At 44.1% G+C, this 57671-nt stretch carries 49 protein-coding genes, 16 tRNA genes and 2 rRNA genes (1 of these 67 running past the window's edge); 58 read left to right on the forward strand and 9 right to left on the reverse strand.

Annotated features, from left to right (window positions below; genetic code table 11):
- Positions 1 to 156 precede the first annotated feature (156 nt).
- The 20 genes from ACDJ59_RS00005 (at position 157) to ACDJ59_RS00100 (ending at position 7972) form a co-directional block, all read left to right on the forward strand.
- Positions 157 to 1709, forward strand: a 16S ribosomal RNA gene (locus ACDJ59_RS00005).
- A gap of 306 nt (positions 1710 to 2015) precedes the next feature.
- Positions 2016 to 4941, forward strand: a 23S ribosomal RNA gene (locus tag ACDJ59_RS00010).
- Together the 16S and 23S rRNA genes with 15 tRNA genes alongside form the textbook arrangement of a ribosomal RNA operon.
- A gap of 67 nt (positions 4942 to 5008) precedes the next feature.
- Positions 5009 to 5084: transfer RNA gene (locus ACDJ59_RS00015), tRNA-Asn, on the forward strand.
- Between the two features lie 3 nt (positions 5085 to 5087).
- Positions 5088 to 5179: transfer RNA gene (locus ACDJ59_RS00020), tRNA-Ser, on the forward strand.
- Positions 5180 to 5188: 9 nt separating this feature from the next.
- A tRNA-Glu gene (locus tag ACDJ59_RS00025) sits at positions 5189 to 5260 on the forward strand.
- Positions 5261 to 5327: 67 nt separating this feature from the next.
- Positions 5328 to 5403: transfer RNA gene (locus tag ACDJ59_RS00030), tRNA-Val, on the forward strand.
- Between the two features lie 17 nt (positions 5404 to 5420).
- Positions 5421 to 5494: transfer RNA gene (locus ACDJ59_RS00035), tRNA-Met, on the forward strand.
- Between the two features lie 27 nt (positions 5495 to 5521).
- Positions 5522 to 5599: transfer RNA gene (locus ACDJ59_RS00040), tRNA-Asp, on the forward strand.
- 95 nt (positions 5600 to 5694) lie between these two features.
- Positions 5695 to 5770 (forward strand) — tRNA-Phe (locus ACDJ59_RS00045).
- A gap of 20 nt (positions 5771 to 5790) precedes the next feature.
- Positions 5791 to 5866, forward strand: a tRNA-Thr gene (locus tag ACDJ59_RS00050).
- 9 nt (positions 5867 to 5875) lie between these two features.
- Positions 5876 to 5961 (forward strand) — tRNA-Tyr (locus ACDJ59_RS00055).
- 6 nt (positions 5962 to 5967) lie between these two features.
- Positions 5968 to 6041 (forward strand) — tRNA-Trp (locus tag ACDJ59_RS00060).
- Between the two features lie 29 nt (positions 6042 to 6070).
- Positions 6071 to 6143 (forward strand) — tRNA-His (locus ACDJ59_RS00065).
- 23 nt (positions 6144 to 6166) lie between these two features.
- Positions 6167 to 6241 (forward strand) — tRNA-Gln (locus ACDJ59_RS00070).
- 4 nt (positions 6242 to 6245) lie between these two features.
- Positions 6246 to 6320: transfer RNA gene (locus tag ACDJ59_RS00075), tRNA-Gly, on the forward strand.
- Between the two features lie 6 nt (positions 6321 to 6326).
- A tRNA-Cys gene (locus ACDJ59_RS00080) sits at positions 6327 to 6400 on the forward strand.
- Positions 6401 to 6406: 6 nt separating this feature from the next.
- Positions 6407 to 6485, forward strand: a tRNA-Leu gene (locus ACDJ59_RS00085).
- 183 nt (positions 6486 to 6668) lie between these two features.
- On the forward strand, positions 6669 to 7349 hold the full coding sequence (locus tag ACDJ59_RS00090; RefSeq protein WP_413407225.1) for a class I SAM-dependent methyltransferase: 681 nt from the start codon (positions 6669 to 6671) through the stop codon (positions 7347 to 7349).
- Positions 7346 to 7594 carry a hypothetical protein gene (locus ACDJ59_RS00095; protein WP_413407226.1) on the forward strand — a complete coding sequence of 83 codons (249 nt, stop codon included), beginning with the start codon at positions 7346 to 7348 and terminating at the stop codon, positions 7592 to 7594. The genes ACDJ59_RS00090 and ACDJ59_RS00095 overlap by 4 nt, the downstream gene beginning before the upstream one ends.
- 303 nt (positions 7595 to 7897) lie before the next feature.
- A tRNA-Asn gene (locus ACDJ59_RS00100) sits at positions 7898 to 7972 on the forward strand.
- Between the two features lie 56 nt (positions 7973 to 8028).
- Here ACDJ59_RS00100 and ACDJ59_RS00105 read toward each other — a convergent pair.
- Complete coding sequence (locus tag ACDJ59_RS00105; RefSeq protein ID WP_413407227.1) at positions 8029 to 10419, reverse strand: helix-turn-helix domain-containing protein; 2391 nt, start codon at positions 10417 to 10419, stop codon at positions 8029 to 8031.
- A 555-nt stretch (positions 10420 to 10974) separates the two neighbouring features.
- On the opposite strand from ACDJ59_RS00105, the gene ACDJ59_RS00110 reads away from it, so the two are divergent.
- The 12 genes from ACDJ59_RS00110 (at position 10975) to ACDJ59_RS00165 (ending at position 21691) form a co-directional block, all read left to right on the forward strand.
- Positions 10975 to 11283 (forward strand): LiaF transmembrane domain-containing protein, encoded by a 309-nt coding sequence (locus ACDJ59_RS00110; protein ID WP_017692311.1) that lies wholly within the window; start codon positions 10975 to 10977, stop codon positions 11281 to 11283.
- Between the two features lie 35 nt (positions 11284 to 11318).
- Positions 11319 to 11990 carry a PspA/IM30 family protein gene (locus ACDJ59_RS00115; RefSeq protein WP_017692312.1) on the forward strand — a complete coding sequence of 224 codons (672 nt, stop codon included), beginning with the start codon at positions 11319 to 11321 and terminating at the stop codon, positions 11988 to 11990.
- A gap of 5 nt (positions 11991 to 11995) precedes the next feature.
- Positions 11996 to 12229: a PspC domain-containing protein gene (locus ACDJ59_RS00120; RefSeq protein WP_017692313.1), complete on the forward strand. Its 234-nt coding sequence runs from the start codon at positions 11996 to 11998 to the stop codon at positions 12227 to 12229.
- A gap of 17 nt (positions 12230 to 12246) precedes the next feature.
- Positions 12247 to 12756, forward strand: coding sequence for a PspC domain-containing protein (locus tag ACDJ59_RS00125; protein ID WP_017692314.1), 510 nt, complete (start codon positions 12247 to 12249; stop codon positions 12754 to 12756).
- A gap of 1 nt (position 12757) precedes the next feature.
- On the forward strand, positions 12758 to 13465 hold the full coding sequence (locus ACDJ59_RS00130; protein ID WP_017692315.1) for a PspA/IM30 family protein: 708 nt from the start codon (positions 12758 to 12760) through the stop codon (positions 13463 to 13465).
- Positions 13466 to 13615: 150 nt separating this feature from the next.
- On the forward strand, positions 13616 to 14263 hold the full coding sequence (liaF, locus tag ACDJ59_RS00135) for a cell wall-active antibiotics response protein LiaF (RefSeq protein ID WP_036605686.1): 648 nt from the start codon (positions 13616 to 13618) through the stop codon (positions 14261 to 14263).
- Positions 14264 to 14294: 31 nt separating this feature from the next.
- Positions 14295 to 15410 carry a histidine kinase gene (locus tag ACDJ59_RS00140; protein WP_413407228.1) on the forward strand — a complete coding sequence of 372 codons (1116 nt, stop codon included), beginning with the start codon at positions 14295 to 14297 and terminating at the stop codon, positions 15408 to 15410.
- The gene (locus tag ACDJ59_RS00145; protein ID WP_091020933.1) at positions 15352 to 16020 is read left to right on the forward strand and encodes a response regulator transcription factor; all 669 of its coding nucleotides are present in this window, start codon (positions 15352 to 15354) and stop codon (positions 16018 to 16020) included. The genes ACDJ59_RS00140 and ACDJ59_RS00145 overlap by 59 nt, the downstream gene beginning before the upstream one ends.
- Before the next feature lie 449 nt (positions 16021 to 16469).
- Positions 16470 to 17219, forward strand: coding sequence for a YwmB family TATA-box binding protein (locus ACDJ59_RS00150; protein ID WP_413407229.1), 750 nt, complete (start codon positions 16470 to 16472; stop codon positions 17217 to 17219).
- Positions 17220 to 17434: 215 nt separating this feature from the next.
- Positions 17435 to 18985, forward strand: coding sequence for a glucose-6-phosphate dehydrogenase (gene zwf / locus ACDJ59_RS00155; RefSeq protein WP_413407230.1), 1551 nt, complete (start codon positions 17435 to 17437; stop codon positions 18983 to 18985).
- Between the two features lie 372 nt (positions 18986 to 19357).
- Positions 19358 to 19756 carry a DoxX family protein gene (locus ACDJ59_RS00160; protein ID WP_024634146.1) on the forward strand — a complete coding sequence of 133 codons (399 nt, stop codon included), beginning with the start codon at positions 19358 to 19360 and terminating at the stop codon, positions 19754 to 19756.
- Between the two features lie 351 nt (positions 19757 to 20107).
- The gene (locus ACDJ59_RS00165) at positions 20108 to 21691 is read left to right on the forward strand and encodes a peptide chain release factor 3 (protein ID WP_413407231.1); all 1584 of its coding nucleotides are present in this window, start codon (positions 20108 to 20110) and stop codon (positions 21689 to 21691) included.
- 228 nt (positions 21692 to 21919) lie between these two features.
- On the opposite strand, the gene sspI is transcribed toward ACDJ59_RS00165, so the two are convergent.
- A complete protein-coding gene (sspI, locus tag ACDJ59_RS00170) occupies positions 21920 to 22153 on the reverse strand; it encodes a small acid-soluble spore protein SspI (protein WP_413407232.1) in 234 nt (77 codons plus the stop codon).
- A 128-nt stretch (positions 22154 to 22281) separates the two neighbouring features.
- On the opposite strand from sspI, the gene ACDJ59_RS00175 reads away from it, so the two are divergent.
- The 11 genes from ACDJ59_RS00175 (at position 22282) to ACDJ59_RS00225 (ending at position 35849) form a co-directional block, all read left to right on the forward strand.
- On the forward strand, positions 22282 to 22983 hold the full coding sequence (locus tag ACDJ59_RS00175; protein ID WP_413409672.1) for a potassium channel family protein: 702 nt from the start codon (positions 22282 to 22284) through the stop codon (positions 22981 to 22983).
- A gap of 26 nt (positions 22984 to 23009) precedes the next feature.
- Positions 23010 to 23798, forward strand: a complete 789-nt coding sequence (locus tag ACDJ59_RS00180) for a TrmH family RNA methyltransferase (protein WP_413407233.1) — start codon at positions 23010 to 23012, stop codon at positions 23796 to 23798.
- A gap of 159 nt (positions 23799 to 23957) precedes the next feature.
- A complete protein-coding gene (locus ACDJ59_RS00185) occupies positions 23958 to 24278 on the forward strand; it encodes a transposase (RefSeq protein ID WP_413405187.1) in 321 nt (106 codons plus the stop codon).
- Positions 24279 to 24301: 23 nt separating this feature from the next.
- Entirely contained in the window at positions 24302 to 25138 is an 837-nt protein-coding gene (locus ACDJ59_RS00190) for an IS3 family transposase (RefSeq protein WP_413409674.1), read from the forward strand.
- A gap of 267 nt (positions 25139 to 25405) precedes the next feature.
- Positions 25406 to 26101: a winged helix-turn-helix domain-containing protein gene (locus ACDJ59_RS00195; protein WP_413407234.1), complete on the forward strand. Its 696-nt coding sequence runs from the start codon at positions 25406 to 25408 to the stop codon at positions 26099 to 26101.
- A 7-nt stretch (positions 26102 to 26108) separates the two neighbouring features.
- On the forward strand, positions 26109 to 27569 hold the full coding sequence (locus ACDJ59_RS00200; protein ID WP_413407235.1) for an ATP-binding protein: 1461 nt from the start codon (positions 26109 to 26111) through the stop codon (positions 27567 to 27569).
- Positions 27566 to 28693 carry a hypothetical protein gene (locus tag ACDJ59_RS00205; protein WP_413407236.1) on the forward strand — a complete coding sequence of 376 codons (1128 nt, stop codon included), beginning with the start codon at positions 27566 to 27568 and terminating at the stop codon, positions 28691 to 28693. Before ACDJ59_RS00200 ends, ACDJ59_RS00205 begins: the two co-directional genes overlap by 4 nt.
- A gap of 167 nt (positions 28694 to 28860) precedes the next feature.
- Positions 28861 to 30645, forward strand: a complete 1785-nt coding sequence (locus tag ACDJ59_RS00210; RefSeq protein WP_413407237.1) for an acyltransferase family protein — start codon at positions 28861 to 28863, stop codon at positions 30643 to 30645.
- Positions 30646 to 30683: 38 nt separating this feature from the next.
- A complete protein-coding gene (locus tag ACDJ59_RS00215) occupies positions 30684 to 31382 on the forward strand; it encodes a hypothetical protein (RefSeq protein WP_413407238.1) in 699 nt (232 codons plus the stop codon).
- A 42-nt stretch (positions 31383 to 31424) separates the two neighbouring features.
- Positions 31425 to 32444 (forward strand): LCP family protein, encoded by a 1020-nt coding sequence (locus ACDJ59_RS00220; protein WP_413407239.1) that lies wholly within the window; start codon positions 31425 to 31427, stop codon positions 32442 to 32444.
- A 15-nt stretch (positions 32445 to 32459) separates the two neighbouring features.
- Positions 32460 to 35849 carry an S-layer homology domain-containing protein gene (locus tag ACDJ59_RS00225; RefSeq protein WP_413407240.1) on the forward strand — a complete coding sequence of 1130 codons (3390 nt, stop codon included), beginning with the start codon at positions 32460 to 32462 and terminating at the stop codon, positions 35847 to 35849.
- A gap of 434 nt (positions 35850 to 36283) precedes the next feature.
- Here the strand turns inward: ACDJ59_RS00225 and ACDJ59_RS00230 are convergent, their stop codons facing one another.
- Positions 36284 to 37492 (reverse strand): DUF418 domain-containing protein, encoded by a 1209-nt coding sequence (locus ACDJ59_RS00230; RefSeq protein WP_413407241.1) that lies wholly within the window; start codon positions 37490 to 37492, stop codon positions 36284 to 36286.
- A gap of 293 nt (positions 37493 to 37785) precedes the next feature.
- Here ACDJ59_RS00230 and ACDJ59_RS00235 point away from each other — a divergent pair, with 293 nt between their 5' ends.
- From ACDJ59_RS00235 to ACDJ59_RS00255, 5 genes are all read left to right on the forward strand, one after another.
- On the forward strand, positions 37786 to 38544 hold the full coding sequence (locus tag ACDJ59_RS00235) for an SDR family NAD(P)-dependent oxidoreductase (protein WP_413407242.1): 759 nt from the start codon (positions 37786 to 37788) through the stop codon (positions 38542 to 38544).
- 60 nt (positions 38545 to 38604) lie between these two features.
- The gene (locus ACDJ59_RS00240) at positions 38605 to 39690 is read left to right on the forward strand and encodes an alkene reductase (RefSeq protein WP_413407243.1); all 1086 of its coding nucleotides are present in this window, start codon (positions 38605 to 38607) and stop codon (positions 39688 to 39690) included.
- A gap of 175 nt (positions 39691 to 39865) precedes the next feature.
- Positions 39866 to 40864, forward strand: coding sequence for an NADP-dependent oxidoreductase (locus tag ACDJ59_RS00245; protein WP_413409675.1), 999 nt, complete (start codon positions 39866 to 39868; stop codon positions 40862 to 40864).
- Between the two features lie 55 nt (positions 40865 to 40919).
- Positions 40920 to 41498: a TetR/AcrR family transcriptional regulator gene (locus ACDJ59_RS00250; RefSeq protein ID WP_413407244.1), complete on the forward strand. Its 579-nt coding sequence runs from the start codon at positions 40920 to 40922 to the stop codon at positions 41496 to 41498.
- Positions 41499 to 41587: 89 nt separating this feature from the next.
- The gene (locus ACDJ59_RS00255; RefSeq protein WP_413407245.1) at positions 41588 to 42370 is read left to right on the forward strand and encodes an SDR family NAD(P)-dependent oxidoreductase; all 783 of its coding nucleotides are present in this window, start codon (positions 41588 to 41590) and stop codon (positions 42368 to 42370) included.
- Between the two features lie 4 nt (positions 42371 to 42374).
- On the opposite strand, the gene ACDJ59_RS00260 is transcribed toward ACDJ59_RS00255, so the two are convergent.
- Genes ACDJ59_RS00260 through ACDJ59_RS00280 form a run of 5 tightly spaced genes read right to left on the reverse strand, consistent with a single transcriptional unit; the run spans position 42375 to position 45933 of the window.
- Positions 42375 to 42953, reverse strand: a complete 579-nt coding sequence (locus ACDJ59_RS00260) for a class I SAM-dependent methyltransferase (RefSeq protein ID WP_413407246.1) — start codon at positions 42951 to 42953, stop codon at positions 42375 to 42377.
- Positions 42954 to 42987: 34 nt separating this feature from the next.
- Positions 42988 to 44031, reverse strand: coding sequence for a sensor histidine kinase (locus ACDJ59_RS00265; RefSeq protein ID WP_413409676.1), 1044 nt, complete (start codon positions 44029 to 44031; stop codon positions 42988 to 42990).
- Positions 44032 to 44080: 49 nt separating this feature from the next.
- A complete protein-coding gene (locus ACDJ59_RS00270) occupies positions 44081 to 44761 on the reverse strand; it encodes a response regulator transcription factor (RefSeq protein ID WP_341008854.1) in 681 nt (226 codons plus the stop codon).
- A 57-nt stretch (positions 44762 to 44818) separates the two neighbouring features.
- A complete protein-coding gene (locus tag ACDJ59_RS00275; protein ID WP_413407247.1) occupies positions 44819 to 45385 on the reverse strand; it encodes a class I SAM-dependent methyltransferase in 567 nt (188 codons plus the stop codon).
- 44 nt (positions 45386 to 45429) lie between these two features.
- On the reverse strand, positions 45430 to 45933 hold the full coding sequence (locus ACDJ59_RS00280) for a DedA family protein (protein WP_413407248.1): 504 nt from the start codon (positions 45931 to 45933) through the stop codon (positions 45430 to 45432).
- A gap of 864 nt (positions 45934 to 46797) precedes the next feature.
- On the opposite strand from ACDJ59_RS00280, the gene ACDJ59_RS00285 reads away from it, so the two are divergent.
- Both ACDJ59_RS00285 and ACDJ59_RS00290 read left to right on the forward strand, forming a co-directional pair.
- The gene (locus ACDJ59_RS00285) at positions 46798 to 47385 is read left to right on the forward strand and encodes a sigma-70 family RNA polymerase sigma factor (RefSeq protein ID WP_413407249.1); all 588 of its coding nucleotides are present in this window, start codon (positions 46798 to 46800) and stop codon (positions 47383 to 47385) included.
- Complete coding sequence (locus ACDJ59_RS00290; RefSeq protein ID WP_413407250.1) at positions 47372 to 48121, forward strand: DUF3600 domain-containing protein; 750 nt, start codon at positions 47372 to 47374, stop codon at positions 48119 to 48121. The genes ACDJ59_RS00285 and ACDJ59_RS00290 overlap by 14 nt, the downstream gene beginning before the upstream one ends.
- A 74-nt stretch (positions 48122 to 48195) precedes the next feature.
- On the opposite strand, the gene ACDJ59_RS00295 is transcribed toward ACDJ59_RS00290, so the two are convergent.
- Positions 48196 to 49071: an AraC family transcriptional regulator gene (locus ACDJ59_RS00295; protein WP_413407251.1), complete on the reverse strand. Its 876-nt coding sequence runs from the start codon at positions 49069 to 49071 to the stop codon at positions 48196 to 48198.
- A 108-nt stretch (positions 49072 to 49179) separates the two neighbouring features.
- Between ACDJ59_RS00295 and ACDJ59_RS00300 the strand changes: the two genes are divergently transcribed.
- The 8 genes from ACDJ59_RS00300 to ACDJ59_RS00335 form a co-directional block, all read left to right on the forward strand.
- Positions 49180 to 50337 carry a Gfo/Idh/MocA family protein gene (locus tag ACDJ59_RS00300; RefSeq protein WP_413407252.1) on the forward strand — a complete coding sequence of 386 codons (1158 nt, stop codon included), beginning with the start codon at positions 49180 to 49182 and terminating at the stop codon, positions 50335 to 50337.
- Positions 50338 to 50816: 479 nt separating this feature from the next.
- On the forward strand, positions 50817 to 51881 hold the full coding sequence (locus ACDJ59_RS00305; RefSeq protein WP_340912923.1) for a hypothetical protein: 1065 nt from the start codon (positions 50817 to 50819) through the stop codon (positions 51879 to 51881).
- A 14-nt stretch (positions 51882 to 51895) separates the two neighbouring features.
- Positions 51896 to 53155: a hypothetical protein gene (locus tag ACDJ59_RS00310; protein ID WP_353884241.1), complete on the forward strand. Its 1260-nt coding sequence runs from the start codon at positions 51896 to 51898 to the stop codon at positions 53153 to 53155.
- 32 nt (positions 53156 to 53187) lie between these two features.
- The gene (locus ACDJ59_RS00315) at positions 53188 to 54222 is read left to right on the forward strand and encodes an SAF domain-containing protein (RefSeq protein WP_413407253.1); all 1035 of its coding nucleotides are present in this window, start codon (positions 53188 to 53190) and stop codon (positions 54220 to 54222) included.
- Between the two features lie 14 nt (positions 54223 to 54236).
- Positions 54237 to 54920, forward strand: coding sequence for a hypothetical protein (locus ACDJ59_RS00320; RefSeq protein WP_413407254.1), 684 nt, complete (start codon positions 54237 to 54239; stop codon positions 54918 to 54920).
- A gap of 1 nt (position 54921) precedes the next feature.
- Entirely contained in the window at positions 54922 to 55761 is an 840-nt protein-coding gene (locus ACDJ59_RS00325; protein ID WP_017692338.1) for a hypothetical protein, read from the forward strand.
- A 1-nt stretch (position 55762) separates the two neighbouring features.
- Complete coding sequence (locus tag ACDJ59_RS00330) at positions 55763 to 57670, forward strand: ATPase, T2SS/T4P/T4SS family (protein ID WP_413407255.1); 1908 nt, start codon at positions 55763 to 55765, stop codon at positions 57668 to 57670.
- On the forward strand, positions 57667 to 57671 hold the beginning of the coding sequence (locus ACDJ59_RS00335; RefSeq protein ID WP_150364189.1) for a hypothetical protein. Its footprint extends 2068 nt past the window's final position; the window shows 5 of its 2073 coding nt (coding positions 1-5); it begins with the start codon at positions 57667 to 57669; its stop codon lies off the right edge, out of view. The genes ACDJ59_RS00330 and ACDJ59_RS00335 overlap by 4 nt, the downstream gene beginning before the upstream one ends.

Here is a 57671-nt window from a genome sequence, read left to right on the forward strand (position 1 = left end):
TTTGATCTTTGAAAACTGAACAACGAGTGAGTAAACATTCTGCTTGCAGAATGAATGCGAAAGTTTGAAACAAGCCTTGGCTCGAATCGACTGGAGCACAAATGAGATTTTTAATCTCGTCAGATTCAAAATGAGCTTATCGCTCTTTTCAATACTTTATTGGAGAGTTTGATCCTGGCTCAGGACGAACGCTGGCGGCATGCCTAATACATGCAAGTCGAGCGGACTTGAAGAGAAGCTTGCTTCTCCGATGGTTAGCGGCGGACGGGTGAGTAACACGTAGGCAACCTGCCCTCAAGTTTGGGACAACTACCGGAAACGGTAGCTAATACCGAATAATTGTTTTCTTCGCCTGAAGAGAACTGGAAAGACGGAGCAATCTGTCACTTGGGGATGGGCCTGCGGCGCATTAGCTAGTTGGTGAGGTAACGGCTCACCAAGGCGACGATGCGTAGCCGACCTGAGAGGGTGATCGGCCACACTGGGACTGAGACACGGCCCAGACTCCTACGGGAGGCAGCAGTAGGGAATCTTCCGCAATGGGCGAAAGCCTGACGGAGCAATGCCGCGTGAGTGATGAAGGTTTTCGGATCGTAAAGCTCTGTTGCCAGGGAAGAACGCTTGGGAGAGTAACTGCTCTCAAGGTGACGGTACCTGAGAAGAAAGCCCCGGCTAACTACGTGCCAGCAGCCGCGGTAATACGTAGGGGGCAAGCGTTGTCCGGAATTATTGGGCGTAAAGCGCGCGCAGGCGGTCATTTAAGTCTGGTGTTTAATCCCGGGGCTCAACCCCGGATCGCACTGGAAACTGGGTGACTTGAGTGCAGAAGAGGAGAGTGGAATTCCACGTGTAGCGGTGAAATGCGTAGATATGTGGAGGAACACCAGTGGCGAAGGCGACTCTCTGGGCTGTAACTGACGCTGAGGCGCGAAAGCGTGGGGAGCAAACAGGATTAGATACCCTGGTAGTCCACGCCGTAAACGATGAGTGCTAGGTGTTAGGGGTTTCGATACCCTTGGTGCCGAAGTTAACACATTAAGCACTCCGCCTGGGGAGTACGGTCGCAAGACTGAAACTCAAAGGAATTGACGGGGACCCGCACAAGCAGTGGAGTATGTGGTTTAATTCGAAGCAACGCGAAGAACCTTACCAGGTCTTGACATCCCTCTGATCGATGCAGAGATGTATCTTTCCTTCGGGACAGAGGAGACAGGTGGTGCATGGTTGTCGTCAGCTCGTGTCGTGAGATGTTGGGTTAAGTCCCGCAACGAGCGCAACCCTTATATTTAGTTGCCAGCACTTCGGGTGGGCACTCTAGATAGACTGCCGGTGACAAACCGGAGGAAGGTGGGGATGACGTCAAATCATCATGCCCCTTATGACCTGGGCTACACACGTACTACAATGGCCGGTACAACGGGCTGCGAAATCGCGAGATGGAGCCAATCCCAACAAAGCCGGTCTCAGTTCGGATTGCAGGCTGCAACTCGCCTGCATGAAGTCGGAATTGCTAGTAATCGCGGATCAGCATGCCGCGGTGAATACGTTCCCGGGTCTTGTACACACCGCCCGTCACACCACGAGAGTTTATAACACCCGAAGTCGGTGGGGTAACCGCAAGGAGCCAGCCGCCGAAGGTGGGATAGATGATTGGGGTGAAGTCGTAACAAGGTAGCCGTATCGGAAGGTGCGGCTGGATCACCTCCTTTCTATGGAGAATCGTTTCCCGAGTGGAAACATTCAAATACGCAGCTTAGCTGCAAAACACTCACTCGTTGTTCGGTTTTGAGAGCTCAAACTCTCAAACAGCTTGCTTTTACATGGAGCTTGTTCTTTGAAAACTAGATATCGAAACGAAACAAACGCGAATTAGAACATTCCTTTAAGCTGATCTTGTGTAAACAAGTGAAGTGTTTTTATAAGGTAGATTGCACGTACGATGGTATCGAATGGGAGCGACTTTTGGCTTTGCGCAAGCAAAACAAGGGAAGCGAGCAGTCGAAACCGGAGCACGAGGTTAAGCTACTAAGAGCACACGGAGGATGCCTAGGCGCTAGGAGCCGATGAAGGACGTGGCGAACAACGAAACTGCCTCGGGGAGCTGTAAGCAAGCTTTGATCCGGGGGTGTCCGAATGGGGAAACCCAGCTGGGGTAATTTCCAGTTACTCATAACTGAATACATAGGTTATGCAGAGGCATACCAGGGGAACTGAAACATCTAAGTACCCTGAGGAAGAGAAAACAATAGTGATTCCGTCAGTAGCGGCGAGCGAACGCGGAGAAGCCCAAACCAGAGAGCTTGCTCTTTGGGGTTGTGGGACGTCTCACATGGAGTTACAAAGGAACCGGTTAAGCGAAGAGGTCTGGAAAGGCCCGCCAAAGAAGGTAAAAGCCCTGTAGTTGAAAGTTGGTTCCCTCCGAGACGGATCCCGAGTAGTGCGGGGCACGTGAAACCCCGTATGAATCCGGCAGGACCATCTGCCAAGGCTAAATACTTCCTAGCGACCGATAGTGAAGCAGTACCGTGAGGGAAAGGTGAAAAGCACCCCGGAAGGGGAGTGAAATAGAACCTGAAACCGTGTGCTTACAAAAAGTCAGAGCCCGTTTTAGGGGTGATGGCGTGCCTTTTGTAGAATGAACCGGCGAGTTACGTTCCCGTGCAAGGTTAAGGTGAAGAGCCGGAGCCGCAGCGAAAGCGAGTCTGAATAGGGCGACTGAGTACGTGGACGTAGACCCGAAACCGGGTGATCTACCCCTGTCCAGGGTGAAGGTGCGGTAACACGCACTGGAGGCCCGAACCCACGCATGTTGAAAAATGCGGGGATGAGGTGGGGGTAGCGGAGAAATTCCAATCGAACTCGGAGATAGCTGGTTCTCCCCGAAATAGCTTTAGGGCTAGCCTCGGAAAACAGAGTCGTGGAGGTAGAGCACTGATTGGGTGCGGGGCCCGCAAGGGTTACCAAGCTCAGTCAAACTCCGAATGCCATAGACTTACTTCCGGGAGTCAGACAGTGAGTGCTAAGATCCATTGTCAAAAGGGAAACAGCCCAGACCATCAGCTAAGGTCCCCAAGTGTGTGTTAAGTGGGAAAGGATGTGGAGTTGCACAGACAACCAGGATGTTGGCTTAGAAGCAGCCACCATTGAAAGAGTGCGTAATAGCTCACTGGTCGAGTGACTCTGCGCCGAAAATGTAACGGGGCTAAACACACCACCGAAGCTATGGCTTGATGCTTTGCATCAGGGGTAGGGGAGCGTTGTATAAGGGTTGAAGGTGTACCGTAAGGAGCGCTGGACATTATACAAGTGAGAATGCCGGTATGAGTAACGAAAAGATCAGTGAGAATCTGATCCGCCGAAAGCCTAAGGGTTCCTGAGGAAGGCTCGTCCGCTCAGGGTAAGTCGGGACCTAAGGCGAGGCCGAAAGGCGTAGTCGAAGGACAACAGGTCGAAATTCCTGTACCACCGTAAGCCGTTATGAGCAATGGGGGGACGCAGTAGGGTAGTGACGCGGACTGATGGATGTCCGTCTAAGCAGTAAGGCTGATGTGTAGGCAAATCCGCACATTGTAAGGCTGAGCTGTGATGGGGAGCGAAAATTGTAGTAGCGAAGGTCATGATCTCACACTGCCAAGAAAAGCCTCTAGCCAGGTGATGGTGCCCGTACCGCAAACCGACACAGGTAGGCGAGAAGAGTATTCTAAGGCGCGCGGAAGAACTCTCGTTAAGGAACTCGGCAAAATGACCCCGTAACTTCGGGAGAAGGGGTGCCCCGGTAGTGTGAATAGCACGAGGGGGCCGCAGTGAAAAGGCCCAAGCGACTGTTTAGCAAAAACACAGGTCTGTGCGAAGCCGTAAGGCGAAGTATACGGGCTGACGCCTGCCCGGTGCTGGAAGGTTAAGGGGAGTGGTTAGGAGCAATCCGAAGCTGTGAACCGAAGCCCCAGTAAACGGCGGCCGTAACTATAACGGTCCTAAGGTAGCGAAATTCCTTGTCAGGTAAATTCTGACCCGCACGAATGGCGTAACGACTTGGGCGCTGTCTCAACGAGAGATCCGGTGAAATTTTAATACCTGTGAAGATGCAGGTTACCCGCGACAAGACGGAAAGACCCCATGGAGCTTTACTGCAGCTTGATATTGAATTTGGGTACGATCTGTACAGGATAGGTGGGAGCCTTTGAAGCATGAGCGCCAGCTTGTGTGGAGGCAACGTTGGGATACCACCCTGATCGTATCTAGGTTCTAACCTGGTACCGTAATCCGGTGCGGGGACAGTGTCAGGTGGGCAGTTTGACTGGGGCGGTCGCCTCCTAAAGAGTAACGGAGGCGCCCAAAGGTTCCCTCAGAATGGTTGGAAATCATTCGAAGAGTGCAAAGGCATAAGGGAGCTTGACTGCGAGACCTACAAGTCGAGCAGGGACGAAAGTCGGGCTTAGTGATCCGGTGGTACCGCATGGAAGGGCCATCGCTCAACGGATAAAAGCTACCCTGGGGATAACAGGCTTATCTCCCCCAAGAGTCCACATCGACGGGGAGGTTTGGCACCTCGATGTCGGCTCATCGCATCCTGGGGCTGAAGTAGGTCCCAAGGGTTGGGCTGTTCGCCCATTAAAGCGGTACGCGAGCTGGGTTCAGAACGTCGTGAGACAGTTCGGTCCCTATCTGTCGTGGGCGTAGGAAATTTGAGAGGAGCTGTCCTTAGTACGAGAGGACCGGGATGGACGTACCGCTGGTGTACCAGTTGTTCCGCCAGGAGCACCGCTGGGTAGCTATGTACGGAAGGGATAAACGCTGAAAGCATCTAAGCGTGAAGCCCCCCTCAAGATGAGATTTCCCAGTATGTAAGACCCCTTGAAGACGACGAGGTAGATAGGCTGGGGGTGGAAGTGCAGCAATGCATGGAGCTGACCAGTACTAATCGGTCGAGGGCTTATCCAATTAGCAAGTTGTAATTCGCGTGTTTCGTTTCGTATCTAGTTTTCAGAGAACGATCTCTGAAGCATATTCCCTGATAGCTCAGTTGGTAGAGCACTCGACTGTTAATCGAGTTGTCACAGGTTCGAGCCCTGTTCGGGGAGCCATATGGAGAGGTGTCCGAGCTGGCCGAAGGAGCACGATTGGAAATCGTGTAGGCGTCACAAGCGTCTCGAGGGTTCGAATCCCTCTCTCTCCGCCATAATATTAAGGCCCGTTGGTCAAGGGGTTAAGACACCTCCCTTTCACGGAGGTAACAGGGGTTCGAATCCCCTACGGGTCATAATAACTTCAAAAAAAGAAGTTGATTTTTACAACAAGATTATGGTATGATCATAAATGTGTTGTTCGGAGGCTTAGCTCAGCTGGGAGAGCATCTGCCTTACAAGCAGAGGGTCGGGGGTTCGATCCCCTCAGCCTCCACCATATAAACTTTATAACGACGCGGGGTGGAGCAGCCCGGTAGCTCGTCGGGCTCATAACCCGAAGGCCGCAGGTTCAAATCCTGCCCCCGCAATTATACTTTCCTTTGAGAAAGTGATCTGGAACCGTGGTGTAGTTGGCCTAACATGCCTGCCTGTCACGCAGGAGATCGCGGGTTCGAATCCCGTCGGTTCCGCCATTTAATCTTTACATGAGGCAAACTGTTCACTACATCTGCTGTATGGCACTGATGCCCTATATAAAGTGTAAGGAAATAAGATTAGACTTTATTATGGCTCGGTAGCTCAGTCGGTAGAGCAGAGGACTGAAAATCCTCGTGTCGGCGGTTCGATTCCGTCCCGAGCCACCATTTATAACACCATGTAATACGCCGGTGTAGCTCAACTGGTAGAGCAACTGACTTGTAATCAGTAGGTTGGGGGTTCAAGTCCTCTCGCCGGCACCATGTAATCCTGGAGGATTAGCGAAGTGGCCAAACGCATCAGACTGTAAATCTGCTCCCGTACGGGTTCGGTGGTTCGAATCCATCATCCTCCACCAGTTTTTAGGGGCATAGTTTAAAGGTAGAACAACGGTCTCCAAAACCGTTGGTGTGGGTTCAATTCCTGCTGCCCCTGCCAATTAACTTTTTAGAAATTAACCTTTTATGGCGGTCGTGGCGAAGTGGTTAACGCACCGGTTTGTGGATCCGGCATTCGGGGGTTCAATTCCCCTCGATCGCCCCTTTGTTTTTTTCATTTTTTATTGGGGATTAGCCAAGCGGTAAGGCAACGGACTTTGACTCCGTCATGCATAGGTTCAAATCCTATATCCCCAGCCATTATGCGGACGTGGCTCAGCGGTAGAGCATCGCCTTGCCAAGGCGAGGGTCGCGGGTTCGATTCCCGTCGTCCGCTCCAAAATATGGCGCCATAGCCAAGTGGTAAGGCACAGCTCTGCAAAAGCTTTATCCCCAGTTCGAATCTGGGTGGCGCCTCCAGCATATGCCGGCGTGGCGGAATGGCAGACGCGCTCGACTCAAAATCGAGTGGGAAACCGTGGAGGTTCGAGTCCTCTCGCCGGTATATTGAATAGCCCTACATGTTGCTTATGCAATGTGTAGGGCTATTTTTATTTTATATGAAACGATTTATGTGCAGTAAGAAAATCTAGAGTAATAGAAGATGGACGTTAATATAGATTGACGTATGATTACATTCAGTATATTGTAGATAAGTAAAGTCTTTAATATGGAGGAGTGAAGTAGAGTGACTAATGGAAAAAATGTATCGGATACCGATCTGTTATTTGATCTTTCTGTATGGGAAGAGGCATGGAAGAATCGTCCGAGAAGTTCAAAATATAAGAAGAAAAGCGTCCCCTCTAATACAGAAGAAGCATTTGAGCGGTGGGCCAGAGATTATCATGCACAGTCGTTCACCGAAGAAGGAAAGCAGCGTTCTGAACGCATTATGGGCTGGATTGAAAATCAGGGTGTGGAATTCGCAGGGTTATCCATTTTGGACATTGGAGCCGCTTCAGGCATATTTACCATTCCTTTTGCAGAAAAGGGGGCAAGTGTGACCGCAGTTGAGCCTTCTGAGTTGCTTGTCTCCCTTATGAAAGAGACGATACCTTCAGCTCTGGAATCCAAAATCGAAATCGTAAACGAACGATATGAGGAAATCTCTATTCAGGATAAAGGCTGGGAAAAGAAATATGACTTTGCATTTGCATCCATGTGTCCAGCGATGTCGGATTGGGAAGCGATTGAGCAGGCGATCAATTGTGCCCGGAAGTATGTGTATATAAGTACTATGGCGGGACAGAAGGAACACACACTAATGCATGAACTTAAGGATGTACTGGGAGTAACTTCTTCATACAAGGCCGGTGATATGGGGTATATTCAACAGTTGCTGTATTTAAAGGGTATTCTTATACGATGATCATTACGAGAGAAGTTAACTCATTTGAAGTACCGGTGGAAGAGATTATCGAGAAGCTGCCAGAATGGCTTAATACGTATGAGTTACCATCGGATGAAGATTCCCTCAGATTGGCTGAGGATTACATTAGCGATACGTACAAGGATAGTACGGTGACTTTCTCACGTGGAGGAAGATTTGGTAAAATTCTAATTCAACTTGAACAGCCCAATATGAAAACAGTTGGCACTAAGGATAAGCGATAAATCGCATAAGCGTGGCACGTGTAATGATAATCAGGAATTGAGACGGAGACAATGTAGTCTAACGTCTAAGATGACACTAGGAAGCATCACAACGCTGTGCCAAAAGATGAATGGTTGAAACATAGAAGTTAAGATTGCAGAAGTAAAGTTGTAATTGAAGGGAGCAGGTTATGTGCTCCCTCTTTTTTGAAGCCACTAATTCATCGACCGCTCTGAACCAGACCCTCATTTATTTAGAGATATTCGAGACAACGAAAAACAAAACACATACCTAGTTTTCAGAGAATGATCTCTGAAGCATATTCCTTGATATTTCAGTTGGTAGAGCCCTTGACGGTTAATCGAGTAGTCACAGGTCCGAGCCTGTTCGAAGAGCCATATGGAGAGGTATCCGAGCTGGCCGAAGGAGTACGACCTACAATCGTACTCCTTGTCTAATTTCTGTTCGACACTTCTGCTTTCTGCTTACGCTCCCGATACTGGCCGGGGGTGATTCCTTCCCATTTACGGAATGATCGGATAAAGTTTTGCGGATTGTTGTACCGAAGTCGTGCTGCGATATCTTTAACGGTTAGATCACTTTCGTCCAGCCATTTTTTAGCGATATTAAATCGGTACTTGGTCAGATATTCACTAAATGCACAGCCTGTCTCTTTGCGGAAAACACTACTTAAGTAGTTGGCATTGTAGTGAAGCTTAACAGCACATTCCTCAAGCGTCAGATCCTTATCATAGTCTTGATGAATCATGGCAATCATTTTCTCAGATATATGCTGATACTGGGCATATTGTCTCGCTTTAAAAACCTGAATGACGGGCAAGATGACTTGATATTTAAACCAATCCTCAACTTCAGCAGCGTACTGCAAACCATGAAGTTCATGAAACATCGAGCCACGACTTTGGGAGATCTGTCCGAGTCGTATGCCGGATTCCTGAGTCATTTGCAAAATATGCGTGAGCAGCCTCGTAAGAGCCACCTCATACTCCTCCGGTGTAACCTCCATACCAAAGATCACTTCAAGCAGTTGTTTCAGAAGAGCAGAGGCCTGGACTTCGTCCGCATTTTGAATAGCTTGGATCAACGAATATTCTAATGATTCCGGGTAGGTCATGGACCAAGTGGGAGTGTAATGATCTATGTTCTCATATTGAAAAATAATGCCTGTTCCAAGCTTCATCCGATGCCTCAGTGCTTCCAAGGCTTCTGTGTAAGCTTGAGGGATGTGATGTAGAGAGCTGTGCGACTGGCTGAATCCTATACTGACTTGAAGAGCCAGAATCTTATCCATCTGTTGTTGTAACTGGTCTGTTAATACATATAGCTGCTGTGAAAAAATAAACTGATCCTGTTCAACGGTCCCAATCACCGTGACTACCGTATGTTCCAGCACAATGGGAAGCAATTGTTGGTTATGCACAACCGTTTCCTCCAATATATTTTGAATAGCGAATAATAAGAGATCACGATCACTAGCTCTATATTTTGTATGGTTAACAAGATCGGCCTGTAGTGTAATAACAGCAATTTGTTGCCATTCCCGAACCTGATGCGTGTAGCCATATTCATTCAGGGTGTCATGAAGAGTATGAACAGGGATCTTACCCTGGAACAGATTCATCATAAAATGATTGCGAATCTGCAATAGATGTACATTAAGTGTGTTCTCTAATTGGGAGCGAGAGGCTGATAATTGTGAGACCCCTGCTCTGATCTGTTCGAACTCATCAGAAAATGGTGGTGATTGCTGAGCTAATGTGTTTCCTTCTTTGGACAGGTGGTTGTCACCAAGTTGGGTTAAAAGTTTACGAATCGGGACATGCATTCGCTTGGAGCCGAGCCAGGCGAGTAATAATGAAAGTAAAAGTAAGAAGATACTGATATACAAGGTGTGCAATCCGATATCGATATATTCTTGTGTCAGAATATTGGTAGGTGAGATTAGAACATAAGTCCATCCTTTTAAGGTAGAAGGGCTATACGTCAGAGAATAATGTGTATCGGCGATCTTAACTTCCCGTTTTTCAAAGCCTGTTGAAAATGTGATGGGTGATAGTTTGGTTATGTTGGCTTCTGTATCCCGATCCTGTAAACCAATGGCAGATAAAGGTTGTCCAATGTATACAGGATCGGGATGGACCAAGATACGTTGTTCCCGATTCAAAATGATCAGTCCTGAGGCAGCATTGCCTAAGGAGGCTTCTCCTAGTGTATTTTGCAAAGAGCATGCAGGGATTCCCGCAATCAGGGCAGCATCGGAAGACGTATTCAGATTCGGAATAGACCTTGCAAGGGCAATATGATAAATACAGCCTGTACCGGGTGAACGCTCATCATTGCTGAACACCGATGAAGGGGAGAGCTGCCATCCAGAGGTTAACGTATCCGATATCAATTCCTTCATGGGAAGAGCCAGTGGAAAATCCGTATTACGATATAATCCGGCATGATCAATAAGCCAATTCTGAGATTGATTCACCAGAGTAATATCCAGCAAAGGTTCCCATGACCTCATATTCTGAAATTCGCTCTGTAGTTTGTCGGCAAGTAAAGGTCCGTTCCCTTGTACTGAAGAAGAATCAGACAGGGAACGGAGGGTTACAGGAGAGCGAACGGCCTGATCAAGCATATAACTAACTGTAGCGAGTTTGTGTTCTACGTTGGATTGCATTTGTTCCAGCAACTGTCTGTTAGCCTGCGTACGATGCAGCTCTGTTTGGTTTGATGAATAGATAAATGCGGCAATTCCCGTTAACAAAATGGGCAGGGTGCTTAACAGGATTCCGAAGATGATCATTTTATGGAGATAGCTGATTGGTCGCACAGTTTCAGTTCCACCCCTGACATTAGAAATAGTAACACTTTCTATTTTAGTAAACGCTTACATATAGAACAATCTAAATTTTGTTTATTTGGATAAATAAGTAATTTTGTGAAGGGGTCTAGGAGCAGGTATAAGGGATTGCTGATAGATGATCTTGCAGAAAAGGCTAGAGTAACGCTTGGACTGACTATCCAATACGGAATCATGAGAAACGAAATTGCAGTGTGAACGTAAATAGAGACATGGACATCATTCTCTCTACAGGTCGATATCGGCTAAAGGGTAGCCCGAATACGGGTAATAGAAGGTATCTGGAGTGCTATTCAGCTTATCTGGAACGTTGGTCTTATATCGGGACAGTCAAAGGTCCAACTAGATCCCCGACCTGAGTCTAGGATGAAAAACCGTCCACGGTCTGTTTTGAAAAGTCGCGAAATCCCCTAGAATAAGGACATAAGGTTAAACAAGAAACACGGAAACAAAAAACAAGAAACAAACGAACAAATGACTCAACACATTAAAACGAACGAATGGAAAGGGCGGTGAACAACAATTATGAGATTGAATAAGGGAAATGGCTGGGCGATTGTATTGATTGCGCTGGGTGCACTACTCCTCTTCGGAAAGTTAACTCCACTTCTTGGACACTTAATGGGTTATCTGATTCCGGTCCTGATGATTGCACTGGGATACTACGGAGTTAAACGAGGGAATGTGATGCTTGGCTGGATTGTTCTCATCATCGGTATCATCTCACTGATGGGTAAACTGGCATGGTTGATCGGACCGATCATCGCGATCGGGTTAATCATCTTTGGTATCTCAATGCTAAGCAATAACCGCAGTCGTCGTGGTCGGTACTAAGCTTTCACGATTATGAAAAGGAGGGACAGAACATAATGAGTGTATTTCGTCGAATGCGGGATATTACCGTAGCCAATCTGAACGAACATTTGGAGCAAAGTCAGGACCCAGTCAAACTGATTGATCAGTTCCTGGTCTCGACCCGCCAAGACATCGGTGAAGCCGAGAAACTTCGTCATCAATATGCAAGCCATACCAGACAAATGAAACAACAAGCCGATCAGGCAGCAGGTATGGTGAATAAACGGGAAGAACAGGCTTCCATGGCTCTGAAAGCAGGGGAAGAACATCTCGCTAAGCTGGCCTTGCAGGAGAAAATCCTCCACGAGGAAAAAATGGAACAGTACAATGAATTGTATGCACAAAGTTATGCGGCATTACAGGAGCTGGATGAACAGATCGACCAGCTGAAGGTTGAATATCAGAACGTATACAGCAAACGCCAATATTACTACGCTCGTATGCAGACGATTCAGTTACAGCAACGTATGAACCAGAGAGGCAATCACAACGGTCAGAATGTACCCCGTATGTTCAACCGACTGGATGATCAAGTCTCTGATCTCGAATATGAAGCACAAAGTCTCCGCGATATCCGGCGGATGAATCAAGATGGTTCAGGAGTGACTGGCAGCATGTCATCCTCTACGTTGGATAAGGAACTGGAACGCTTAAGACAAAAATTGAACAATGACAGAAAGGAGTAGTCACAATGAGTAAATTATACCGCTCGGCGCGTAATCGAATGCTAACAGGTTTGATCGGTGGCATTTCTGAAAATCTCGGATTGAGTACCACGCTGCTACGTATCATTTTCTTCATCAGTATTTTCGCTACGGGAGGTACATCATTGTTGATCTACTTCATCGCTGCATTGGTGGTACCAAAGGAATCCAATCACGTTGATCCATATGCTTATGATTCCAACGTAAGAGGATACAAGTAAACGAAAGGAGCAAGCACATGAGCAAATTATACCGCTCAACGCGTGACCGGATGTTAACCGGCTTGTGCGGCGGAATTTCCGAAACCATCGGAATGGATTCCACCCTGCTGCGTATCATCTTTGTTATCAGTATCTTCGTAACTGGCGGCACGTCGTTGTTAATATACTTTATTGCAGCACTGGTGGTACCAAAAGAACCGTATCCGCCTTATGATCCATATGGCTACGGTCCGGGCCAAGGCCCTGGTCCTGGCAGAGGATACGACAACTATGATCATCAGCCACCAAGAGGTCCTTTTCAAAATAATCACAACCAACAAGGTCCTGGTAACTTCGGTCCCGGCCCTGGATTCAACGGCAGACCTCAATCTGGTCCCCGTTCTTATGACAACAACGCCTACGGAGCAGGAGCACCGCAAGAAAGTGAACTTGATTCCATGATGAAAGATATCGAGAAAAAAGCACTGAAAAAAGAAGTTGAAGAGCTTCGCCAAAAATTATCTCGTTACGAGAAGGGAGAAAAGTAAAATGGGAGTATTTAAACGGATTAAGGATATGACGAAAGCATCGGTAAATGATATGTTGGATAAAGTAGAGGACCCGATTGTAATGTTGAACCAGTACTTGCGTGATATGGAGGCTGAGATTCATGAGGCAGAGGTAACTGTTGCTAAACAAATGGCAAATGAGCGCCGCATGAAACAACGTTTGGATGAAGCGGAGCGTACTTCGGTACAACGTGAGTCCCAAGCAGAAGCTGCTCTGTCTAACGGTCAGGAAGAAGTGGCACGCAAATTGTTGGAAGAGAAAATCTACTTTGATCAAAAAATTACGGAGTACAGCGAACTGCATGCACAGTCCGAAGCACAAGCAAAAGATCTGTTGCAACAGTTGCATGATATGAAAGATGAGTTCTACAAAATGCGTAACAAACGTAATGAACTTGTATCCCGTGCACAAATGGCAAAAGCCAAAAAACAAATGTCTTCTATCAACAGCTTGCATTCGATCGAAAGTGGCGGCGCATCACTTGGATTCCACCGCATGGAAGAGAAAATTATGCAGCTGGAAGCTGAGGCTGACGTAGCTCGTGCACCTTATCGCAACACATCATCCACGTATACGAATCCTGTAGATGTGGAAAAACAATTCAAAGTGGATCAGCAATTACAAGCCCTCAAAAATAAAATGGGCAATGGTTCCAAGAATGAAGCGAACGGAACTTCAAAAGAATAACTGTTCGCTTAGTGGACAATATGATATTCTATAAATCGTGTATAATGTACGGTTGGTAGAACAAAAGTTAAGCCATACAGGACTTCATTGCCTGATATGGCTTTTCCGTTGAATAAAGAGAGATTAACTTACAGAGGAGGTGCGGCGGGGATGAATCAAAAGAGTAAATGGCTTGCAGTTGTCATTATGATTATTGGCACAATGATGTTATTGAATGACAATATTAACTTCCTGACCGCTGCCGCACTGATTCTGTTAACGGTTGGAATGCTTCAAGTCCGCAATGGGGATACCCGCAAAGGTCATCGGTATCTTGGCATTGGTGCGGCACTGTTATTGCTGGATAATTTAATGATTGTATTTTTGATTGTACTTGCTTCTTTAGCTTACTTTTATTCGAAAAACAAAAAGATTCATCTAGACGAAGGTGTTATGAAGAAACAGAATTTCATGGCTCGGTACTACTGGGATCAATCATCCTGGACGTTACGTAGTATGAGTCTGTGGCATGCCATAGGTGAGGTTAACGCCGATCTATCTCTTTCGATTCCGGAGGAGAAACAAACAATTGTGCTGCTGCAAGGAGTTATGGGTAATGTTCGCCTTACACTACCAGAAGATTATGGTGTGGAGATTGAAGCATCGGTTCTTTTCGGCCGGATTAATCTTCTTGGAGAACAAGATAGCGGAATGATGAACAAATTAGTATGGAGAACGCCTGGATATGAATCCAGTGAACATAAAGCAAAATTTGTCATTTCTTATATTGTTGGCGACCTAAACATCAGTAATCCGTAGTAAAATAGATGAAGAGAAGGAGGAGACCCCGATGAAGACAAAACGACATACCGACATGGTAACCCGAAGTATGGGTGAAGGGATCCTCCTGGTTTTCATTGTGCTCGCGGTTGTTTTGTATGTATTGTATACATATGGTTATCTTGCTCCGTTTACAGGCTGGCGTCATCTGATTCAATCAGGTCTGGCCTTATTGCTGCTTCTGATTGGAATTGGTGCGGTCTTTGGGTTCTATCAGAGTTACCGGGTTAAACGCCGGATTGAACTGCTGCGTGAAACACTTCTACTGTGGGAGAAGGGCTCTCTATCACGCACTGTACCTGATCTGGGCGATGATGATGTGGGCCGTTTAAGTGAGCAACTCGGACGAATCGGCAAAAAGTGGGAAGATCAGATATCTTCGCTCCAGCGATTGTCTACTCATAATGCACAGCTTGCTGAACAAGCCAGAATTACGGCTATTGTGGAAGAGCGGCAACGCTTGGCACGGGAACTGCATGATGCGGTATCGCAGCAATTGTTCGCGATATCCATGACAGCAACAGCCGTTGGACGGAAGATGGAGAAGGATTTTGAACGTGCTCAGAGGCAGGTGGCTTTGATTGAGGAGATGGCTTCGGTAGCCCAGTCCGAGATGCGTGCGTTACTGTTACATCTGCGGCCAGTCTATCTGGAGGGGAAACATCTCGAACAAGGTCTGCGTGATCTGGTGATGGAACTGAAAACAAAAGTACCCATGGACATTGTGCTCGAAATGGACGAAGACATTGATCTGATCAAAGGCATCGAGAATCATCTGTTCCGGATTGTTCAGGAGGCTATGTCCAATACGTTACGGCATGCAAAAGCGGAAAAAATGGAGATACGGATCCAGCGCCGTACTGATGCGATCCGGGTATTGATTCGTGATGATGGGCAAGGCTTTGATCTGGATGAGAATAAACAAGCTTCCTACGGTCTGGCTAACATGCGTGAACGTGTTACGGAGATTGGTGGAGCCATACAATTTGTAACAGCGCCTGGTAAGGGAACGCGGATTGAGATTACGATACCCTTGATGAACGATGAAAGTGAGGAAGAACATGTCAATGGAACCGGAAGTCGAAACGGAGACGGAAACGTCGATCAAAGTATTGCTCGTGGATGATCATGAGATGGTACGTATTGGTCTTGCAGCGGTACTGGATACCGAAGATGGAATTGAAGTTGTTGGTGAAGCAGGTAGTGGAGAGGAAGGCATTCGGCTTGCACAGGAATATAAGCCTGATGTTGTTCTGATGGACCTGGTTATGGAAGGAATGGATGGCATTGAGGCTACTCGACAGGTACTTAAAATGTATCCGGAGTGCAAAGTCATCGTATTGACTAGTTACCTGGATGATGAAAAGATGTATCCTGTCATTGAAGCAGGCGCATTCAGTTATCTGTTGAAAACATCAAGAGCCAATGAAGTGGCAGATGCGATTCGCGCAGCCGCTCGCGGGCAATCCGTTCTGGAGTCACAGGTGGCTTCGAAAATGATGAATCGCTTCCGGCAGCCACAGGCAGCAGCTCCTTTGCACGATGAATTAACAGACCGTGAAATGGATGTGCTCCGGTTGCTCGCCAAAGGTAAATCGAATCAGGACATCGCTGATGATCTGATCATCGGCATTAAGACAGTCAAATTCCATGTCACGAATTTACTGGCAAAATTGGGCGTAGACGACCGTACACAGGCCGCGATTTATGCTTATAAAAATGGACTTGCAGAGTAATAACAAGAACTATATGCAATAACATCATTAAGCCAAAGAGCCGTGCATTAATGTGCGGAAGTTATAGATAAGAGATGATTTATATAAGTGTATGTTCAAAAAGGTCGGTTTTCAGTACCAAGAAGATGGGATAAAGCTAGAAATGGAGTAGCGAAGCGTAGATCGAGCTACGTGAGCAACCGCAATGTTTCCGAAGGAAACATTCTTCGTAAGCCCCTACTTATTTCGGCTGAATTCCATATTCGATGTTGATGATGCCGCTAGGCACCCTTCGTAATCAAAAGCGGACTTTTTGAACAACCTCTATAAGTATGAATGGAAAGCTCCGATCTGCCATGCATGTGGCGGGTGGGGCTTTTTTGTTGTGTGCAGAAGAAGTATAGCAAATATGCGAAAGGGGCATGCTGTTGATAGATTCATAGAATGAAAGAAAGAAGCGGGGGATTCAAATGTTAAATCGATGGATGACAGCAGGTATCTTGGCAATAGCTATCATAATTCTTATTGGTGTGACACAGGTATACGCAGAGAAGAACGAATCCAAAGTTGCCCAACTGGAACAGTTAATCTATACTGCTGACAGTGTGATTGATAATGTGGATCGTCTAGTTATTAAATGGCAAGGAGAAGGCAAGGGAGATGCACAAGAGCAGGCCGTGTTACTGGCAAGTCACTTGGGGCTTGAACCACCTATGCAGGTACGTCAGACGAGCCACAATGTGTACCGCAGTGAGGTGGTTGTAGGTACAGCTAATGGTGGCGTAGGCATGTTGGTCAATGTCGTCGATACAGGAGCCAATGGTTACTATGCCATCGTACAACTCTCAGGGGATGCACACACGGATCGGAAGGCATTAATGACATTACATGAAGAGGTCGATCAACTGCTTGTAGACTCAGGGATGAAGGCAACCTGGAATATGTCTGTGCAAGGTACAGCAGTTACTGCTACGGAACATGATGCGAGTCAGCAACTGGAACTGATCGAAGAACAGCTGTCCACAAAGGTGGATATCGCCTCCGTCGAACGTTATACAGATGCAGGTACTGCAAGTGTCTCTTATAAGGCGGCTGAGCTGCCCTTATCGATCAAGAGTGGCTCGCACATGTTGAATATGCAACTCGCAGTCCACCAGGTTGGAGACGAGGTCGACAATCGAATTACAGTGGGGTTTCCGGTGATTACGATTGAATATTAAGGGATGAATTTTTCCTGAATTAGGACCCAATATTGAGAATCTTTATCAGAAAAATGAGTTTGAAATAGTGCATCCATTCAGTTGATATGCTAAAATGGCATCACATCCAAGAAGGAACTTGCTGGTAATTGACAGTTGTATGTCGTGCATATATAACACCATTACATAGCTCGGGGAGAGCGTGAAGGTTATCTTCCCGGAAGAAAGAGGAGCCCATGGTTGAAAAACAATTGCAAGATGAAGTACAGACACCAGGCGCAGTATTTTTCATTTTTGGAGCAACGGGTGATTTGGCCCGCCGGAAGCTGTTTCCGGCTATCTACAGTCTTTACCGTGAAGGCAAGCTTGCCGAAGACTTTGCGGTTATTGGCGTAGCACGTCGTCCGAGGTCCCCAGAAGAATTCCGGGAAGACATCTATGAATCCATTAAAGAGTTCTGCCGTTATCCAGCGGGGGAACCTGATGAGTGGAACGCTTTTGTCGAGCATTTTGAATACAAAGCACTGGATATCAATAATGTGGAAGGGTTCAAAGAGCTGCGTGCGCAGACGGAGCATCTGGAATCGAAGTTTAACACGCCGGGGAATCGGCTGTTCTATCTGGCACTGGCACCTGAGCTGTTTGGCAGTGTCTCGTACAGTTTGCGAGACGGCGGTATGTTGGAAAGTCAGGGATGGAACCGTTTGGTGATCGAAAAACCATTTGGTTATGATCTGCAATCGGCCGAACATCTGAATGAGCAGATTCGTGAGGTATTCCGTGAAGAGGAAATCTATCGGATTGATCATTATTTGGGCAAGGAAATGGTGCAAAATATCGAAGTGATCCGCTTCGGAAATGCTTTTTTTGAACCGCTCTGGAACAACAAACATATTGCCAACGTTCAGATTACGCTGGGTGAGACGGTAGGCGTGGAAGAACGTGGTGGTTATTATGATCACTCCGGTGCACTGCGTGACATGGGGCAGAATCATATGCTACAGATGCTGACGATGATTGCTATGGAGCCACCGAGTCGCCTATTCCCGGAAGACATTCGGGATGAGAAGGTGAAGGTATTGCGTTCATTGCGGGCCTTTACTTCGGATGAGGAAGTGAGCAACAACGTTGTGCGGGGACAGTATTCCGAAGGGGAGTACCGTGGCAAGCAGCTTCCGGGGTATCGCCAGGAAGACAAGGTTGATCCACAGTCGAATACGGAGACGTATTTTGCAGCACGTGTATTCGTGGATAATTTCCGCTGGGCGGGTGTTCCATTTTACATTCGGACAGGCAAGCGTCTTCCGGTAAAAACAACCGAGATCGTAGTTGAGTTCAAGTCGATGCCAAACAACGTGTACCTTGGGAAAAAGTATAAATTGGAACCGAATCTGCTGGTCATTCGGGTGAATCCGATGGAAGGCATATATATCAAAATCAATGCCAAGAAACCAGGCTCGGATTCCGAAATTCAGCCACTCGCAATGGATTTCTGTCAGAGCTGCATGATTGGAATTAACTCGCCTGAAGCGTATGAACGTCTGCTGCACGACGCAGCAGAGGGCGATTCTACGTACTTTACCCGTTGGGATGAAGTGGCAACAGCCTGGTCCTTTGTGGATCGGATTGCAGCAGCCTGGGGGCAGAATCAAGGAGAGCTTCATACGTACCCTGCTGGAACTTGGGGACCAGAAGCGACAGATAAGCTGCTGGAGCAGGACGGATTCCACTGGTGGCCGGTGAATGGTCAGGACGAGGACAGCGTGATCTGGCAAGTGAATGGTTAGGGTAAGGGCATTAACAACAGTATTAACAACATACACAACATGACTGAGCCTGGGGAAATCGCAAATTTTGCGGTGTACCCAGGCTTTTTAGTGGGGGAAAAGGTAGGTATCCATCCTAAGGAAATAAGTAATTTAAATTAAGTTGTTGACAAAAAGTAAGTACATAACTTATACTCAACACATGAGTTAAAGAGTTACGCAAATGACAAACTTCATTCGGGCAAACGTTTCGGATAAGTTATCATTCATGAGATAAAATGTAAACCAGTTGAAGGGGTTTGCGTCACAGAGAATCATGAAGAAAAAATGTGCATAATATCTTTAATCTAAGAATACTATTTTGTATATATCGAATGGAGGAAAAAGAAAATGATGTTGGATGTAGGATTGTTGTTGATTCGTTTGGTGATTGGATTGTCGTTCATGGCGCACGGGGCTCAAAAGCTGTTTGGTTGGTTCGGAGGTTACGGGATCAAGGGTACAGGTGGCTGGTTTGAGTCGATGGGCATGAAGCCTGGTGCATTGGTGGCGTTACTGGCTGGACTCGCGGAATTTGGTGGCGGATTGCTGCTGGCCCTGGGTCTGCTTACACCGGTAGGTGGCATTCTGATTGCATTAACGATGGTTATTGCAATTGTGAAAGTCCATGGAGCGAACGGATACTGGTCCACACAGAACGGATTCGAATATAATCTCGCGATTCTGGTGATTGGTGTAGCGCTGGCCCTGACAGGTGGCGGACAATACGCGCTGGATGCATTGATTTTCTAAAACCGATAAATAAAAATGAATGAGGAGTGCCTGGATGCCATGGAAATGGCTGAAGGGTGCTTTTTTTTGCAAGTGAAAAGAGAAGAATCTGCGGTAGTAATCGGTTATTTTCGGTACAGATTATGGTACAATAGGAGAGTTGGGTTAAGAAGCAGTTCACGGTATGCATGAAAGCACAGATTTGAGGAGGATGAACTCCATTGTAAATGTGTAAAATTAATCTAGTGTGTAAATACCTAGTACGTAAAAACTCGTGTACAATCAACCGGCCTCGCCGGATTGCATAAAGATTGAATGATGGACCGGCCATGCCGGATTAACGTGAATGAACGGACGAAAGGGATTAAACCTATGAGCAAAGCTGCAAATGATATTCTTCAACAGGAAGTGGACAAACGCCGGACGTTTGCCATTATCTCTCACCCGGATGCGGGTAAAACTACATTAACCGAGAAACTGTTGCTGTTCGGGGGCGCGATTCGCCTTGCGGGAACGGTAAAAGCTCGGAAAGCCAGCAAACACGCAACAAGTGACTGGATGGAAATTGAGAAACAACGGGGGATCTCGGTTACCTCTTCCGTAATGCAATTTGATTATCTGGATCATCGCGTCAACATTCTGGATACACCGGGTCACCAGGATTTCAGTGAGGATACGTATCGTACACTGACGGCTGCCGATAGCGCGGTAATGTTGATTGACGTGGCAAAAGGTGTCGAGGCACAAACGATCAAGCTGTTCCAGGTATGTGCGAAGCGTGGCATTCCAATCTTTACGTTCATCAACAAACTCGACCGTGAGGGTAAAAGTCCATTTGACCTGATGGAAGAACTTGAAAATGTATTGGGTATTCGTTCGGTTCCGATGAACTGGCCTATTGGTACAGGTCGCGAGCTATGCGGTGTCTATGACCGGATGAAAAATCAGGTGGAATTGTTCCAAGGGGACGATCACTCAACGATCAAAGTACAAAAGGTAGATGGCTACAAAGATCCCATTATCCGTGAGATGGCAGGAGAATACCTGCATGATCAATTGTGTCAGGATCTGGAGTTGCTGGATATTGCGGGCGACCAATTCGACATGGAGAAAGTTCAACGCGGTGAATTGACACCTATTTTCTTCGGTAGTGCGATTAACAATTTCGGCGTACAGACCTTCTTGGAGAATTTCCTGGAACTGGCACCGAAGCCTGAACCACGTCGCAGTACGGCAGGAGAGATTCAGCCAACGAATGAGAAATTCAGCGGTTATGTGTTCAAGATTCAGGCAAACATGAACCCGGCACACCGGGATCGTATTGCGTTCCTACGTATTGTGTCAGGCAAGTTCCAACGTGGAATGAGTGTGAAGCATACTCGTGTGGGCAAAGAAATCAAGCTGTCACAGCCACAGCAATTCCTGGCACAAGACCGGGATATTGTCGAAGAGGCATATGCTGGCGATATTATCGGTTTGTTCGATCCGGGTATCTTCCGCATTGGCGATTCACTGAGCCAAGGCAGCGAGGTTGTCTTTGAGGAGTTGCCAACGTTCTCGCCAGAGATTTTCGCCAAAGTTACTGTGAAAAATGCATTGAAACATAAACAGTACCAAAAGGGAATTGATCAGTTGACGGAGGAAGGAACCATTCAGGTGTTCCAGACCGTGAGCTTTGACGAGACCATACTCGGCGTAATTGGTCAACTCCAGTTCGAGGTATTTGAATACCGGATGAAAGGCGAGTATGGGGTAGACGTGCAATTGCAGCGTATGCAGTATCAATTCGCCCGCTGGATCGTGGACGAGAATCTGGACCCAAGCAAATTCCGGATTAACTCTGCGCTTGTAAAAGATAAAAAAGGGAATTATGTGGTGCTCTTCGAAAATGAGTATGCAATGAGAACGGCTATGGATAAAAATCCTACAGCTCAATTCCTGGAGACTGCGCCTTAAGTGAAGACGGAAGTCTTTCGTGGGAATTGTTAAAAGATTAGTTAAACGTGACAAGCTCATGTGATGAGATAGAACTTGTTAAAAATAAGATCCCTCCGCCGATTGGCGGAGGGATCTATTGCTATACACCTTACCTGGAGGCGGGTATGATCCAGCCGAATAAGGGAAAGCTTTCTTTTGCAGACAGAACAAACGTAATGATGGTTACCTTACCCTCCACTGCTTCGATTAGATAAGCGGTTGGACGGGAATGGTGTGCAGATGCTCTTGCGCGATTTGAATCAATTCTTCCTGCTTAGCAGGTTCTGTGTTCTTCCAGATCATCTCGAAAATGGCGCCAAGTCCAGGTAATGCAGCTTCCGGTCCATCAACTGAACCTTCAATCATCTCCCGGAGCTGATCATCACTCTTGTCATGAACTTTATGAACAATCGCTTCACGCAGGCTTAATGTAATGGGCATCGCAATTCCCTCCTCGTATATTCGGCTGCTCTAATACTGTTCCCTGGGAAGCGCTAGCGCATTCAAGTTTATCAGGCTTTGTGGTATACTACGAAGGATTATTTACGTTAGCATGGGTATCCGTAATGATGCGTCATGCTGAAAAGCAGCGGGAGGTTAAGACCCTAATGGCCAAGAAACAGTATGCCGTAATTGGCATGGGACGGTTCGGATCAAGTGTTGCCAATGCACTCAGTGGCATGGGATTCGACGTGCTGGCAATTGATGCGGACGAGCAGCGGACTCAGGAAATGTCCAATGTGGTGACCCATGCGGTATCGGCAGATTCAACAGATGAAGAAGCGCTGCGTGCGCTGGGCATACGGAATTTCGACGTTGTCGTTGTGGCGATTGGTGAAGATATTCAGGCGAGCATTCTGACAACCCTGATATTGAAAGATATGGGCGTACCGGTGCTGATTGTAAAAGCTCAAAATGAGCTTCATGGTAAGGTATTGCAGAAGATTGGGGCGGATAAAGTCATCTATCCTGAGCGGGATATGGGACTACGCGTAGCCCATCATCTGACCTCGCCTAATATACTGGATTACATCGAGTTATCTGAGGATTACAGCATTCTGGAGATGAGAGCCTCCGAGCAAATGATCGGTAAAAACCTGATGGAATTAAACATCCGTGCACGTTTTGGTTGTAACGTGATGGCGATTCGCAGTGGGAATTCGATGAACATCTCGCCGTACGCGGAGGACCGGATCGAAGCTGGAGATGTGCTGATCATTGTGGGTCACAAGGATCATTTGACGAAAATGGAGCTTGCGTATCCGAAGTGATGGATGCAGATGGGAAGGATGGAAAGATGGATATTGTATCACCGCAAAATACACGTGTAAAAGAATGGGCACAGTTGCTGGAGAAAAAGCATCGTACCCGTCAACATAAATATATTATTGAGGGCATTCATCTGGTACAGGAAGCATTGCGCGCCGGAGCAGATCTGGAGTGCATTGTGTACGACGGAGAACAAGGCGTACCTAGCGAACTGGGCGGGCTTGAGAACCCGCTACAGCGTGTGGAGTGGGTCAGTGTATCTCCTGCGGTTATCGCCAAATGTACGGATACGATGACACCGCAGCCTGTATTCGCGATTGTGCGTAAAGGCAGCGAGCCACTGGAAAGCCTGATCACAGGAGCACGCGGGCTTGTTGTTGTGCTGGATGGGGTGCAGGACCCTGGTAATGTGGGGACAATCATCCGTAGTGCGGATGCAGCTGGGGCCGCTGGGGTTGTACTTGGCGCGGGCTGTGCTGATGTATATAACCCGAAGACGATTCGTTCGACCATGGGGTCATTGTTTCATCTGCCCATTGTGGAGGGCCAGTTGGAATCCTTGCTTCCTGAAGCGAAGGCTGCGGGCGTGAAGCTGGTAAGTACTTCTTTGCAGGCAGAGCATTCATGTTATAGTTATGATTTTACGCAGTCGGTATGGCTTGTGATTGGTAACGAAGGCAAGGGTATATCGGACGCTACGGCACGTTTGGTGGATGATGCGATTACGATCCCGATGCAGGGACAGGCAGAGTCGCTTAATGCGGCGATGGCGGCAACGATTTTGTTATTTGAGGCGATGAGACAGCGGATGGTGTAAGCAATAAACGGACCATTACTTTGTGGTTTACTAACACAACTATCTTTATTTTTAAAAAAACATCATGATTAAAGTTGGTATTATCCCCTTTAAGTAGACACTTAAAAAAACCTTCATGTTATCATGGAGGTTCAAGTGATACTTGGAGGGGATATTTTTATGGCGAAAAAAGGGCAAACATTTCAGACGTATACGGAAGAATTCAAATTGAATGCAGTTAGATCCTATGTCGAAGGTTCTTCAAGTTACAAAGTAGTCGCTGAACGCGAAGGAATTCGCAACTGTTCACAACTGAAGGTGTGGGTGAAAAAGTGGAAAAACGGGGAAGCGTTCGATGAACGAAAAAACAGTGTGCCCAATCCATTGAAGGGACGTCCCCGTACAGCCTTTGGTAGCGTGGAGGAAGAACGAGACTATCTTCAAGCACAGGTGGATTATTTAAAAAAGCGGTATCCAAATCTAGTAAAGGAGAAGCGCTGAGCCAACGGGAGAACTACGATATCATCGATGAATTGCGCTGCTCGCATGGCATTACACGCCTACTATCGATTACAGGAATACCCCGATCCAGTTACTATAAATGGCGAGCAACCCAGCCGCAGCGAGACGCAAGACAAGAACGTGACCGTGAGATCAAAGAACACATGATGGCTATTCATTTTGCAAACCGAGAGTTTGGTTATCCTCGCATGACAACGGCGTTGTGGGAGGCTGGTCTGAACGTTAATCACAAGAAAGTATGGCGAATCATGCGGGAACTATCGATCCAATCGGTAATTCGTAAGAAGCGGAAGAAGTCCAGCTATACGCCATCTGTGATCTATCCGAATCGCCTGAAGCGCCAATTTCACGCTACAGCACCCCAGCAAAAAATGGTAACGGATATTACCTATATTTCGGATGGGAGCGCATTCGTTTACCTGTCTGTCATTCAAGACTTGTTCAACAACGAGATTGTAGCTTGGCAGTTATCTAAACGGAACGATGTTCAGCTCGTATTGGATACGGTGGAACAATGGACACAAAAAAGAGACGTTTCGGAAGCCGTGCTCCATTCGGATCAGGGCTTCCAGTACACGTCTCAGGCGTACAACTCACGATTAGAAGCATTTGGCGTCAAAGGCAGCCACTCTCGCAAAGCAACCTGCCTGGATAACGCATGCATCGAATCTTTCTTTTCGCATCTCAAGACAGAGAAGCTGTACCTTAACCAGTGTAATTCAGAAGCAGAGATTCGACAAGCCGTGGAAGATTACATGTACAATTACAACTACCGACGCTTTCAAGCCAAACTCAAACAGCGCGCACCGATTGAATATCGATGCGCACTGGCAGCATAGCTTTTTTCATCTGTCTACTTGACAGGGGTATGACCAAAGTCGCTAAATTAGCGGCTTTTTTTGTTATCGGTATCTTTCGGTAGTAAAGGGAAGAACCGAAGCTCAAGATGCCAATGTTTCAAATTTTTCCAATTTACGAGAGCTCATGACTCAGAAGGAGAAACATTTGTTATAACTTCTGAATTGATTATTTCTCTACAACTCGTTAACATAAGATGCAATGTCATGGACGAATAGGCATGAGTAACATAAGAGACGGGGATTCTAATGAATAATGCAAAAATTCTCATCATTGAAGACGAAGCACCCATTGCGGACTTGCTTTCATATGGGCTCTCCTTGGAAGGCTTTCAAACAAAAGTTGCAACAAATGGGGCAGAAGGCTTGAATGAAATACGTTTATTTCAACCTGATTTATTACTGCTGGATTGGATGCTGCCTGACCAGAGTGGGTTGGATATATGCAAAAAAGTAACCTCGGAATATAACATCCCTATATTTATGATTACCGCGAAATCGGATATTACAGACAAAGTCCTGGGTCTTGAATTTGGGGCAGATGATTATATCACGAAACCTTTTGACCTTCGAGAGGTGATTGCACGTATTCGTACCATCTTGCGCAGAGTCGAGCAAGCATCAAATGTAGATCCCAGCGAAGCCATAGCAACAATTCACTTTCAGGATATTGAAATCTATCTCGAAGAACGAGTTGTTAAACACAAAAATAATTCCATTGAGCTCACTCCAAAGGAGTTCGATTTGCTCATTACGCTGGCCCGGAACCCCGGAAGAACGTTTACACGATCCGAATTGCTTGATTTGGTATGGGGATATCATTTTGCAGGAGATACTCGTACGGTTGACACTCATATCCAACGGCTACGTAAAAAGCTAGATGCTGCAGATTATATTACCACCGTGTTCGGAATCGGATACAAGTTCAAAAAAACAGGTGGGTAGATAAGATATGGTTAACAAAATAAGCACTAAATTTCTGCTTGGATTCCTGTTGATTTTCTCTTTTTCATTTGTCTTATTGAATCAAACCGTTAAGGAGTTCACTCGAACAGGAAATCAAAACCTCATTACCAGCGAATTGGTTGGACTCAAAAACAACAGTAACGTGTATGTCCGCCAAGCGTTCCTCATCAACCATTTTTCAAATAATGAACTATATTTCGGAGAAATGGCGGAGGAGCTAGGCAATACGCTAAATCATTCTACAGGAAATAGTGTTGGCGTTTATACGGTTAATGGTGAGTTGCTGTATGCTTCGGATCAATCTTTGTTCTCGGAGGCAAAGGAAAATGATATACAGGAGGCTATCGAAGGCAAGACAGCGTATAGCATCAATTACAATGACAATAAAACATCCGTGTTGTTCTCATACCCTGTTGTCATGGATGGTTCCAAAGTAGGTATTTTGCGCTTTTATAAAGATTTCACCTTGCTTTATCAGCAAAGTGGGAAAATATTGGAGATTATACTTTACATCACTTTGGCAATCTTCTCCGTTGCCTTCTTGTTTTCCTATATTTTATCCAGACATGTTACTCTTCCTCTTGGAAAACTTGCACGAGCCTCATCCGAGGTGAAGGATGGAAATCTGGACGTCCGTATCCATTTCAAGCGAAAAGATGAAATTGGCCGTTTGGCTGAAAACTTTAACGATATGATCAATCAAATTGGTCTTCAAATTCGCATTATTGAGAAGGATCGTGACCAACTTAGGGAATTACACAAGCAAGAGAAGCTTTTCTTCGATAATATCACGCATGAACTTAAAACCCCTTTAACCTCAATATTAGGATACGCTGAATTGATTAAGGCCAATGGAGAGCGGGATCGAGAATTTTTTGAGAAAGGAACGACCCACATTATCGAAGAGAGCAGGCGCTTGCATGCGATGGTAATTAAGCTACTTGAAGTTTCGCGTCAACATGTTAACGAGTTAGAGCGCGTTGAGGTTGGAGCTATTCTTCGCGATGTATGTGAATCGATGAGCATCCGTGCTCAACGATATAAAAAAAATATTGTGGTTAACATTGAAAGTGAGTTGTATCTACTAGCTCAAACCGATAGCATACGTCAACTCTTTATTAACCTGCTGGATAATGCGATCAAGTACAGTCTTGCTTTTGCTGAAATATCCGTAAGAGGAGTTCAAGAAGAAGGGAAGGTACGTATATACATTGGCAATCCGAGTGATCCAATCGACGCCGATGAACTTACCAAACTGTTCCAACCATTCTATTTGGCGCACCCCAAAGATTCTGAGGCGGGTAGCGTTGGTCTTGGGCTAAGTATTGTTAAGTCCATTGTTGAAGAACTAGAAGGCTCTATTTCTATTGTCAGTCAAAATAACTATATGGTCGTTACTGTAGAGTTCGACAGTTTGAAAAGCGACAGAGGTGAAGAACAGTTGTGATGAAGAACTATTTGCAGAGGGTGCCTTGGACGCTTTTGTTCATGTTGTTTCTGCTGACGAGTTGTAGTGTAGGACATCAAAGTGAAACGATTATCATTTCCAGCAACGACGCTGAAGATATTCAGCATCCAGGCTCAAGTCCAGTGCAGGTCCAGAAAATATATAGATTGCCAGATGAGTACATGGGACAATGGTTGGGGTGGTCCTCATCTCATTCGATCATTGGTTCATACAAGACTGCCAGCATTCCTGAACGTTCGATATTAACACGTTTAGATCAACCATTTGAACAGAGCAACAATATCAAAGAATTGAGCACGAATAATGTTCAAACGATACTATCCCCTGATGGTAAATATATTACTGAGATGTATAACACTAATTTAGATGTGAACATTAAGATACTTTCATTAGCTGATGGTCAAGAAGCGACGGTTGACACAGTTAACACTAAAGACAAGTTCCTTCAAGATGTATCTTGGTCTAACAATGGTAAATATTTAAGCTATCTCGTACTGGACTCTTCTGGCAGCGACAAAGCCAGTCTGCGGCTGTACAATATGGAGTCCCGAACGTTACAAGTTTATGAATTTCAGGATATTGATGAAGGAGGTACGCTCCTAGGCATGAATGTTTCGGAGGACGGGCGTAGTGTATTATTTGAATCCATGCATTCGGGCAAAACGAACGTTCTGCTCGGTAAAATAAATAACAAAACCATTGAGAAAAGATATGTGCGACAGATCGGTAGGGAGCAAAATCCTGCTTGGATCAGCAATGATCAATTTGTTTTTCTTGGAACGGACGGTACACTATATGAATACGATCAGCGGAATAGCGAATTATCCATCATTTTGGAGAGAGTCTCTATATTCGAAATCTCTCAGGACAAGAAATTCATTGCCTATTCGTTGCGTGATGAAGATGTCGTATATGTAGGGAAAATGCAAGGAAGAAATATACTGTTTAACGAACCTGTGTATCATGGCATTGTGCCAACAACGATGTATTGGAATACAGATAGTAGCCGTCTCTTAATTCAAAACCAAAAGAGTTATACGCATTCAGAACCTGGACAAGTTGACTTTGCAGCTGGACCTTCATTTATCATTGAATTCAAATAATGTCATTTCCTTAAACCCCATTGTTACGGATTACCCGTAATAATGGGGTTTTCTATTGTCTGAGCACTTGTTTACAACTTGTTTACATCTTGATCAAACTTTGGCGACATCCAAACCACATGATTAAAGAGCATCAAGAGCCCATAAACAGACAAGGGATGAACACAATGAACGGGAAAAACAATCTAACAATTAAACGTTATATGCCTGGAATAGATGGCTTGAGAGCCATATCTGTTCTAGCCGTCATTGCTTATCACTTTGATTTCAAGTGGGCGCAGGGCGGGTTGCTGGGAGTTGGCATATTTTTCGTACTGTCCGGTTATCTGATTACGGATCAAATTCTCTTGGAGTGGAAGATGCACAAAAACATATTTCTTTGGAATTTCTGGATAAGGAGACTCCGCAGATTGTTGCCTGCCATGATCAGCATGCTTATGTTTGTTGCACTATGGCTCATTGTGACAGATCCCACCAGACTTCTGTCCTTGAGCGGAGACTTTATCTCATCTGTATTTTACGTGAATAACTGGTACCTCATATTTCACAACGTATCTTATTTTGATAGCTTCGGTCCACCCTCGCCAATTGGACATCTTTGGTCCCTCTCGATTGAAGAGCAGTTTTACTTGGTTTGGCCTGTTGTACTACTGCTGGCTATTAGGTTCGCTCCACGAAGAGGGAGACTTATGGTGTACATTGCTGTGTTGGCCTCCATATCTGCAACAGCTATGGCTGTCATGTACGAGCCTGGAACTGATCCGAGCAGAGTCTACTACGGAACAGATACTCGGGCATTCGCTATCTTTATTGGGGCAGCCTTGGCGGTCGGTTGGCCGAGTTGGAAGTTGAACAGAAGAATCTCACCTACTGCTCGAACGCTTCTTGATTGTGTTGGTGGGCTGGGATTGCTTATCCTTCTGATTCTAATCTACCGAACGAATGAATACGATGATTCGCTTTACCGTTTCGGCTTTCTGTATTTATCTATCATTTCCGCTATAGTTATTTCCGTTCTCGCGCAACCAGCCAGCCGATTAGCCAAACTGTTGGGATGTAAACCGCTAGCTTGGATAGGTAAACGATCCTACAGTCTCTATATTTGGCACTATCCAGTGATTACTTTAATGCATCCGACAGGAAATGAGAGACTTAACATTTTACAGATCATGATCCAGTTAATCATCACGTTCATCCTATCGATACTTTCCTACACTTGGATTGAAGAACCGATCCGGAAAGTGGGAGTTAAAGCTCAGCTTCGCTTCATACGAAGTCATCACTGGTTCAAGCCTGCTATTATTTTTACTTTTACACTCCTTGCCTTATTTCGAGTCGAGTCCTGGATCACGAACGAGACCAAGGTCAGATCGGAGTCAGTGCAACCAGTCATCGTGCAAGAAGTCACTTCAAACAACCAGCAGGAATTGAACACTGACAATACAGAAGAGATCCCTGCCCCTGTCCCTATGGTAAAGGGAGAAGGGATTACCGTCATCGGTGATTCTCTTGCTTTGAACGTTGCCTCCGTTTTGGAAGAAAAACTACCCGGAATTGTCGTTGACGGAAAGGTTGGCAGACAAATGTCTCAGGCCCAAAGTGTTATTGAAGATTTGCGTGCAAAAGACAAGCTAGGGGATCGAATCGTGATTGCACTGGGTACAAATGGTGCATTTAATCAATCCAGTTTGAGTTCTCTGCTAGATTCGTTACAAGGTGAGAAAAAAATTTACTTGGTTACGACCCGCGTTCCGAAAAACTGGCAAAATACCGTGAATGAAGCTCTTAAGGATGTCACACGTGAATATCCGAACGTGAAAATTATCGATTGGTATGCTGCCAGTGAGAATAAAAATGATTTGTTTTATCATGACGGTGTTCATCTAACGCCAGAGGGAGCTCAGTTTTATGCCTCTGTATTGGTTGAACATATTCAAGAAGATCAAGGATAAACGACTCCGTTTGTGATTTTAGAAAGGATGAATCCATTATGAATAAAAATAAGGCACGAAAAGCGTGGATGGTATGGGGACTGGCTCTTTTGATTATGATCTTGGGTTATATGGGGTTTCGCTCACTGGATACGACAAATGCTCAACAAGAAGAGTCAGATGCTCAGGCAATGGGGGCAACTAAATATATTTCAAATCAGACTCAGCCCGAACAGAGCAATAACGCAAGTTCGAATGATTCACAGAAGACGGATGTCTTATCTACTGAGGGAGAAGGGGTTACGATCATAGGGGACTCCGTAACTGTGGGCATCGAGCCTTATCTGAAAGAAAAGCTGCCTAAAATCAACGTTGACGGAAAAGTAGGAAGACAGATGTCTCAAGCTGAATCCACCGTGAGTGAATTGAAGGCTCAAGGGAAATTGGGCGACCGCATCATTATTGAGCTTGGAACGAATGGTCCATTTAGCAAAAAGCACCTTCAACATTTGTTAACAGCTTTATCTGATGCCAAACAGGTCATTGTCGTGACAACACGAGTACCAAAAGGATGGCAAGATAGCGTCAATTCAACGATTAACGATGTGGCTCAAGAATTCGATAATGCGCAAGTTGTGGACTGGTACGCTGCGAGCGAAGGAAAAGGAGATTATTTCTACAAAGATGGAGTCCATCTCAAACCCGACGGCGGCAGGTTTTATGCTGATCTACTCATACAAGCTTTAGAACAAAAGTAGGATGGTTGCTGCTGATTGTCTAGGAGAGAGAGGAGTATCGAAATGTCTTTAAAAACAAAGAAAATCGCAATATGGACATCTGTAATGATTTTTTTAATGATCATTGCTTTGGGACTTTATTATGTAGTAGCGATCTATAAAGGCTTGGATAGTTTCAGTAAGGAGCAGGAAGACTCGCCTTTTTATGAGGTGAAAGCGAGCGAAGAGCATGTCATCGAACCTCCCAAATGGGCGGGTAAAGAGCCTGTAAATATTTTATTAATGGGTGTGGATGCTCGTGGTCTAAAAAAGGGGGAGGTTCCTAGATCCGACAGTATGATGGTTGTTTCATTGGACCCGGTCCGCGAAAGTATTCATGTGTTATCCATTCTCCGCGACACCTACACCGATATTCCGGAGCACGGTAAAAACCGGATCAATACGGCGATTACACATGGCCCAAAAACAGCCATGAATACGGTAAGTGAACTACTTGGAATTCCAATTCAATTTTACGTGTATACCGACTTTCAAGGCTTCATTAAACTTGTGGATGCTGTAGGCGGAGTTGATTTTTATGTTGAAAAGGATATGAACTATGAGAGCAAAGCTGACAATTACGAGTATGACATTAATCTGAAAGAAGGTCAGCAGCATCTGGATGGCAAAACAGCATTGCAATATGTTCGTTTTCGTCATGATGCGATGTCCGATTACTCACGAACCAAACGGCAACGGGAATTGATGAATGAGATTGTAGAACAAATGAAAAACACAACTTCTCTTGTGAAGCTGCCTGTCATACTTGAGGAGGTGAGTCCGTATATTGATACGAACTTGTCCGTAAATGATATGTGGAAACTGGCATCGGTAGGATACCAGAGTAAGATCGAGTCAAACGAGCAAATTCCTCCAATGAAACTGCTCAAGGAGACCTATGTGGGGAGGGCAGCGGTACTGGCTGTAACGAGCAACCTTCATCTAAAAGAATATGTTCGGGACCTGTTGGAGTCTAACCCTGTAGATACAGTTGAAACAGAGCAAAAAGCAATGACTAATGAGGAAATACACCAAGATAAGTAACCTAGGAGGAACAACATGTTTAAGAAAATAACAAAAAAGCGTGCATGGGCCGTCTTTGCCTCGCTTTCAATTTTAATGAGTACAATAGCTCATGGCACTGCTTTTGCAGCATCTGATTCGAATACGGAACAAAACTCGCCAACAGGTGAACCGAAGGCGGAGAAGGCATTGCAAAAGCATTCGGAAGTTCAGCCATTAGTGATGAACCATAATATCGCATCGATGACGGAGAAAAGAACCATTCAAGTCAAGTTCACCCTTCCCGAAGGCGTGGATGCGAAAAAAATAGAATGGACGTACGGTGGAAAACCGTTATCCGAATGGAAGACGTTTGAGCAACAAGATTATACAGGTCCATCTTTTATACGCGTTTCACATGAGAAAGTAAGTGGTCGTCAGTTTACAGCTGATATTACCTTCGACCTGGTCTATGGCACGACCAATCTGGCGGAACCGCAATTGCAACGTCCGCTCTTTGCTTCGCTAATGGGCACATATGATCTGACCGTCAAAGCAAATGGAAAAGCGATCGCACAGGCACCTGTGAAACTGACACCATATGCCAGTTACCTGACCTATGACGAATTGAAGCCAGCGATCGACGAAGTTACATCACAAGCAGCTCAAAAAAATGACAGATACATTCAAACGACCTCCATTGGAAAATCGGTTGAAGGAAGGGATATATATCTAACCATCGTTGCCAAAGACAAAAATACGATCGACAAATACGAAAATGTAACCCATCCGGCCATGTTGAATGACCCCAAGCGATTACAGGCAGATATCAAATCAGGTGCATTCGGTGACTATGCTGTCCCCATCTGGGTCAACAATATTCACCCCAATGAATCTCCTGGCGTGGATGCCATTTTCAACTATTTCAAGTCAACTTCATTAGATGAAAAAGTAACATTTCGAACCATTTCAACGGATGGTAAACCTGACAAAGTAAGTTTCAATGTAGACGATGCTTTAAATAATGTATTTTTCATCTTTGTTTATACGAATAATCCAGATGGTCGTGTCCATCAAACACGAGGGAACGCCAATGATTTCGATTTGAATCGAGACAACTCCTACCAGACGCAGCCGGAGACGCGGAGTGTTACGGAACAAATAGCCAAGTGGTCTCCTCTTTCATTCCTGGATTTACACGGATACGATCGCAACTTTCTAATTGAGCCAGCTACACCGCCTCATGATCCGAATATGGAATATGATCTTCTGATTGATCGCATGTTGGAACAAGCAAAGGTTATGGGGGAAGCGGGCATCGCTAACACGAAGTATGATTATTATCACATCCCCTACGAAGAAAATCGCAAAACGGCGGAGGATCCAACCTATGTTTCCAGAGGTACCTCTTCAGGGTGGGACGATGCATCTCCCGCCTACACGGCCGTATTCGCTATGCATCATGGAGCGCTGGGACATACACTGGAAATTCCAGAGTTTAATGAAGAATCCACAAAGGCACTGTACTATAGTACAGCAGCTGCTACAGCATATGTGATGGATAATAAAGAAAAACTGTTTCTAAACCAACTTCACATCTATGAGCGAGGCATTGATAACATCGACGATCATGCAGTAGATCCATATTTGATTAATGCCAAACATGAGGAAATTGGCCGCCCACGTGAAGGGAACTCCAATTTTTTTCCGGAATATTATGTGCTGCCGGTGGATGAAAGTGTGCAAAAGAATGCTCTTGAGACGTATCACATGATCGAGTATTTCCTTCGGAACGGGGTTAAGGTGGAACGTTCTACTGAAGCTATCACCGTTGATGGCGTGACATATCCTCAAGGATCATTCGTTGTAAACATGCATCAAGCTCTGCGTGGTATGGCTAACCTGGTTTTGTATGACGGAATTGACGTATCCGATTATGAGTTCGTTGCCGGAGAGATTGTGCAGAACTTCCCGAATCTTCGGGGATTTGATCGCTATGTCATTAGAGAGCCGCACGTATTTGCTAACAAGACGATTCCTGTGACGTCCGTATCGGTACCGGCAACGTCCATGCCAGCAAACACGGCTTATATACTCATTCGAAACAGCAATAACGATGCCATTAGGGCTGTCAATGAACTGCTCACAGCTGGAAAAAGCGTGACTATGTTAACATCAAGTGACACAGGGGATCAAGCCGGCGATTTCGTTGTTTCAACCACTGACCTGAGTCCGCTTGCTTCCAAATACTTTCTGGATGTAAAAGCGTTCGGTGACAGCAAGCCTAGCGGGAAAGAACTGCAGAGCTTAACTGTTTCCGCGTTAGGGGAGTCGGCGTTTGTGCTCGAGGGTCTAGGCTTTAATGTAACCCAAGATCAAGACAAGGCCGATATCCTGGTCAATACCTTCGAATCTTCTGCATTTGTGGAGAAGGGGAAGCCATATATTGCCTACGGAAACATGGGAATGACCAATGTGAAAGACCTGATTCCTGACTTTACATTTGCCGGGCCTCAGTGGGAGCGCTATGAAGGAGTGTTTGCGTCTGATGTTAACCAAGATGAAATGATCACTGCACCCTATAATAAAGAGGAATACTTCTATACGGTATCCGGTTCTTATATTACGTCTGTACCGAAAACAGCAACAATCCTTGCTAAAATAAGTGAAAAAGATAATTTTTATAAAGCAGGTTGGTGGCCTGGACATGCTTCCGCTAAAGGTCAGATTATGGCCTTCACTTATAGAGGGAATCATAAAAATATAACTGTTTTCTCTAATGATTTGACGAATGTTGGCCATTCACAGCATCAGTACCGTTTACTGGCCAATTCTATATTCAGTGCTGTACATGAGACATCCGAATCATCTGGATCAGATGTTAAATTCAGCGATTTAAAAAACGTTGAATCGTGGGCTGGTCGTGAAATTCGTGAATTGGTAGATGCAGATGTGCTGCAAGGAACTGGGAAAAATCGATTCGAACCGCTGAAACCAGTTACTCGTGCGGAATTCGTGGCGATGATTGTAAGAGCTTTTGATATACCAGAGTCCAAAGGAAAAGTAACATTCAAAGACGTTCCACCGTCAAGCTGGTATCATACGTATGTCACAGCAGCAGTAGAATCAAAGGTGGCTGAAGGTGTCGGAGGGGATCGTTTTGAGCCAGGATTGTCCATTACAAGAGAAGAAATGGCTCAAATTGTGGCTAACACGCTCAAGCTAAAGCAAGAGGTCTCAACCAGCAATACGACTGAAGTGCTGGAACAATTCACTGACAAAGACCTGATCGCGCCCTATGCCAGAGATTCCGTTGCCTACCTCACTGAGGCTCGTCTCATTCAAGGTGTATCCGTGTCAAACTATGGTCCCAAACAGCTTGCCAATCGTGCGCAAGCCGCAGTAATGATCAGTCGTATGAAGCATTTTATAAATCATGACCTGTAATAACATCCGTCATGAACATGAAAAACGATAAGTCAAAAGGGACGAAGCTGGGAATATCCAGCTTCGTCCCTTTTGTGTTATGTACGTTTACTTACTTCAGCATGATCGCTACTTTCACACCTAGACGGGGGGATGTGTCTTCAAAGTGAGTCCAAGACCTGTTGGCACCTGAATGAAAACCACTTCGTTTTGAATAACGGGTGGTAAAGCTCATCACTCCGTTCAAGGCTATGAGCTTTTGCAGGCCAAGAAACGGACGATGAAGCAAGTATTGCTTGAACGAGGTACGATACGAATGCAATTCGAGCGGTTTGGATGAGCAACAGGCTATTTCAGTTATTCTGCTGCATAAACAAAACAGGCGACCAGTCGCCGGGAATACCGAGGATTGGTCGCCTGTTGAACTTTGTATACACTGATGAAGCAAAGTAATTCTAAGAAACGTTAATTTTGGGAGAAGAAGGACTAAATATCCGGTCGAAATATCGCATTAATGACTCGAGTGGACCCGTACCCAGACGTGAGATCAACCATCCTAGAATTAACGTTACGATGACGACTAGCAGATCGCCGAACGGTAGCTCGCCATAACTATAATTGATTCCTGATAGAGAGAGGATCCATACAAATACGAATTGTATCGCATACATCGTTAACGCAACACGGCCAACCGCAGCAAATGGTTGTAAAAGAACATTTACTTTCTTTGGTATAAGGAAAGCAAGCCCTATCACCAGTAACGCAATCCCAAGTCCTGTCATGGTTTGGAAAGTCGATGCACTATGCGGGGCTGTCCACAACAGCATATGCCACATCGGCGAATCTACGTTTAAAGGCCAGATTGCATATGGGTCGGGTTGAGCCGCAACACCTTGGACGCTCACTAGCCATGTTTCAAATGAGCGACCAAGTTCAGGTAGAACCTTCGAAGCCAGTGATTTACTGATAACTAGCATGACCAAGCCGCCAAAAGCCAGTGAGAGAGAAACACGCTTACGGGTTAAATCTAAACGTCCGATGGCCATTCCTGCAACAAAAGCAGGGGCAAGAGCAATGGAGGACATAGGACCGCCAGTAATGTCTGCAAGCAGGAATGATCCGGAGAACGCGCTTTGTCCGAGTAACATCAGAGGTGGAGCTAGCACAGTCAAACTGACCGCTGTTGTTGCCAATGTTCGGATAGAGCGCCCAACCAAAATTAATCCCAACACAAACATGGCTGCATAGGCCGGTAAAATGATACCGTAAGGGATATTGAGCATAATCAATATGTATCCGATCACGTCAACAAAAACAGCCCGAGCAAGCATTTTTCCCCGAAATGAGCTATCAGCCGCACCACGTTCTTTCATGCGCTGTGCCATGATTGAGTAGGAGATTCCGCCGCATAGAACAAATAATAATGTTGTATTGCCTGATACGATGTTGCCGTTCCACTGGTTCATTGCAAAGTGCTGTATAAACATGCCGATTACAGCTAAACCTCTTACGGCATCGAGCGCAATAAGACGCCCCGATCCACGGGAGTCGCCCTTCTTGATCTGAGTATCCTTGTTTTTTTTCTGAGAACGGGATTGGATCTGATCTACCTTATCCTCGTTTTCATGGCCGGATTCGTCCGGCGACTGAAATTTTAATGACAATTCGTATTCCTCCTTGTTTCAATATGTACGTTCGTACTTGTTACAGCTGTACTAATCCACTATATGTGGCACATGTCGCCAAAGTTTAATCAACTTGTAAACAAAATGTCACAGAGAAGAATTTCAACGTGATGAGAAGAAGAATCCAAAGTTAAAATAATTCTTTACTGTTCGTTCTAGAAATGATATGCTAACAGCAAGTTAGATCTAACTACTTTTTTTTACACATTAAAGAACGATCGTTCTCAAAACTGAAATTATACTAATCTAAAGAATATGAGGGAGGGAATAAGATGAAATACACCGTAATTACAGGAGCAAGTTCAGGAATTGGATATGAAACGGCATTGGCATTTGCAGCACGTGGCAAAAACTTGATTTTGGTAGCTAGAAGATTGGATAAGCTGGAAGACCTTAAATCGACTATTCAGGGTATCGACCCTAAAGTAAATGTTATCGTTCATACAAGCGACTTGTCTGTTACCGCAGAGGCATACGCACTGTATAACGATTTGAAGGAATATGAAATTGAGACTTGGATCAACAACGCTGGACTTGGAGAAGGCTCGTTCATTGCTGAACAGAATTTGGATAAAGTGGAGACCATGCTGCGTGTTAACATCGAATCTTTGACCATTCTATCTACACTGTATGTGCGAGATTATGCGAATGTCGAAGGTACTCAGTTGATTAACGTCTCCTCCGCACTTGGATATGCTATTGCTGTAGGCAGTGTAGCTTATTCTGCATCGAAATACTACGTTAGTGCCTTCACAGAAGGTCTTGCCAAAGAACTGGAACTGAAAGGTGCAAAACTTAAAGCGAAGATCCTGGCACCAGCGATCACGGAAACAGAATTTGTGCAAAAATCAATAGATGCTGAAGGATTTGATTACAAAGCGAATATGCCCAAATACCATACAGCTAAAGAAATGGCAGGCTTCATGATCGATCTGTATGATCACAATGAAGTGGTCGTAGGAATTGTAGACCAGAACTATGAGTTCCAACTGACAGGTGCGATCTACCCGGTGATTTCAGAATTGAATTAATACAGCAGAATCCCGAGGATACATTTACAAAATCTCAAATAAGAAGAGGAGTACATTCGATTGGAAAAGATATGGAGTAAAACAAAGATTGGCAATATGGAATTGCCTCATCGACTAGCGATGGCACCTATGACACGCAGTCGAGCACAAGAAGATGGTACACCTGGAGAGTTGGCGGCACTTTATTATGCTCAGCGCGCAACGATGGGACTTCTGATTACGGAAGGAACGCAACCTTCCGATGATGGACAGGGATACTTGTGGTCACCTGGCATCTACACCGATAAGCATATTGATGGATGGAAAAAGGTAACGGATGCGGTGCATGAAGCTGGCGGATATGTATACATCCAATTAATGCATGCGGGTCGCATGTCACATCCGGAAAATACCCCGCATCATCGTCAACCGGTTGCTCCATCAGCAATCGCACCGGGTGTAGAAATGTTTACAGTTACAGGGATGCAGGATATCCCCGTTCCCCGGGAATTGAGTCAGGAGGATATTCAAACGAACATTGCCGATTTCCGAAAAGCAGCAGCCGCAGCGATCGAAGCAGGGGCGGATGGCGTTGAGATTCATGGGGCCAACGGATACTTGATCAATCAATTTTTAGGAGAAAATTCGAATACACGCACAGATGAGTATGGCGGATCTATTGAAAATCGTGCTCGCTTTGCGATTGAAGTAACCAAAGCCATCGTGGAGGAAATAGGTGCAGAACGGACAGGCTTCCGTATCTCACCAGGCACACCGCTGGGTGGAATTCAAGATGGCGAACAAGGCCCTGAACTCTATCGCTATCTTGTAAAAGAATTGGCTCAATTGGATTTGGCTTACCTTCATGTTATGCATCTTAGAGATGAACAACTGCTCCAAGACATTCGTTCGATCTGGCAAAATCCATTGTTGGTCAATCGGTCTGGAAGAACTTTGGAGGAACTCAGTGTCGATTTAGATCGTGGTCTCGCTGATGTGGTACCTGTAGGTGTATGGTCCTTAGCTAATCCAGATTTGGTGGAACGACTTCAACAAGGTGCGCCACTCAATGAAGCAGATCCGCCAACATTCTTTGGATTGGGAAGTAAGGGCTACACGGATTATCCTACGTTGGAAGAATTAAAGTCGAATGAGGGAAAGCACTAGCACAAACCATGGAGCATGGCGTACAACTGAACATTGCGCGCCATGTTCCTACATAAGTTGAACTACTTATTTACACGATAACAGCGATTGGAAGGTTATTCTGTCATCGCAGTGTCAGTTTAAATAATCTTTAGTTCAACTTATATAGTCTATAAGCAAAGGAAGAGGATAAATGATGAGAGCAGCTCAAATACAGAAATACTCTAAAAAAATCCAGGTGGAAATCAATAATATTGAGATACCTCAGATTCATAGCCGTGAGGTCCTCGTCAGAGTAAAAGCTGCGGGTGTAAATCCACTGGATATCTTGAATATGAATGGTAGTGTTCGGATGATTGCCGACTATACGTTACCTTTAACTTTAGGGAATGAATTATCGGGTGTCATTGAAGCTGTCGGTGATGATGTTTTGAATTTTAAAGTGGGGGATTCGGTTTATACGAGGTTGCCACTAAATAAAATTGGTGCTTTTGCTGAATATGCGGCTGTACATGAGGATGCTTTATCCATGATGCCTGAAAATCTGTCTTTTATCGAAGCTGCTGCAGTACCCCTTACTGCCCTGACCGCGTATCAAGCATTGCATGATGTGCTCCGAGCGGAACCGAATAAAAAGTTGTTTATACCTGGCGGAACCGGGGGATTCGGTGCGATGGCTATCCCGATTGCCAAGTCCATGGGGCTAACGGTGATTACAAGTGGCAGCGAAAGAGGCAGATCACGTACACTGTCGATCGGAGCAGATCAATTTATTAATTATAAAAAAGAGAATTATGCTGATATCCTGTCCGATATCGATTATGTGATCGACACCTTGGGTGCAGAGGAAATCAAAGCTGAACTGAGCATTTTGAAACCACAGGGGAAATTAGTTTCTTTGAAAGCGGGGCCCAATTATCGTTTTGCAGCGGACAGCCATTTTCCGATGTGGAAAAAAGCATTGTTTGGACTTGTGGGTGCTCGTCTGGACTCTATGGCACGTAAGAACCAAAATGAATATCGCTTCATGTTTGTACACTCCAGTGGAAGCCAATTGGAGAATATCACAACCCTTATAGAGAAGAACGATATCAAACCTTCGATCGATTCAACATATAGGTTTGATGAAATTGAAAAAGCACTGATTAAAGTGTCCACGGGTCACTCCCAGGGGAAAGTCATTCTTACCTTTTAATGCCCAACGAGGGCATGTTATTTCAATGTTCGTTTTCTGAACAGGAGGGAAGCCAATGGCGAGAAGCAAAGAGTTCGAAGAGTCTGTTGTACTGGATAAAGCGATGAGACTTTTTTGGGAACAAGGCTATGAGAAGACGTCTATGAGGGATCTGGTTAATCATATGGGAATTCATCGTAAAAGCTTGTATGACACATTTGGCGATAAACATACCTTGTTTCTAAAGACAGTAGATCTGTATGATCACAAAATCAGCTCCGCTCTTGCAGCAGGCGTAGAGCGTTCCAAAACGGCAACTGAAGCACTTCAGTTTATATTTTGTTCTTTAATTCATGGAGAGGAATCTCCAGCATCAGGCTGCTTCATTGTTAATTCAACGGTAGAATTGGCGGCACGCGATAAAGACATGAACAACCGATCAACGGAGATGTTTGGAAATACGGAGAAACTAATTAAGGACATTATGGTGTGGGGACAGCAAGAAGGTGAATTCACAACGGAGTACAACGCCGAGGTATTGGCGGAATATCTGCATAACGTAAGCATTGGGTTAAGGGGGATGGCCAAGACTTCGATGACCAAGGAAAAACTGCTTCGTATAGCAATGCTATCCATGGATCTCATACTAAGGTAGTCTATTTTTTTTACTTTAAAAGAATGATCGTTCTAATAAAGGTGTTCCAGATGAAACATATGTTATAGAAAAGAGAGGCAGGTAACGACATGAGAAAGACAGTACTAATCACAGGCGTATCGGGTGGGATCGGTAAAGAGTTAGCAGATCGGTTTGCCAAAGGTGGACATCATATTGTACTGGTAGCTCGCAGTGAGGGTAAAATACAGGATCTAGCTCAGGAGTATCGGAAAAAGTATGGTATTCAGGCGACGGTTTTTGCCAAAGATGTAGCGGCACCTGGGGTACCACAGGAGATTTATCATGAGCTGAAGGAAAGGGGCATTGTTGTTGACTATCTTGTCAACAATGCAGGTTTCGGTCTGTTCGGGACGTTTATGGAAACGGATCTGGAACAAGAAGTTAATATGATTGACGTAAATATCAAGGCTTTAACCGTCATGACAAAGCTATTCTTGCCGGATATGATCCAACGTGGGCACGGCGGTGTGATGAATGTGGCCTCGTTGGTAGGTTTTTTCCCTGGACCGATGATGTCGGTATATTATGCAACAAAGGCATACGTGCTATCGTTCACTGAGGCTTTGGAGAATGAAGTAAGCGGAACTGGGGTTACGGTGACAGCACTGTGCCCAGGCCTGACATCTACCGGATTTGTTGATCGTTCGGGTATGGGTGTCTCGAAGATGTTGCAGGGCCCGATCATGGAAGCTGGACAGGTGGCGCAAGAAGGGTATCAAGGCTTCTTGCGTGGCAAGACATTAATTATGCCTGGTGCTCGGAACCGATTCATCGCGTTTATGCCGCGGTTGTTGCCGCGTAAGATGATGACCCGCATGATTAGATCCTCACAGGACAAGACAGGACATTAAACATTTATAGAGTGTGTCCTTCATCTTGTCTTTTACGACAAACATACACAAAAACAGGAGGGAAGCTCAAGGGTACAAATTGAATCTTCTCAATCTCAAATAACTCAGCTAATCGTTGCTTCATATGAAGTGAGTACTGGTATAACACTAACGTGCCTTCAGGTCGGAGCGCTGTATGGATCTGTGACAGGATGTTTTGTCTCATTTCTCTGGAGAAATTAAAAAAGGGCAGTCCGCAAATGATGCTATCCAACTGATGGATATATTCTTGATTGATCCTTTTTAATAGATAGGATGCATTGGAATGGAACATGAATTCAGGATATATTCTCTTCAGATTACTTCTCATTTTGGGGTCTCTTTCAAATAAAAACACGGTTGCAGATTTCGGTAAATGTGCTCTCATGAGACGTGTGACGGCACCTGTTCCTGGCCCGAGCTCAGCAATGCTTCTAACCTCATCCCATCGTACAGACTGGACGATTTTACGGGCTAGAAATTTGGAACTGGGCAGGAGACTGCCTACTCGTTTGGGGTTCCTCAGAAATCCTTGCAGGAAAAGAAGTGGTTCGGATGTTTTCATCGCGGTATCCTCCATTATCAATGCTATTGATGTTTCACTGGATGTTAGAAGGCAAGCTTAGTTGGAATATAAATACGTTACGCGTATGTTTTAGTGTTAAAGTCCCCTGATGTAAATCCGCAATGTTTCTCGCAATAGAAAGTCCCAGACCAGATCCTGATTGAATACCTTCGCTATTCCTCGAATAATCCACCTTATAAAAGCGATCAAACAGTCTGTTTTTTTGTTCTATCGTTAGTGGTATGCCTTTATTCTCTACTTCAATGGTAACGTGATTATGCTGCACACTCATTCGAACATGAATCGTGCCCGGTTTAAAGGAATACTTGAGTGCATTCATGAGGAGATTGTCGATGGCTCGAGCGATCTTATCACTATCCAGGGAAACCATGATTGGAGCATTACCGAGTGTTTTTTCAATACGAATCCCATGCTCCTGAGCTAAAGGTTCGAATTCAAACAACAATTGGTCCAATAGCTGACAGAGGTCAACATTTTTTAAATCCAATTGGGTGTTCACTTCGTTAAGACGCGTATATTCAAATAAATCATCGAGTAACTTCTTCAAATGCGTTGCTTTGTTATAGGTGTTTTGTATGAAACGGTCATACTCCGCTTTGTCTTGAAATGATTCTGATTTGAGAAGCTCAATATAGCCAATTATGCTGGTAAGCGGTGTACGCAGGTCATGTGAGATGCCAGTGATTAGGTCCATCTTGGATTGCTCCAATTCACGTTCTTTAGCAATCTGTTGCTTTAACTGTTCTGTCATGTGATTAATGTTGGAAGCGACGCGCCCAAGTTCATCTTGTCGATTAACGGGCACCCTGTAATTCAAATTTCCTTCAGATATGATTTGAAGCCCTTGCTCTAGTGTAATGAGATCTCTCACAATTTTTCGTGTGAAAAACAAAAAAATTAACGTGAAAATTACGATGAAGATTGGTGTTAGAACATAAGGAAAGATGTAGAGAAGCGAAGGCCAATTAAATCTTTCACTAATTTTTGCGGCAGCTATGATTAACATATTATTTACACCCACAGAGCCAACAAACGAAATCAATAAACTGATCAACATTTGATATAGAATGTTAATCTGTATCTTTTTTTTAAACTGTGGTAATCGTTTAATCAATTTTATAACCCACTCCCCATACCGTTTTAATATACTGAGGTTCTCTTGGATTCAATTCCAGCTTTTCTCGCAGATTACGAATATGGACCATCACGGTATTATCTGAATATCCATAAGGTTCTTTCCACACGGTCTCATAAATCTTCTCGGAGCTAAATACTTGTCCGGGATGGCTTGCAAGTAACACCAGAATGGAAAACTCCAGTGGTGTAAGCGAAATGTCATTATCTTTGAGCTTCACAGAATGTTTACTCGTATCAATGACAAGGTCTTTAATCAAAATAAGTGAATTGGATTCTGGTTTCCCGATCAGTGTTTGACGTCGCAGCTGAGCCTTGACGCGAGCCAGCAATTCTAGCGGATTAAACGGTTTGACCATGTAATCGTCAGCCCCGGTAGTCAGGCCAGTGATTTTATCAATGTCTTCTTCCTTGGCGGATAGCATTATAATCGGAGTGGATGATACTTCTCTTATTTTGAAGCAGGCTTTGATTCCGTCCATGATGGGCATCATGACATCCAGTATTACGAGTTGGACCGATGTTGTTTTGATAATATTTAGCGCTTCCTCACCATTGGCTGCTTCAATGACCTGATATCCTTCGTTACGTAAATAGACATGAATGACATCCCGGATATCGGGTTCATCATCAACAACGAGAACGGTATTCATAATTCAACACTCCTTAAAAATTAGGATAACATCAGTGTAAACGATAGTCCGGAATGTTTAAATTGTTTCCTTTTTGCGACAGACATAAACGAACGCAGGTGGGATATTCAAAGGCACTAATTCTATTTTTTCGATGATAAAGTGTTCGGATAATGTTTTTTTCATTTGAAGTGAATATTGAAAGGCGATGAATAATCCTCCAGGTTTGAGTGCCTTATAGATCTGGTCTACCAACGTATTTCTTAATTCAGGCTCAAAGTTGAAAAACGGCAATCCGCTAAAAATGTAATCCAGTTGCTGAACGCCCTCTTGATTCATGGATTCTACCAATCGAGCGGCGTCTGGATAACAGGAGAACTCCTGGTATGCCGTCTTAAGAGTATTCCTCATCGTTTCGTTCATCTCAAACAATAGGACTTTGGTGGAATCCTGTACTTGTTGATGAATATAGCGAGTGATAGGACCTGTACCCGATCCAAGTTCGGCGACTGCTTTTGCCTCTAGCCAAGAGGCTTGCTTCACCATTTTACTTGCGAGAAATCGGGAACTGGGTATGATACTGCCGACATGTTTAGGGCTTTGAAGAAAGCTTTTCAGAAATAAAATGGGTTCATTAGAATTCATATTTGTGGTTCCTCCATATATGTGATGGTATGTTATCAAACCAGTTAGAAATGGAATAATTGCAGCGTAGATAGAATGGGACCGCCGAAGTAAGTTCCTGCTGTAAAATAGGTGATGGTCCATAACAAAGCACTGGAATATGAAATGAGAGCAAATTTCCGATATTGCACGCCGCTCATTCCAATAAGCAAAGGGAGAACATAACGCACAATTGGAATGAACAAACCGATGCACATCGCCCAATTGCCACTTTTATTCAGAATCAGTTCAGCCTTGACGAAGTGTTTATGATGTTGAAACTTGTGTCTTATCTTGCTTCCAAATAACTTCCCTGCAAAATAAGCAAAGGTAATGGCCGTTAATAGTCCAGATAAAATACAGAAGTATGTGATCCATGAATTGATAACTCCTGTGTGACTCAGAATGGCACCGCTGATAATCGTGATCTCATTTGGAATTGGAATGCCGAAAGGCCCTAATGAGAAGGCAAAATAAAAAATCAGATATCCATACTGGTGAAGTAGCTCTAAGATCGTATTACTGATCATTGTTTTGCCTCCTCTCTTGTTGATGTTGCAATCATAATGAAAAAAACTAAGGAATTAATGAGCATAAATCTGAAGAAAATCTAAAGAATACATAAGCAAAGCCAAACAACTACGTGCAAGAGAAAAAAGCCTTGCCCACGTACTGGCAAGACTTAATCAGGTGGAACTATTCAGGAGCGGTGATCAAGTGACACGAATTTCTGAATATCAAGTAAAGTTTGTCTCGAAAAGGAACGTATAAGCGAGCACAGATTCAATACCAATATCTTTATCTGTACGGAAAAAATGAGCATAAAAGAAGAGCCGAGACGTCATAATGACGACTCAGCTCTTCTTATATGTACCATGAGGACGGACTTTTTGAAATCAGTTTATTGTAGGAAGTAGAACCATCTGAATTTGACACCAGCAACAAAAAACAAAACGATCCATCCCCACAAAAACAACAAACGTAGAGGTCGTGGAATCAGGAGATATTCTGAGTACAATTTGCTGAAAAGTTTCATAACAGTAGTGACCACCCCTGCTAAGTTACTCCCTTACATCCGCTTTCGAAAGAAAAAGAAGTAAGACGATATGATAACCAAAACTCCAATAAGTCTATATACCGTGGCGTAGGCCTCAAGGTGGGTTCTGGCGATTACAAATCCGATGATCGAAATAGATAATAGCAAAAGACCAAAGGGGATCTTATAACTCAGATGCAGAACCTCCAATTATATCAAAATTAGGTATATTATATCATGATAAACACCATAGGTCTTTTTTGTATCAGATTCAGCCATGCCTACTCATTCAATAAATAAATCGAACGCTATGATGCTGGCATGCCAATATATAGTGTAAGGAGGAGGGGGATGGATAATGAGTGAGCAAGATGAGTACATAGAACTTGTAACGTTAATACGGACGGGGCATGAAGAAGCATATGGAGAATTATATGAGAAAACAGTGACGAGGATATATCAAACTGTGCGATTTCTCATCAAGGACAAGTCTGACGCGGAGGATGTAGTACAGGAGATTTACATTCAGGCGTATCGATCATTGGCGCGATATGATGCGGAGCGTGCTTTTCGTCCCTGGTTGATGGGGGTGACGATGCGACAGGTTCAGAGTTATCGACGCAAAAGATTGATGCAGTTTCGGTTTGGTAAGCGGATCGAGAAATCTGACGTTGGTATGGAATATGATTTTTCCACTGATCTGATCAACAAACTGGCAAATCGTCCTCTGCTGGAACAGGTGCACCGTTTACCGTACAAGCTGCAGCAGGTGGTCACACTTCATTATTTGAATGAATACACGCAAGAGGAGATTGCTGGCATATTGGAAATTCCGCTTGGAACCGTAAAATCGCGTATACATGCGGCGCTGGCGAAGTTGAGACAGAAAGAAAAGATGAATCCAAGATTGCGGGGAAAGGCGGAGGATCTGCATGAAACTCGATGAACAGTTGCGAACAGCCTACCAGGAAGAAACCAAAGACTGGTCCGTTCCTGCGAGAATTAAACATAAAATGATGGATGGTATTCGAAGTGATTCACACATCAGAAAAAATCGAAAAAAATGGCTGGTCACGGGGATCTTGGCTGCTGTACTCATTATTCCCACCGGAGCCTACGCAGGGTACACCTATCTCGCAGACGGAATATACGGTTCACAGGAAAACATCACAGCTATGGGGGGAACAGCTGAGGATTATATGAGGTTGGAAGCAAAGCTGCAGACGGCCAAGGCCCATTTCAGTGAAGAAGAATTTGTTAAATATATGGACTTGCTGAAGCAATTAGGGCAAATGGCCGTGAAGTATGCAGATTCTCAGGGCAATATGCATCCAGAGCAGTGGAATACAGTGGAGCAGGAACGATATAACCTTCTTGTAGCTGAGCTGGAACCGTTTTTTGAGAAGCTGGAAGCTGTGAGTGTAGGGTCCTCCAAAAAACTGATGGACGAGCAGCAATTTTGGACGGAACAGTTGGAACAGGCAGAAAAGACATTTACCAAGGAACAATATCTTGAGTTCAAGTCTGTCTATGAACAAATGAAAAAATACAAAGTTATGGTGATGGACAAGGATGGAAGTATCCAGGAGGAACGCTTGTCAGCGGAACAGAAGGATGATTTAAGGCAGCTAGAGAGACGCCTAATTCCCTATTTGAAACGGTTGGGGCTTGATGTGCGGTGAATCGGGTGAACTGTGAAAGAGGAGCAGAAGCGGAGAAGTGAATTCTTTCGCTTCTTTCTTGTTGCTGTGATCCATTACTTCCTCCCCTGCACCTTCAGCCGATATTGATGTGGTGTAGAGCCTGTGGTAGTACGGAATACTTTGCAAAAGTAAGAGGGGCTGGTCATACCGACACGGTGACCGATTTCGGGAACGGTGAGCGAGGAACGGGTGAGCAACACACAGGCATGACGAATGCGGGTAGCTTGAGCATAAGCAACGATGGTGGTGCCAGTCGCTTTTTTGAATACATGAGATAGATGATAGGGGGACAGATGAAGAGTATCTGCGATATGCTCCAAACGAAAAGGCTCTTGGTAATGCTGCTCAATCCATTGCATGATGGCTTCGGCATGAGGGTGAAGAACGTTAGCACTGGACGAGAATACATCTTCGGAGCAGCGTTGCTGCCCATCTTGCCACAGGTAGCGAAGTTGTGCGAGCAGATCCAATAAAAAGAGGAGTGTATCCTCCTCTATTTCGTGAGGAAGCAGACCTGGATACGTATCTGCATATTGTTCCATTCGTTGAACGAGTGGGGATGTGGCAGCAAGTCGGATGGGCTGAATGGGGGATTGCTCTTCCAACAGATCCTGTATGAAGTCGTGAGTAACGATAAATTGGGGCCAATGTGCCTTCAGTAGATCAAGTTCAACCATGAGTACATTTCGAATGAAAGGCTGCTGTCTGGATACTTGAATCTGGATGTGGTGCAATTGAAAAGGTCGAAAAATCATGAGCATACCGGGTTCAAGGGAGAAAACCTGCCCTTCGGTTATCAACTGCCCATATCCTTCGTGAATATAGGTTATCTCCAGCTGCGAATGAGCATGGAATACTTCGCGAGACGTAGTGTTGGATGTACGACGACAGACCAGATTAAATTGTTCTCCCAGAAAGATGGACTTCATGAATGCCTCCCTTATCATGCGCAAGATAGTTTTATTTTAGCACAAGATGAACGCATAAAAGCGCTTTATTATTGTGTATTGTGAAGGGAATAAGGGAGGTATGTAACGATGTTAAAAGTGGCGATTATCGGAGCAGGTGCTATTAGTGGAGCACATATCTCAGCATATTTGGCATTCCCTGAGCGATGTCAGATTGTTGCTGTGGTCGATATCTACGTGGAAAAAGCACAGAAGCGAATTAATGAATATGGTCTGGAAGGTGCACAAGCTGTCATGGATTACACAGATTTACTCGCCCAAAACATTGATCTGGTATCAGTTTGTACGCCGCCATATACGCATGCTCCCATTGCTTGTGATTTCATGCAAGCAGGTGCGCATGTGTTGGTCGAAAAACCGATGGCATCTTCCCTGGAGGAAGCGGATCTGATGTTGAGAGCAGCGCAAGCAAGTGGCAAGTTGCTATCCGTAGTAGCACAGAATCGGTTTACGACACCAATGATGAAGCTAAAAGGTGTGCTGGACAGTAAACGGATGGGACCGATTGTACATGTGCAGGTTGATTCGTTCTGGTGGCGGGGCCACAATTATTATGATCTGTGGTGGCGCGGGACATGGGAAAAAGAAGGCGGAGGTTGTACCCTTAATCATGCGGTGCATCATATTGATGCCATGCTCTGGATGATGGGACCTCCAGTGGAATTACAGGCGATGATGGCAAATACGGCACATGATAATGCCGAAGTTGAGGATATATCCATGGCGATGCTTCGCTTCCAGGAAGGGGAGCTTGGCATGATTACCAGTTCCGTCGTACATCACGGAGAGGAGCAACAGTTAATTTTCCAGGGCAAAGAAGCCCGGGTATCTGCACCTTGGAAAGTGGTCGCTTCTACCGCGCGGAATAACGGATTTCCGGAACCGAATCGAGAGTTGGAACACCAGATTCAGAAGCTCGCTGACGAATTACCGGATGTTACTCATGTCGGTCACGCTGGGCAAGTTGAGAATGTGTTAAATGCTATTGAGACAGGATCTCCCCTTCTGGTGGATGGCCAAAGTGGTCGGAATACGCTTGAACTGATTGTGGGTATCTATAAGTCGGCAAGTACGGGAGAGAAGGTTGTTTTTCCACTAGGGGCGGAAGACGCGTTTTACACAAGAGAAGGAATTATGCAACATGCCGTACACTTTTATGAAAAAAAGACGACGGTGGACAACTTCGAGGATTCGAGTATTACACTCGGGCGGAAGTTGGATTTTTAATGCAAATTTTTAGTGTTTTTTAGACTATTTAATCATTTATTTTGTGATAAGAGCATTATGAAAAACTATAGAACAAGTGGGTGAAATATCCAAGAAAACGCTGTTAGATCAATTGATCTGGCAGTTTTTTTGGTTGGATACATACTTGGAAATTTTCTTGTTTTTCATTACCTCTCAATTTAATTGGAAATGAAAAAGGGAATTTCGGATCTGAACTAAACAATGTCTAGGACTGTTGTGAAAATAAAGGACTATATTCTTAGGTACAATTGGTCATAAATAACAAAAATATGTTGTAAAATTGCTGAAATGGGTCTATTATTTAATCTACTGTTACTTATTTATCCAAATGCTAGGTACTAAGAACCAAATTAGATAAGAATTTGATTATATTTAAAATGGGAAAAATGAATGAAAAATTGGAATTGTAAAATTCATGAAATTACATAATTTTCAAGAAAGTGGGTTAAAAGAACTACATGGGGGATTTTGGGAAGTTAACAATCGGTTCTATGTTGTCTATTAATATTGTTTTATTTATCATTGGATTTTTAATGTACAGGAAATGGCGAAACCCAACATACTTAAAGTTTTTGGGAGCTTTTTCTTTAATGTTATTCGCAAATGCGGGTATGGCTCTGATGCCTCATAAGCTCATGTCTGCATATATGTTTTTCATATCACTCTATGCAGCTGGAATGATAATTGCTCAAATCGGGATATTTCGACTTTACTACAACAAACGAACAGACAAACTTTATGTACATTTAGGCGGAACTGCGGTTACTTTGATTACTGCCGCAATGTCTTTGTTCTTACCCGTACAAATGAGTTCCTTTTTAGTGTTTCTCTCTGTAGTAGGTGTGACATTGTACACACTTATCAAGATTTTTCCGGATGTCGGGCTAAATCCACAGTATTTTATGGTAACGATCCTTTTTGCAATGCAGCTATTGTTGCATCTCTCGGGCGCATTTACAGGTTATGAACTATTGGCAGAACTTAGTTTGATTTTGAGTGTTTTTGTTAGCTTCATAGTGTTCACGATGATTTTTGAAAAAATTATTGGGGTTATGCAAGCAGCGACATACACATCAACACGGGATGAAGTAACAGGTTTGTTCACGCAAAAACATTTTATTCATCAAGCTAATCAAGCTTTATCCAAAGGGAAGACAGTAGGGGTATTATACATAGAAATTCAGAATCCAACCCACATTTCGGAGGAAGAGTCCTTTAAGAGAGCGGGAAGAGCCGTGGGCAGGGCTTTGGAAGGTAGTGGATTTGCTGGACGTTACCAAAGTGATGTCATTGTAGCTCTTATAACAAGTTCTAATTTACCATTAGCAGAGCTGGCTAACTCCATAAGGATGAAAATTGATGTTGAAGCCTCAAGTACTGTACTGATTGGGTATATTGACACTAAGCCTGAATTTACACTGGATGATCATATCCGTGAGGCGAAAGAAGGCGCTATTCGAACGAAGCAAAGTGGGCTTAATAGAATCTTTGATCTAGACCAAAGTAAAATTTTAGCGGATTAATGGAGGCAAACATAGTGAATGCGGTTATCATTTCCAGTAAAGCTTCTACGCTAGTACATGAAGCCATAGGGAATACAGATGTTAGTTTTGAAAAAGTAGGTCGCTTTGAGAGTGGTCAGTTTATCGAGTTTTGCGAAGCTGTAGCTAGAATTAACATCAATGCATTTATAACTGATCTAGACTGCACCGATTCAAATACTTTTCTACGTGGAATTAGTCAATATCGAACAGTGCGTTCAAATACTCGAATTATTGTCATTGCTCTTGATCGTTATGAGGATGACGGAGTCGTTCATGAATTGGCAGACATGGGGATCAACGTTGTTACAACCTCGCCAGGAACGAAGCCAAAGTCCATTATTCCAGCACTGCGCAATTTATTGCCAAATCAAAGCGAGGTAACTGGAAATGGACAAGAGGATTGGGAATCAACAGATTCTGATCTTGAGAAGATAAAGGATCGGATTTATCGCTATACAGCGAAATTAACCTCTGCAGGCAGTTTTGACTCATCAGATGTCATGGATTTGGAACTTCCAGATGTGCCGATCCAAGAAAGAATCATTCTAAAAGATCGAATCATCGGAACGATTTTAGTCGGAGTTATGGGTGTTGAATCTAAAGTCGGTTCAACTCATCAAAGTATATTAATTGCAAACTATTTAAAACGTAAAGGGTACTCAGTAGGTTTAGTAGAGGCAAATAGTTCAAGTGACTTTACAAGTATTGAGAACGCATATGAAGGAACACAGGATTTCAAAAGCAATAACATTCACTTCTCTATAGAGGGCGTGGAGTATTACAAGAATAATAACAAATTGGATATTAACCATCTGATTACAGCAGGACATGACTACTTAATTTTAGATATCGGGAGCTTTGAAGAGAGTGACTGGAGTAAAGAGTTCTACAGAGCGAGTGTAAACATTGTGCTGGGTGCGGGTAGCGAGTGGCGACAAGGGAAAATTAGAAGATTTAGAGATTTACATAAAAAAATGGATCAGTCTAATTGGGTTTATTGTGTACCATTTGTTGAAAATCTCAGTATCCAAGATATTCGAAAAGACCTTCCAGGGAATCTCGTATATCGAATTCCACCACATGCTGATCCCTATAAACACCAAGGAGATACAGACTCGGTATTAAACAAGTTGATGAAAAGCTACATGGGGGACTCTAAGAAGATATCTTCAAAAGCATTATTGTATGGTGTCCTTGGACTGTGCATCGTTATTATTATTGTTTTAATTATATTATTGGTCGTGAATAATTAAGTTTAATCATGTTGGATTGAGAGGAGTTCGTTATGTCTAAGATTCGTTTTAGGCAGAAGCAGTTGCTTCTGTCCGCTTCCATTGGGGGGGCGATCATTTTATTTGTTTGTGTTATCGCTGGCTATTTTATTATTGACTATATTCAAGGAAGATATGTTGAGCGAACACTTCAGATTGAGCAACAACTTCAAGATGCACAGAAGAAGTTGAATGAAGATAAGATGAAAGTTATCGTACTGAATGATGATCATAAGGCCGGAGATTTAATTACAGAAGATGACGTGAGTTCTCTAGTTGTACCGGTTAGTACGGTACCCCAAAATACAGTAGAGCAAGCAGAGATTGTAGGGAAAAGGATTAAGATTGATGTTCAGAAAAACTCTATTATCACCACACCAATGTTGTTTGAAGATGGAATAACACCGAATGACCTTAGAAACCAAGAGTTTAGTCTAGTACAGCTTCCTTTAAAGTTGAAAAAAGATGAATTTGTAGATGTTCGGATTCGTTTTGCAACAGGTCAGGATTACATAGTACTTTCTAAGAAAAAAGTAGAAGATTTAAATAATGGGACGATATGGTACAAAATGACTGAAAAAGAAATTTTGACGATGTCAAGTGCTATTGTAGATGCTTACATCAATGATGCCTCTATCTATGCATTAAGTTATGTTGATCCTTACATGCAAGATGGTGCAATCATCAACTATCCATCTAATCCTAAAGTATTGGATCTCATTGAATCTAATCCTAATATTGTTGGATTGGCAACAACGGCTCTCGAACGACAAGTAAGAGCAAAATTAGAACAAGATCTTCAGTCCATGAGTGATGAAGACAGACAAAAGTATATCAGTGGACGTAATACGACAGAGATGAACTCAAGGGAGTACATTACTGAGACAGAAGGACAAGGGAACGGAACAACATCCCAGCAAGATAATTCTCTGATGAATGAAAATTCAACGGATATGAATCAGCAAAGTAATACTGGAAATACACCAAATGCAACTTCAGACTCAGGTAGTATTTTCAAAGATAGCAATACACGTGAACCTGCACAGTAAATAAGGAGACCAAGATGAAACAAATACTTGTTATGGGCCACTATGATAAAACAGATTTTATGATGTACCTTGGTAAATTGTTGTCGATGGATCATCGGGTTTTGATTGTAGACGCAACGCAAAATAAGGATTATGAGTTCGTATTCCCTAAAATTGATCATTCTCTCACGATGAACACTCATGATCAATTTGATGTTATGGAAGATATCCATTCATATGAGGACCTGATGCATAATCTGGAAGAACAGAAATATGATTTTGTACTCATAGATTGTAATGACGAGGCTTCGCTGGTTGATTGGCCAGAAGTGGATTTTGTTTATGTTGTGACTTCCTATGAGAATCCTGTTATTCAGAAAAACGTTAACCTTATTCGCGCGTACTTCCAGGGAGAGAAGTTATCTTCTGTTAACCTTCCGGTAACGAAAGTTATTTATGAGGTTAGTAATCATCTGGACGAAAAATATATGGATAGTCTGCTGGATGAACTACCTTTATCGTGGAAAGAAAGTCTTGTTTATTATCCTGATGAACGTGATCAGACACTGAAGATTATTAATCAATATAAAAATACAGTCATGGTCAAACGTATGTCCAGTTCATACAAGCTAGTCATTAAACAGGCGATAGAGTTCATCCTTGGGTTGGAAACGTCAAAAGTTAACGCATTATGGAAGCGGGCCGAAAGGAGTAATTAACATGGGTAAAATTGCATTATGGGGTATGCAGCATGGATTAGGCGTAACCAGTGCAACCGCTGCTTTGGCTGCATTTATCGGGTTGGAGTATGATGTGAGAACTTTAGTATCTCAGCCGCAGCGGACGGACGGGGATATGGAGCGGTTTTTCAATAAAACAATTAATCAATATAATCGGCAATTTTTTGCCATTGGTGGATTGGGGCTCGACTCATTAGAGCGTGTTGCGAAGAGCAGTAAGCTTGAACGCAATAGTGTTAAAAATTATACACTAATGGTAGAGCGGAATCGTTTGGACCTTCTTTGGGGAAGTGAACGTCTTAATCGACCACAACAGGGTTCGATCGAAGCTGTGAATATGGTATTTCGTATGGCGGCAGAATACTATGGCATTTCACTTTTGGATGCTAGAAGTGGGCAGGATAACGAGGTCTCTAACAGCCTGATCAGGGATGCAGATTTGGTGGTTATCTGTGTGAACCAAAATATAAGTGTACTAGAAAAATATTTTGACAATCAAAGGAAGCATTGGCCAGAGGTACTTGAAGAAAAGCCACATCTGCTTCTTATGACGCAGTATGATCCTATGTCAAAATATAAGATCAAAAATATAGCCAACAAGTACAAGCTCAAAGCTCCTATATTGACAATTCCTTATAATACAAGCTTCAAAGATCATTTAAATGATGGTGACATTAAAGGTTTCTTTGCTAGAAATCGATTTGTCGGCAGCAGTCATGAAAATCATTACTTCATACAGGAAGTTGGCCGTGCTGCAAAAACAATACTGCATGAGATTGGTATTAACACCAAACTGAAGCGAATTGAAAGAGGGAATTAAGATGGGACTGAATTTCACCATTAATTTCCTCGCAATTATTTTGATCGTAGCTGTTTTAATTGCGTATTTATTCTTGAAGCTGAACAGAAAACCTGGTCAGGTTGGAACACGTCAGAAAAATGAAAATGAAGAACGGTTCCAATTTGATTATCTTCTTGAATACGTTAAAACCATGATTAATGAGTACGTAAACAGTAACTTGTTGGATATGGGAATGACAAGCGAGGAATACAATCGTCGTCTGGGAGTTGTAGCTGAGCTAAGAAGTGCCATGAAAAATGCGACTTCAGGTGACATACAGGAGAAGATTTATCTTAAGCAATTTATATCTGATCTTTTGGAACGTAATTATGGTTTTAACGATGATAATATCGATAGAATCATTCCTTTTGAGGATGAAGATCAATTAACACAACAAGATAAATTTGATATTTTGCTGCATTTGTATAAAAAAAAGCACGGATTTCAAGGTCTATCCAAGTTAATCGATAAGTATCAATTGGATCAACCAAAAAAAGTTATTGAAGATGGAACGGTAGATTCATATGTAATTACGGGTGATGAGATTGACTCCATTTTTGTCAAAGAAGCACGTGGTAGTTTGGAGTTTGATGATAAGTTAGCTATCGTTGTGCAGCGTGTATACCAGCATTATAAAGGGTTTGGCGTTATTGACGAAATTCGTGATATGTCCATTGATGGCGTATCTGGTGGGGTATCAGGTGTTCCTACCAATATGCAGATTGTGGAAGATGAGATTTCATTACTGCAAGGAATGAAGCAATATAAGTATCCAGGGTACCAGAGCGTATGGATTTTCTTTCGAGGTAAATCTATCCATTTATCGTTTTTAAGTTTTGAAACCGACCTAGAATTGAAAAGGGTATGTCAGAACATCTATAAGTATGACAATCCAGGACAACTAACGGAGACGAACGGTTTTAAAGTCAATGAGATGAAAGATGGATCCAGGGTCGTGGTTGTTCGACCGCCGTTTGCAGAGAGTTGGGCATTTTTTGTTAGGAAGTTTGATCTACCTAATATGAAATTGGATCATCTGATCTCATCCAAAGATGCCGTAAATGCTGAATTAGCTAGAGATATGATTAAGTACCTGATGAAAGGTGCGCAGGTTACTGCATTTACTGGACCTCAGGGTTCAGGAAAGACATCTTTGGTCATGGCCTCAGTTAAATACATATACGCTACGTTAACTTTGAGGATTCAAGAGATGACATTTGAGCTGCATCTAAGAAGACTATATCCACAACGTAACTCACTGGCATTGCGAGAAACCGAGAACATTGCTGGACAAGCTGGATTAGACCTTCAGAAGAAAACGGACGGTTCCGTAAATATTCTGGGGGAGGTAGCTACGGACCCCGTGGCAGCTTGGATGATTCAGATGTCGCAGGTAGCAAGTTTGTTTACGATCTTTACACATCATGCGACCTCGGCACGTGAATTGGTATGGTCTTTGCGTAACTCATTGCTCAAAACCGGTGTGTTTCAAAATGAACGCATCGCAGAAGAACAGGTGGCAAATGCGGTGCAATGGGATGTTCACATGCGTAAGGAAATGAATGGTAAACGTTATATTGAGCGAATCACAGAGATTACACCTGTTCGATTTGAATCGGATACGTTGGAGCATGAAGAAGTGTTATCTAAAGGTGATTCTATTGAGAGCAAGTTGGACGCTTTGGTCAATCTTCAAAGAGAAGTGTACAGAAGAAATAGCGGAAGAGTATGGAATGCACGAAATATCATTGAATACCGTAATGGTGAATACGTTGCTGTGTCTCCAATCTCTCCTGAAAAAATCGAAAAAATGTTGTTTAACATGAACGAGGAAGATCGTGAGAACTTCGGGCAGTTTCTGAATGCGCATTGGGGGCAGGCTCAATGAA

This window comes from Paenibacillus amylolyticus (assembly GCF_047302515.1).
GTDB classification, from domain to species: domain Bacteria; phylum Bacillota; class Bacilli; order Paenibacillales; family Paenibacillaceae; genus Paenibacillus; species Paenibacillus amylolyticus_G.

Bases quoted from the DNA above. Each gene is read 5' to 3' on its own strand.
- ACDJ59_RS00095 (WP_413407226.1), top strand. From the start codon at position 7,346: ATGATCATTACGAGAGAAGTTAACTCATTTGAAGTACCGGTGGAAGAG.
- ACDJ59_RS00110 (WP_017692311.1), top strand. From the start codon at position 10,975: ATGAGATTGAATAAGGGAAATGGCTGGGCGATTGTATTGATTGCGCTG.
- ACDJ59_RS00115 (WP_017692312.1), top strand. From the start codon at position 11,319: ATGAGTGTATTTCGTCGAATGCGGGATATTACCGTAGCCAATCTGAAC.
- ACDJ59_RS00120 (WP_017692313.1), top strand. From the start codon at position 11,996: ATGAGTAAATTATACCGCTCGGCGCGTAATCGAATGCTAACAGGTTTG.
- ACDJ59_RS00125 (WP_017692314.1), top strand. From the start codon at position 12,247: ATGAGCAAATTATACCGCTCAACGCGTGACCGGATGTTAACCGGCTTG.
- ACDJ59_RS00130 (WP_017692315.1), top strand. From the start codon at position 12,758: ATGGGAGTATTTAAACGGATTAAGGATATGACGAAAGCATCGGTAAAT.
- liaF (WP_036605686.1), top strand. From the start codon at position 13,616: ATGAATCAAAAGAGTAAATGGCTTGCAGTTGTCATTATGATTATTGGC.
- ACDJ59_RS00140 (WP_413407228.1), top strand. From the start codon at position 14,295: ATGAAGACAAAACGACATACCGACATGGTAACCCGAAGTATGGGTGAA.
- ACDJ59_RS00145 (WP_091020933.1), top strand. From the start codon at position 15,352: ATGGAACCGGAAGTCGAAACGGAGACGGAAACGTCGATCAAAGTATTG.
- ACDJ59_RS00150 (WP_413407229.1), top strand. From the start codon at position 16,470: ATGTTAAATCGATGGATGACAGCAGGTATCTTGGCAATAGCTATCATA.
- zwf (WP_413407230.1), top strand. From the start codon at position 17,435: ATGGTTGAAAAACAATTGCAAGATGAAGTACAGACACCAGGCGCAGTA.
- ACDJ59_RS00160 (WP_024634146.1), top strand. From the start codon at position 19,358: ATGTTGGATGTAGGATTGTTGTTGATTCGTTTGGTGATTGGATTGTCG.
- ACDJ59_RS00165 (WP_413407231.1), top strand. From the start codon at position 20,108: ATGAGCAAAGCTGCAAATGATATTCTTCAACAGGAAGTGGACAAACGC.
- sspI (WP_413407232.1), bottom strand. From the start codon at position 22,153: ATGCCCATTACATTAAGCCTGCGTGAAGCGATTGTTCATAAAGTTCAT.
- ACDJ59_RS00175 (WP_413409672.1), top strand. From the start codon at position 22,282: ATGCGTCATGCTGAAAAGCAGCGGGAGGTTAAGACCCTAATGGCCAAG.
- ACDJ59_RS00180 (WP_413407233.1), top strand. From the start codon at position 23,010: ATGGATATTGTATCACCGCAAAATACACGTGTAAAAGAATGGGCACAG.
- ACDJ59_RS00185 (WP_413405187.1), top strand. From the start codon at position 23,958: ATGGCGAAAAAAGGGCAAACATTTCAGACGTATACGGAAGAATTCAAA.
- ACDJ59_RS00195 (WP_413407234.1), top strand. From the start codon at position 25,406: ATGAATAATGCAAAAATTCTCATCATTGAAGACGAAGCACCCATTGCG.
- ACDJ59_RS00200 (WP_413407235.1), top strand. From the start codon at position 26,109: ATGGTTAACAAAATAAGCACTAAATTTCTGCTTGGATTCCTGTTGATT.
- ACDJ59_RS00210 (WP_413407237.1), top strand. From the start codon at position 28,861: ATGAACGGGAAAAACAATCTAACAATTAAACGTTATATGCCTGGAATA.
- ACDJ59_RS00215 (WP_413407238.1), top strand. From the start codon at position 30,684: ATGAATAAAAATAAGGCACGAAAAGCGTGGATGGTATGGGGACTGGCT.
- ACDJ59_RS00220 (WP_413407239.1), top strand. From the start codon at position 31,425: ATGTCTTTAAAAACAAAGAAAATCGCAATATGGACATCTGTAATGATT.
- ACDJ59_RS00225 (WP_413407240.1), top strand. From the start codon at position 32,460: ATGTTTAAGAAAATAACAAAAAAGCGTGCATGGGCCGTCTTTGCCTCG.
- ACDJ59_RS00235 (WP_413407242.1), top strand. From the start codon at position 37,786: ATGAAATACACCGTAATTACAGGAGCAAGTTCAGGAATTGGATATGAA.
- ACDJ59_RS00245 (WP_413409675.1), top strand. From the start codon at position 39,866: ATGAGAGCAGCTCAAATACAGAAATACTCTAAAAAAATCCAGGTGGAA.
- ACDJ59_RS00250 (WP_413407244.1), top strand. From the start codon at position 40,920: ATGGCGAGAAGCAAAGAGTTCGAAGAGTCTGTTGTACTGGATAAAGCG.
- ACDJ59_RS00255 (WP_413407245.1), top strand. From the start codon at position 41,588: ATGAGAAAGACAGTACTAATCACAGGCGTATCGGGTGGGATCGGTAAA.
- ACDJ59_RS00260 (WP_413407246.1), bottom strand. From the start codon at position 42,953: ATGAAAACATCCGAACCACTTCTTTTCCTGCAAGGATTTCTGAGGAAC.
- ACDJ59_RS00265 (WP_413409676.1), bottom strand. From the start codon at position 44,031: ATGTTGATCAGTTTATTGATTTCGTTTGTTGGCTCTGTGGGTGTAAAT.
- ACDJ59_RS00270 (WP_341008854.1), bottom strand. From the start codon at position 44,761: ATGAATACCGTTCTCGTTGTTGATGATGAACCCGATATCCGGGATGTC.
- ACDJ59_RS00275 (WP_413407247.1), bottom strand. From the start codon at position 45,385: ATGAATTCTAATGAACCCATTTTATTTCTGAAAAGCTTTCTTCAAAGC.
- ACDJ59_RS00280 (WP_413407248.1), bottom strand. From the start codon at position 45,933: ATGATCAGTAATACGATCTTAGAGCTACTTCACCAGTATGGATATCTG.
- ACDJ59_RS00285 (WP_413407249.1), top strand. From the start codon at position 46,798: ATGAGTGAGCAAGATGAGTACATAGAACTTGTAACGTTAATACGGACG.
- ACDJ59_RS00290 (WP_413407250.1), top strand. From the start codon at position 47,372: ATGAAACTCGATGAACAGTTGCGAACAGCCTACCAGGAAGAAACCAAA.
- ACDJ59_RS00295 (WP_413407251.1), bottom strand. From the start codon at position 49,071: ATGAAGTCCATCTTTCTGGGAGAACAATTTAATCTGGTCTGTCGTCGT.
- ACDJ59_RS00300 (WP_413407252.1), top strand. From the start codon at position 49,180: ATGTTAAAAGTGGCGATTATCGGAGCAGGTGCTATTAGTGGAGCACAT.
- ACDJ59_RS00305 (WP_340912923.1), top strand. From the start codon at position 50,817: ATGGGGGATTTTGGGAAGTTAACAATCGGTTCTATGTTGTCTATTAAT.
- ACDJ59_RS00315 (WP_413407253.1), top strand. From the start codon at position 53,188: ATGTCTAAGATTCGTTTTAGGCAGAAGCAGTTGCTTCTGTCCGCTTCC.
- ACDJ59_RS00320 (WP_413407254.1), top strand. From the start codon at position 54,237: ATGAAACAAATACTTGTTATGGGCCACTATGATAAAACAGATTTTATG.
- ACDJ59_RS00325 (WP_017692338.1), top strand. From the start codon at position 54,922: ATGGGTAAAATTGCATTATGGGGTATGCAGCATGGATTAGGCGTAACC.
- ACDJ59_RS00330 (WP_413407255.1), top strand. From the start codon at position 55,763: ATGGGACTGAATTTCACCATTAATTTCCTCGCAATTATTTTGATCGTA.